Source organism: Luteococcus japonicus, assembly GCF_003752415.1.
In the GTDB taxonomy this organism is placed as follows: Bacteria; Actinomycetota; Actinomycetes; order Propionibacteriales; family Propionibacteriaceae; genus Luteococcus; species Luteococcus japonicus.
The window spans coordinates 2,490,656-2,546,433 of sequence record NZ_RKHG01000001.1; the positions used below are offsets into that span (position 1 = coordinate 2,490,656).

Sequence of the window (55,778 nt, forward strand, 5' to 3'; positions counted from 1 at the left end):
TATGCGGACCTGGTCGTGCGCCAGGAGGCCCGGGACATGGTGCGCACCCGCGCCGCCATCTACCAGGCGATTCGTCGCACGCTTGACGGCCAGGGCTTCCTGGAGATCGAGACCCCGACGCTGCAGCTGGTCCACGGTGGTGCCGCGGCACGACCCTTCAACACCCACCTCAATGCCTTCGACATCGACATGACCCTGCGCATCGCGCTGGAGCTCTACCTCAAGCGGGCGATGGTGGGCGGCGCGGACCGCGTCTACGAGATGGGCCGCATCTTCCGCAATGAGGGCATCGACTCCTCGCACTCGGCGGAGTTCACCATGCTCGAGGCCTACATGAGCTGGGGCGACCAGTTCACCATCGCCGACGTCATCAAGGACGTCGTGATGGCGGCCGCCGAGGCCACCGGCATCCACCAGATCGAGACCGACAAGGGCACCATCGACCTCGACGGCGAGTGGACGTGGCTCAGCTTCTACCCGGGGCTGTCCGAGGCGATGGGGGAGGCCATCACCATCGACACCTCCGCCGAGCGACTCATCGAGCTGCTTGAGGAGCGCGAGATCGACCACGACCCGAAGTGGGCCCCCGGCAAGTTGGCGATGGAGCTCTTCGGTGAGGTCGTCGAGCCGACTCTGCTCAACCCCACCTTCGTCTGCGACTACCCGGCCATCGCCCAGCCGCTGGCGCGTCCGCACCGCAGCGAGCCCGGCCTGGTGGAGGCCTGGGACCTGATCATCGGCGGCATGGAGCGCGGCACCGGCTTCAGCGAGCTGGTGGATCCCGTCGTCCAGCGCGACGTGCTGACCAAGCAGTCGCTGGCGGCCGCCGCGGGCGATCCCGAGGCGATGCAGCTCGACGAGGACTTCCTCAATGCCCTGGAATTCGGCTGCCCGCCCATGGGTGGCCTTGGCCTGGGCATCGACCGCCTGGTGATGCTGTTCACCGACGCGGGTATCCGCGAGACGATCCTCTTCCCGCTGCTGAAGCCGCTGGGCTGACACTCGCCACAGATGCAGATCGACCCCCCAACGCACGTATTGCGTTGAGGGGTCGATCTGCATCTGTTCCGAATCGGCAGACACTCCGAGCCCGTGTGGTTACTTCCACATGGTGGCGATGCCGAAGGCCGACATCATCAGGCCCATCCCCACCAGGACATTCCAGTTGCCGAGCGCACGCATGCCCGGCACCATGTCCCCGGCGATGTAGAAGACCACCAGCCAGGCGACGCCCAGCAGACCCGTGGTGATGAAGGCATACGGCACCCACGCGGTGCTGCGGGTGGCCGTGTGGCGTTCACGGTCACGACGCTTGGCGGCGATCTCCTGCTTGGATTCCACCTTGTGCTTGGTGGCGGCAGCCTTTCGGACCTTCGACTCGGGCAAGACCTTCTCCTGGTTGGGTGGCATGGACGTGGTGTTGGGCGGCAGCGTGCCGCCCTCACGCGGGTAGCCTAGTTGAGACTTCCCCCGAACACCCGTCGACCTCACCCAGGAGGCAAGGTGGAACCCCGCCGCAGCCTGCCCCGCCAAGGCCTGGCTCGGCGTGTCCTGCGCCGGGTGCACGTCGCCTCGCTGCACCAGCGAAACCGCCCGGTCTCTGCCACCGCACGCTTCGCGTCGCTCCTGGTGGTGGTGCTCGCGGGGGCGATGATGGCCATCAGCGCCCGGACCAGTGGCGGGACGGACCTGCGCCCGGACCGCAACCAGGACCTCGTGGGCCTGGTGCGCAGCCAGGCCGAGGCCAACCTGGAGCTGCAGCGCAAGGTGGAGGCACAGCGCAACCAGGTGGATGCCCTGGGCGTCAGCACCGGCGGTGAGGACGCCACCGGACGTCGCGCACTGGAGCAGGCCAACAAGGAGGCGGGCCTCACCCCGGTCAAGGGCCCCGCGATGCGGGTGACGCTCACCGATGCCCCCCTCAGCGTGAAGCCGATGGGCATCGACGAGGACCTGCTCGTGGTGCACCAACAGGACATCCAGATGGTGGTCAATGTCCTGTGGGCTGCCGGAGCGGAGGCCATGACCATCCAGGGGCAGCGCGTGACCAGCCTGACCGGCATCAAGTGTGTCGGCAATACCGTCGTGCTGCGGGGTGTGCCCTATGCCCCGCCCTATGTGATCACCGCCATCGGGGACCCGGCACGGCTGGAGGCGGCGCTGGCCACCAGCAAGGAGGTGGCCGTCTACAAGGAGTACGTCGACGCATACCGGCTGGGATGGAAGCAGGAGCGTCTGGCGCAGGTGCGGATGCCGGGCTACACGGGCTCGCTGGCCCTGGAGAAGGCGAGCGTCGAACGCTGAACGCGGTGCGTCGGCCCGTCCTGCGTCCGCCAGAATGGGGCGCATGGCCCGCATCCTGGTGATCGACAACTACGACAGCTTCGTCTACAACATCGTGCAGTACCTGGCGCAGATCGGTGCCGACGTGGAGGTCTGGCGCAATGACGACGCGCGCTTCTTCGTCGACGGGGAGTTCACCGACGAGTGGGCCGATGGCTTCGACGGAGTCCTGCTCTCACCCGGCCCCGGCACACCGGAGGAAGCGGGGGTGTGCATCGACGTGGTGCGGGGCCTGACCGGGCGGCTTCCCATCTTCGGGGTCTGTCTGGGTCTGCAGGCCATGGCGGTGGCCCTCGGCGGCACCGTGGGGCGTGCCCCGGAGCTGCTGCACGGGAAGGTGAGTGAGGTCTTCCATGACCAGGGTGGCGTCTTCGCGGACCTGCCGAGCCCCATCACCTGCACCCGGTACCACTCACTGGCGATCGTGCCCGAGACCCTGCCGGACTGCCTGGAGGTGACTGCCCGCACCGCCAGCGACGTCATCATGGGCGTGCGGCACCGCGAACACCCGGTGGAGAGTGTGCAGTTCCATCCGGAGAGTGTGCTGACACAGGGCGGGCACCAGATGCTGGCTCGCTGGCTCGTCGAGTGCGGCGACCACGAGGCTCCGGCCCGCGCCACTGGCCTCAGCCCCCTGATGAACCTGGGCTGACCACCTCGGTTCCCGAGCCCGTCGAGGGGTCAGGCCGGCTTCGAGGGGGCGGCGCTGGACTGCTCACTGGAGGGCGCCGGCGACGGGGTGGCCGCTGCCTGCCCCACGCCGATCGTCACGGTGGAACCCTTGGCGGCCTTGCCGCCGGCGGGGCTCTGGTCCACGACGGTGCCGACCATCGCCTGGTCCGTCACCTCGGCGGGGGTGGTGATGACGTGGAAGCCGGCCGCCTTCAACTCGCTGATGGCGGCATCCCGGGGCTTGTTGGTGACCTTGGGCACGTCCACCTCGTCGGTGGTCTGGGTCTCGGTGGCCGACGGTTGTGCCGAGGGAGTCTCGGTGGTGGGCGTGGCCGAGGCCGGGGTCGGGGGCGCGACGGGCTGCGCCGTGTTCATCGTGACATTGATTCCATCGGCGCGGACAGCTTCTTCGCGGCCGTTGGCCCTGGGCCACTGACTCTTGACAGTCGCCTTGGGATCAGACGAAGGAGGGTCTTGGGTGAGTGTGAAGCCAGATTCCTGCGCAGTCTTCTGGGCGTCGTCCCAAGTCATCCCCACGAGATTTGGCACCACTGACTTACCGGTGGCAAGCGATAGGACCACCTTCTGGGTGGCAGGAACCACGTCGGCTCCCGGCGCAGGATTCGAGGTCACCACCTGCCCGGCCTTGAAGTCCAGGTGTTCCTTCTCCTGATCCGGGCGAGCCTTCTCGGTGGTGATGTTCTTGGTGACGAAGCCGGCCTCCACCAGCGCCCTGCGGGCGTCGTCGGTGGTCATGCCGACGATGTTGGTGGGGATCTTGTTGGTCTTGGGGCCGTCATTGATCGTGATGGTCACCGCCGAACCCTTCGGGGCCTCCTTGCCGGCCAGCGGGTTCTGGTCCACCACCTGGTTGACGGTGTCCTCCTCGCCATAGGTGTGGGTGGTCTCCACCCGGAAGCCCGCCGTGGTCAGCTGCGCGCTGGCGCCCTGCTCGGTCTGGCCGATGACGGTGGGCACGGTGGCCATGTCCGCATTGCTGGTGGGCCTCAGGTAGACGTAGGCGCTGATCCCGCCGATGGCCAGCAGGGCCGCGAGCAGCAGGGCCAGGATCCAGGCAATGGGGGAACGCTTCTTGGGCTCCTCGTCCATGATGGCGTCCTGCTCGCCTGTCAGCGTCCCCACCCCGGCCGGGCTGGCGCTGGAGGCGCTGGCGGCCACCACCGTGGTGGCCCCCGAGGACTGGTCGAGCGGAGTCGTCACTGCCGTCGGCGCGACGGGGGCAGCGGGCACCGCGGCCTGCACCTGCTGGCCGGCCAGCAGCCGTGCGATGTCGTCGCGCATCTCCCGGGCGTCCTGGTAGCGCTGCGCGGGGTCCTTGGCCAGGGACTTCAGCACGATGGCGTCCATCTGTGGCGTGAGCTTGGGGTCCAGCGTCGACGGTGGCACCGGGGCCTCGCGGACGTGCTGGTAGGCGACGCTGACCGGTGAGTCGCCGACGAAGGGCGGGCGGCCGCACAACAGCTCGTAGAGCAGGCAGCCGGCCGAGTAGATGTCCGAGCGGTTGTCCACGGTCTCGCCGCGGGCCTGCTCGGGGGAGAGGTACTGTGCGGTGCCGATCACGGCCGCCGTCTGCGTCATCGTCGCCGAGGTGTCCGCGACGGCGCGCGCAATGCCGAAGTCCATCACCTTGACCCGGCCGCTGGGGGTCAGCATCACATTGGCGGGCTTGATGTCACGGTGGATGATGCCGGCCCGGTGGCTGGTGCCCAGGGCGTCGAGCACCCCCTGGGTCCACTCGAAGGCCTTCTCCGGCGGGATCGGGTCGTCGGAGCGCAGCAGGTCCCGCAGGGTATGGCCCTCGACGAGCTCCATCACGATCCACGGGACGGCGATCCCGGTCTTCTCGTCGGGCTCCTCGCCGGTGTCATAGGTGGAGACGATGTTGGGGTGGTTCAACCCGGCCGCGGACTGGGCCTCGCGGCGGAAGCGGGCCTGGAAGGTGGGGTCCGTCGCCAGGTCGACGCGAAGCCGCTTGACCGCCACCTCGCGGCCCAGGCGCACGTCGACGGCGCGCCAGACCTCGGCCATGCCACCTCGGCCGATCACCTCGTCGAGCTTGTACCGCCCGCCGAGGATCGTGTCTGGCTGGGTCATCGCTGGGATCCTTTCGACCGGGCGACTTGACGGGCGTCATGGTCAGGCGCCGTCCATTGTGCCGAGTGAGTCTGGCAGGAGCATGAGAGCATTGTCAGAGTAGCCTGTGAAAGTGGCGTGACAAGGAGATTCATCGCATGGACTCCACGACGGCGGCGAAGACCGGGCCGGCCAGTCGGCCACCGGCGATGTCGCTGCGGGAGACCTGCGCGTCCTCGATGAAGACGGCAATGGCCACGTGCGGCTCCTCGGCGAAGCCGACGAACCAGGCATAGGGGTTCTTCTTCAGGTCCCACTGCGCGGTGCCGGTCTTGCCGCCGACGGTGATGCCCCCGACCCGGGCGGCGGTGCCGGTGCCATTGGTGACCACGTTGACCATCATCTGCTTGAGCGCGCGGGCATTGTCGGTGTCCATGGCGCGCTCCAGCTCTCGCGCGTCATTGCTGGTCAGCACCGACAGGTCCGGATTGCGCACCTCCTGCACCAGGTAGGGCTGCATCACCTGCCCGTCATTGGCGATGCCGGCGGCCACGACGGCCATCTGCAGCGGGGTGGCGGCGACGTCGAACTGGCCGATGGCGCTCATCGCCGTCTGCGGCTTGTCCGGGCTGGCCGGGAAGCGGCTGGTGGCCGGGTTCAGGTCACCCTCCAGGGAGCTGTCGAAACCGAACTTCTCGGCCTGCTCGCGCACCTTGTCGGCACCCAGTTCCATGCCGAGGTTGGCGAAGGCGGTGTTGCAGGAGACCTGCAGGGCATGGTCGATGGTGGAGGTGGCGCCCCCACAGTCCACCTCATTGCTGAGCTTCGTGGAGGTCTGCGGCAGGGTCATCGACGCCGGTGAGGCGACGGTGGAATCAGCGGTGCGGCCGTCCTCCAGCGCCGCGGCGGCAGTGACCAGCTTGAAGGTGGAGCCGGGGGGATAGGTCTCCTTGGTGGCGCGGTTCACCAGCGGGCGTCCGGGGTCCGCATTCAGCTTCCTCCACGCCTGCTGGGCCGCCGCGAGGTCCGTGGTGGCCAACTCGTTGGGGTCATAGCTGGGCTTGCTGACCAGGGCCTTGACCGCCCCGGTGCGGTAGTCGATGGCCACCACGGCGCCCTTGCGGGTGCCCAGGGCCTGGCTGGCGGCGCGCTGCGCCTTGGCATCGAGGGTGGTCTGCAGGCTGGCGCCGGCCGGCTTCTTGCCCGTGACCGTGTCCATCAGCCGGCCGAAGGCCTGCGAGTCGTCGGTGCCGGACAACTGCGTGTTGTAGCTGGACTCGAGCCCGGCCCGCGCGAAGTCATAGGAGTAGTAGCCCGTCGCCGCCGCGTAGAGGGGGCCCTCGGAGTATTCCCGGGTGTAGTTGAAACGGCCCTTGGACGCCTTGGTCTGGGCAATCGGGGTGCTGCCGACGAGGATCGCACCGCGTTCCATGGCGAACTCTGCGTCCCGGGTGCGACGGTTGCGCGCGTCGGCATCCAGCGAGGCATCGCGGAAGACGGCCGAGTAGCTGAGGTTGGCCAGCAGGGCGAAGAACATCATCGCCGCCACCAGGGCAACCCGACGGATCGGGTGGTTCATGCTGCTCATGCGTCACCTCGCGGGGAGTCGGCGCGGACCACGGGGATGGGCAGGGTGTCCTCGTTCTCGAAGCTGGCGTCGGTGCTGGGCAGTTCGGTGGGGCCGGGGCGACGGGCCTGGTGACTGACCACCAGCAGGATCCCGACGATCACCCAGTTGGAGATCATGGCCGAACCGCCCTGGCTCATGAAGGGCGTCGTCAGGCCGGTCAGCGGCAGCACGCGGGTGACGCCGCCGATGATGGCGAAGACCTGCAGCGCGAAGACGAAACCGAGGCCGCAGGCCAGCAGCTTGCCGAAGGGCTCGTGCGAGGCGAGGGCGGCGCGCAGGCTGCGGGCGACGATGATGCTGTAGACCATGATGATGCCCATCAGGCCGACGATGCCGATCTCCTCACCCAGCGAGGTGGCGATCATGTCGCTGTAGGAGAAGGTGGTCAGGGCGGGACGGCCCAGTCCCCAACCGCGGCCGGTGAGGCCTCCCCAGGCCAGGCCGAACTGGGCGCTGATCACCTGGGTGTTCTGCTCGTAGTTCTCGAAGGGACGCAGCCAGGAGTCGAAGCGCACCTTGACGTGGCCGGCGAAGTGGTAGGCCAGGGTGCCGCCCAGGCCGATCATCACCAGACCGAGGATGGGCCAGCCAGGCTTCTCCGTCGCGACGTAGAGCATGACGACGAACAGGCCGAAGAAGAGCATCGAGCTGCCCAGGTCGTTCTGGAAGACCAGGATGGCCAGGCTCGCCAGCCACATGATGATGATGGGGCCCAGGTCCCGCAGGCGCGGGAAGTCGATGCCCAGCACACGTCGCCCGGCCAGGGCGAGCACCTCCCGGTGGTCCGTGAGGTAACCGGCGAAGGCGATGGCCAGCACGATCTTGGCGATCTCCGCGGGCTGGAAGCTGTACGGGCCGATGGTGATCCAGATCTGGGCACCCATCCCCTGGCTGGTGCCGAGTCCGGGGACAAGGGGCAGCAGCAGGAGGACCAGGCCGGTCAGGAAGAGCAGGTAGGGGAAGCGCTGCAGACGTCGGTGGTCACGCAGCCAGCTGACGACCACGACGAACAGGACGATCCCCAGGACGGTCCACATCATCTGGGTGTCGGCACGGTGCAGGGCCGGCTTCTCCGGCAGCGGCACCTGGTCGATCCGGTGGATCATGGCCAGGCCCAGTCCGTTGAGCAGCAGGACGCAGGGCAGGAGCAGGGGGTCGGCGTAGGGCAGCCGCCAGCGCACGACGAGGTGCGCGGCGATCCCGACACCGAACCAGCCGGCGGCCAGCAGCGGCAGGTTGGCGGGCAGCCGTCCGAACAGGTTGATCTCCACCAGCAGCCAGCCGGCGAGGCCGATGGCCAGCGCGAACAGATCCATGAAGAGCTCGACATTGCGGCGTCGACGGTAGACGAACAGGTCTCCGTCCGCGGGTGCCGCGGTTGTGACGTTGCTCATCAGCACTCCTCCATGGCACCGGGCTCGGAGGCCGTGGACGCGCTGCTGCTGGGGGTTGGGGTGGTCACCGCCCCACCGGGCGAGGCCGAGCTGCTCGGCCCGACGAGCGGGGTCTGGCCGGGGGTGGCGGCCACGGTGGGGGAGCCGGCCGGTGCAGGGCGAGAGGCAGCGGGCGTGGGCGTCTTGCCTCCGGAGGCCTTGCGCTTGGCGATGCACGCGTCGGCGCGGGTGCGCAGCTGTGTGACGGTCGTGTGCGCGGCATCCAGACCGGCGACGGGGATGGTGGTGCGCACCTTCTGCTGGAAGTAGGGCGGCAGGTCGTCGACGAACACGTCGGACTGTTCGGCGACCTCACCGAGCTGCAGGCCGAGCACACTGCCTGGCAGGCCGCGGAAGATCGCCACCTGCTCGTCCTGTTCCCCGACGAAGAACTGGGTGCGGCTGTAGCGCCACGCGCCATAGCCCCCGCCGCCGAGGACCAGTGCGATCGCGGCGGTCAGCACCAGGGCGGTGAGCAGGGGGCCGCGGCGGCCACCCTTGGGGGCGTAACGGGACTTTTCGGCGTCCAGCAGCAGCGGCGCCTCGGCATCCTCGAGGGCTCGTTCACCGGTGGCCTGGGGTTCGGGCCGGATGTCCTCGGGCGCCAGGACGGGGATGCCCGTCAGCGTGTGTTCCACGAGCTCGGGGATCTCGCCGTCGATGGCGGCACCCACGATGACGCCTTCGCGGGCGTCCAGGGCGACGTCGTGCGGCACGACGTCGGCGAGCAGCACCGTGATGTTGTCGGCGCCGCCGGCGCGGTGCGCGGCGGCCACCAGCTTGGCCATTGCCTCGTCCAGGTCGGGGGTCTCGACGATGATCTGACGGATGGTGGTGTCCGGCACGAAGCCGCACAGGCCGTCGGAGCAGAAGAGCAGGCGGTCGTCGAGCATCAGGTCGACGCGGTCGAGGTCCGGCTCGTGGTTGGGCTGGCCATTGAGCACCTTCAGCAGCAGCGAACGGTGCGGGTGGACGGCCGCCTCGGTGAGGCTGATCTTGCCCTCGTCCACCAGCGACTGGACCCAGGAGTGGTCGTGGGTGAGGCGGTGCAGCACACCACCACGCAGCAGGTAGGCGCGCGAGTCACCGATGTGCAGCATGCCGAGCTCGGCGCCGGTGAACAGGGCGCCACAGACGGTGGTCCCCATCCCGTCGAGCGCCGGATCGGCCTGCACCAGGTCTGCCAGTGTGTGGTTGGCGCGGCTCAGCGCACCGGCCAGCAACTCGTCGGTGTCCTCGATGGAGTGGGGGCCGTCGGCCTTGAGGATCTCCCTGATGGCGACGGTGGAGGCCAGGTCACCGGCGGCGGCACCGCCCATCCCGTCGGCGACGACGAGCATGGAGGGCGAGGCGTACCCGGAGTCCTGGTTGTTGCGGCGCACCAGGCCAACCTCGGAATGGGCGCGGAAGTCGAGCGAGAAGGTCATGTCAGGGCTCCAGCCTGAGCTGGGTGCGCCCGATGCGGATCAGGTCGCCCGGGCCGACCCGGGTGGGCTGGGTGATCTTGACGGCGTTGACATAGGTGCCATTGGTGCTGTTCAGGTCTTCCACCAGCCAGCTTCCGTCGTGCTCCGGACGCAGCACGGCGTGGCGGGAGCTGGAGAAGTCGTCGTCGATCCGCACGGTGGAGTTGTGCGCGCGGCCCAGCCCCATCACCCCGTCGAGCGGGTAGACGGCGCCTTGGCCGCGTCCCTCGGTGAGCACCAGGCGGGTGGCGACGGGGGGCAGTTCTACGGCCTGCGACTTCTTGTCCTCCCTGCGGCGACGAAGTCCCCGACGCTGCGGGCTGGGCTTGTCGGTCTCCAGGCGTTCGCCGAAGATGTCGGTGCGGATCACACCCGCTGCCAGGGCGATGAAGACCCAGATCAGTGCAAGGAAGCCAACCCGTACTGCGGCCACGAGGAATTCCAAGGTCAGGCCCCCACGGGGGAGTGCACCAGCATCCGGGTGGAGCCGATCTCGATCCGGGATCCGTCGTCCAACTGGGCCTCGCGGACCTTGGCGCCGTTGACGATGATGCCATTGGTGCTGCCCAGGTCCTCGATGCTGATGGCGATGTCGTCGCCGGTGCCGCGCACGTGGATCTGTGCGTGGCGACGGGAGACGCCGGGATCGTTGATACGCAGGTCCGCCTCGGACCCACGGCCGATCAGCAGGCCGGGGGCGTTGAGCGGGTGGCGCACGCCGTTGACCTCCAGCACCAGTGTGGAGCGGCGGATCATCGTCGTGGACGCCGGTCCGTCGGCCTGCTGGATGCCGGCGACGGCGGCGCTGAGCACCGTGAAGCGGCCGGTGGGTAGGTTCGGGGCCAGCTCGTAGGCGATGGAGATGGGGCCGTTGAAGACGTAGTGGCGTTCCGCGGCGTGCTCACGCAGTTCGGGCACGATCTCGCTGGTCAGCGTCTTGGAGTAGGGGACGAGCCGGTCGTAGTCGTGCTGGCTGAGCTGCACGGTGAACTCGTTGGGCACCAGACGCTTGTCCCGGCTGAGCAGCTTGGCCTCGGCATCCAGTTCCCGCTGCAGCCTGGCCGCGATCTCCACCGGCTGCACGTCGCCCTTGAAGGCGCGCGCGAACACACCATTGACGGCACCCTCGATCTTGTTCTCGAAACGATCGAACAGTCCCATCTGCCCTCCTTCGGTTGGTCCACGCATCACACGTCTGGTCTTGCCACACGAACTCTGGCTCGTCCGATCCTACCGGGCAGTGCCCAGACATCCGCACAGCTTCGAGTCTTGGTTGAGTCTCGACGGTCTCCGACCACGGGAGGAGCGGCCGTTGCGCCCACTGGCGGAGGCCACCGAAAAGCCGCTCGGGTTCGTGTGATCCGCGTGTGTTGCAACACGAGCGGACCGCACGAACCCGAGCGGCTCTGTCGGGCAGGGGGCTCAGCCCAGCAGTTCCTGGAGGCGCTGCTCGGCCGGGGCCGGGGTGAAGCCGGCGGCGACGATCTTGTCCAGCTTCAACGCGCTGTGCGTCGGGCGGGGGCTGATCTTCTTGCCGGCGGCGTACTCCTCGGTGGTGACCGGGGTCACGCCCTCGGCGGACTTGCCGCACATCTCGAAGACCTGCTTGGCGATGTCCGCCCAGGACTGCACTTCACCGGTGTTGGTGAGGTTGTAGGTGCCCGGGGCGGCCTCGGAGTCCAGCAGGTGCACGATGCCGGCGGCCAGGTCCTGCGTGAAGGTCAGGCGGCCGTACTGGTCGGCGACGACGGTGGGCTTGACGCCCTTGTTCGCCAGGTCCGCCATGATGCCGACGAAGTTCTTGCCGCCACCGATCACCCAGCTGGTCCGCACGATGAAGTGCCGCGGCAGGGTGGCCACCAGCGCGTCACCGGCGGCCTTGGTCTGGCCGTAGACGCCCAGCGGGCTGAAGGCCTCGTCCTCGTCGTGCTCCTGTTCGGTGCCGTCGAAGACGTAGTCCGACGAGACGTGCACCAGACGGATGCGACGCTCGCGGGCCACCTCCACCAGGTTCTGCACGGCGTGCACATTGGCGGCCCAGCAGTCCTTGCGACCCTCGTCGGTCTCTGCGACGTCGACCGCGGTGTAGGCGGCGGCGTTGATGATGGTGCCCACGCCATTCCAGTTGAAGGCCTGCACGGCCTCCCGGTCCGTGACGTCGAGCTCCTCGCGGGTGAGGCCGCTCGCCTCGGGGAGCAGCTCCATCAGGGACTGGCCCAACTGCCCCTTGGCGCCGATGACCACGGTGCGGGCTGGCTTCATCGGGGTGACGTCGGCCAACCGCGGGTGCTTCTTGTCCGCGTCGCTGATCTCGGCCTGGTCCAGCGGGATCGGCCATGCGATGGCGGCGGTCTCGTCGGCCAGGTTGAGGTAGGTGTACTGGCTGCGGGCCTCGGGGCTCCAGTGGTCGTTGACCAGGTAGGTGTAGGCGGTGCCGTCCTCCAGCGCCTGGTAGCCATTGGCCACGCCGCGCGGCACGAAGACCGCCGTCTCCGGGCCCATCTCGATGGAGAACTTCGCGCCGAAGGAGTCACCCTCGCGCAGGTCCACCCACGCGCCCATGATGCGGCCCGTCGCCAGGGACACGTACTTGTCCCACGGCTCGGCGTGCAGCCCACGCGTCGCACCCTTGGCGGTGTTGAAGCTCATGTTGTTCTGCACCGGGCCGAAGTCACGCAGGCCCAGCTTGAGCATCTTCTCCCGCTGCCAGTTCTCCTTGAACCAGCCCCGGTTGTCACCGGGCATCGGGAGCGTCAGGACGAGCATTCCCGGGATCGGGGTGGTGGTGACTGCCAATTCGGTGGCCGAGCCTGTCGAGGCCATCACTGACCAGCCTTCGCGTACTTGGCCTCGGTGGCCTCCTTCATGGGGCGCCACCAGGCCTCGTTCTCCTTGTACCAGTCGATGGTGGCCTGCAGGCCGCTCTCGAAGTCCTTGTACTGCGGCTGCCAGCCCAGCTCGTCGACCAACTTGGTGTTGTCGATGGCGTAACGCATGTCGTGGCCCGGGCGGTCGTTGACGTGGTCGAAGTCCATCTCGTCCTTGCCCATCATCTTGAGGATGAGCTTGATGACCTCGAGGTTGTTCTTCTCGCCGTTGGCGCCGATCAGGTAGGTCTCGCCATTGCGGCCGGAGTTGATGATCTCCAGCACGGCCGAGTTGTGGTCGTCGACGTGGATCCAGTCGCGCACGTTCTCGCCGGCGCCGTAGAGCTTGGGACGGATACCGCAGATCACATTGGTGATCTGGCGCGGGATGAACTTCTCGATGTGCTGGCGCGGGCCGTAGTTGTTGGAGCAGTTGCTCAGCGTCGCGGTGATGCCAAAGGAACGCACCCAGGCGCGCACCAGCAGGTCCGAACCGGCCTTGGTGGAGCTGTAGGGGCTCGACGGGTTGTACGGAGTGTTCTCGGTGAACTTGGCCGGATCATCCAGCTCAAGATCGCCGTAGACCTCGTCGGTGCTGACGTGGTGGTAGCGCTTGCCGTGCTTGCGCACCGCCTCCAGCAGCGTGTAGGTGCCGATCAGGTTGGTCTTGATGAAGGGCGACGGGTCGTTGAGCGAGTTGTCGTTGTGGGATTCTGCGGCGAAGTGCACGACGATGTCGCTGTCGGCAACCAGCTTGTCGACGAGCGGTTCGTCGCAAATGTCTGCCTCCACCAGCTCGAAGCGGCCGGAGGGCAGGCCGTCCAGGGAGGCACGGTTACCTGCGTAGGTCATGGCGTCGATTACGGTGACGGTGTGGTCGGAGTTGGCCAGCAGGTGGTGCACGAAGTTGCTGCCGATGAACCCCGCTCCACCGGTGACAAGAATCTTGGACATGGCCTCAGCCTAGCCAGACGAACCTGTGCGGGGCCCGTGAGTCGGCTTGACTTCCAAGGGCTGCGTGGACAGCAAAGATGCCAGACTGGGGGCATGCACGGAATCATTCTCGCCGGGGGGTCCGGGACACGACTCCATCCCATCACGATGGCCAACAGCAAGCAGCTGGTGCCCGTCTACGACAAGCCGATGATCTACTACCCCTTGTCCACGCTGATCTTTGCGGGCATCAGGGACATTCTGGTCATCACCACGCCGCACGAGGCCGACGGCTTCAAGCGCCTGCTGGGCGACGGTTCGCAGTTCGGCGTCAACATCAGCTACGCCGTCCAGCCCGAGCCCAAGGGGTTGGCGCAGGCCTTCACCATTGGTGAGGACTTCGCCAAGGGGGAGAAGGTCTGCCTGGTGCTGGGTGACAACATCTTCTACGGCTCCGGTCTGGGTACCCAGCTGAAGCGCTTCGAGAACATCGACGGTGCCGCCGTCTTCGCCTACTACGTCGCAGAGCCCGAGGCCTACGGCGTCGTCGAGTTCGACGAGAACGGCAAGGCCCTCTCGCTGGAGGAGAAGCCCAAGCAGCCCAAGAGCCACTACGCCGTTCCCGGCCTCTACTTCTACGACGAGGACGTGGTGGAGATCGCCAAGAGCCTCGAGCCCTCGGCCCGTGGCGAGTACGAGATCACCGACGTGAACCGCGTCTACCTGGAGCGGGAGAAGCTGCAGGTGGAGGTGCTGCCCCGCGGCACCGCATGGCTGGACACCGGAACCTTCGACTCGCTCAATGACGCCGGCAACTTCGTGCGCACCATCCAGGCCCGTCAGGGCCTGCAGGTAGGTTGCCCGGAGGAGGCCGCCTGGCGTCTGGGCTTCCTCAGCGACGACGAGCTGCGCGAGCGCGGGGAGAAGCTGGCCAAGTCCGGCTACGGCGACTACCTCGTCGGGCTGCTGGACAACCGCTGAAGACGCTGAGCATCGGCTGATGACGCGTGCTGGCCGCTTGGTCAGCACACCATCAGATTCCAGAAGCCCCGGAGAACTTCTCCGGGGCCCCCGCCCACACCCTGATCCCCTGAACTCCACCCGTCCCCGAGCCCCAACCCCGGTCCCCGAGCCTGTCGAGGGGCCTCCCGTCGAAGGAGGACGACGATGTCCGCAAGCACTCGAATTGCCCTCGCGCTTGTGGTGCTGGGAGCCACGGCCTGCGCTCCCGAGACACCCCAAGCGCCCCAGGACCCGGAGCCGAGCCGGACGAGTACGCCGGTTCCTTCCTCCACCCCGTCGGTCACGACCGCGTCGTCCACACCGTCCGCGTCGCCCATCCCCTCCGCGTTGCCCATCCCCTCCGCGTCGGACTCCCCGACGAGGAGTTCCGCGCCCAGCCCCTCGGGCAGGGTGGTGCGCACCTCCTTCGGCGCCGCCCTGGATCCGTCGAAGTGCACGGTCAGCTCCGAGTACTGGCGCGGCAACCGCCGCTTCTACCTGAACGGCGAGGCCTCCCAGGAGGGGTGTTTCACCTCGCCGTGGTTCGGGGGAACGCATCCGGTGATGCTCTCCTACGGGCGCACGGTGGCGCCCTGGTATGACTCGCACGTGCATCACGGCGTCGACGTCGACATGCCCGAGGGAACCCCCGTGCGTTCCGGGGTGGCGGGCACAGTCCATGTCAGGCCGTCGACGATGGGCGCCTCCTACGGCAGCAAGCGCCTGCTGGTGCGCTCCGACGGCCGGGACCACGTGATCGGCCATCTCGGCGAGTTGGCGGTGGCCGACGGCCAGCGGGTGCAGCCGGGTGACCTGTTGGGGCGCAGCGGAACGAATGGCTGTGAGCAGCAGGACGGGCCGCACCTGCACTTCGAGGTGCGCCCATCGGGCACCGGTTACCAGTCGGCCGTCGACCCGTGGGAGTCGCTGCGGATGAGCCGCGCCTGAGGCTGCTTCCGTGGCCCGAGCCCCGTTCCCTCGCCCGAGCTTGTCGAGGGCCGGCTGTCACGACGACGTGCACAGTCCACTGCGCACCCCCGACCCGCAGGGGCATGCGCTGCAGCGGGTTCCTGTGTCGGCCCGACGTGCGGGGTCGACTGCACACGTCGAATAGTCAGCGGAGGTTCGCCGTCGCCTCCCGCCACGCGTCGGTCAGGGCGAGGAGGTCCGTCCGGTGGGCGGTGATCCGGCAGCCCCGGCCGTTGGCCTTGCCGGTGATCCCCTCGCGCTGCCAGTGCTCGCGGGCCTCGTCGACGAGGTGGGCGGGCAGCTCCCCGGAGGCATTGGTGACCCGCCACCAGCAGACCGATGAACCGTCGCGCGCCATCACGGCGCCCACCTGCCGTGGCCCCGTCCCCACAATGCCGGCGAGGTCTCCATAGGAAGCCACCTCACCCGGAGGAATCAGCTCCGCGGCGCGCAGCACCAGTTCGGTGAGCAGTTCGCCCATCGGTGCTCAGGCCAGCGTGTTGACCAGCGAGTTGGCGGCGCGGGTCAGGTAGTCGCGGAGGGCGGCGTCGTGCTCGGCGTCGAGCTCCAGTTCGTCGAGGCTGGTCAGCATGTAGCGCAGCCAGGTGTCGCGCTCGGCGGGGGTGATCCGAAAGACGTTGTGGCGCATTCGCAGGCGTGGGTGGCCACGGTTCTCCTGGTAGGTCTTCGGGCCTCCCCAGTACTGCTCCAGGAAGGTGCGCAGCCGGTCCTCGGCCGGGCCCAGGTCCTCTTCGGGGTAGAGCTTGCGGAATTCGGGGTCGCCCGCCACCTGCTCGTAGAAGCGGTGCACCAGCCGCTGGAAGGTCTCGTGGCCACCGACGGCGTCGTAGAAGGTCTCGCTCACGCTTCCAGTCTGGCAGGCGTGGCGCACGCCCGACGAGCGGCCGCTGCGCCCTAGGGTTCGGTCTGCCGGCCCCCGCCGGTTCCATGAGCCCCCCGATCCCGGAGAAGAACCATGCGAAGCCCCGTCGCCCTCCTCTGCCTATCCCTTGCAGTCCCCGTCTTGGCCGCGCAGAGCCCGACGGCCACGGCGGCCTCGTGCCCCGCCCACGCGCCCGGCACCTCGGTGCACTTCACCACCTCCCAGCAGGTGATGGTGGCCGACCGTACCTTCGGTTCCCGCGGCACCTGGGCGCGCTATGAGTGGCGCGGGATCAGCAAGGGCTGCTGGGTGAAGGTCAGTGCGGCCAGCACCGCCCGCTTCGGGAGCGGGGGCGTGGTTCCCGCGGCCCGGCGTCGCCAGAACACCAACACGACGCCCGCCGGCAACTTCGCCATCAAGTACGCCTTCGGTGAGGGCAATCCGGGTACGCGGATTGCCTACCGCCGGATCACCGCCCGCTCCGTGTGGGTGAACAATCCGCGGCTGAAGGACTACAACCGTTGGCGTGAGAACAGCACCCTGTCCGGCCGCGGGATCGGTGAGGACCTGTCCCGCTACCGCGACTGCGGCCTCTACCGGCAGGCCGCGGTGATCGGCCACAACTACGACCGGCCCGTCCGCCACGGCGCCGGTTCCGGGTCGGGCATCTTCCTGCACTACTCGTCGACGGCAACCGGCGGCTGCATCGGGCTGACCAACCGACGCGAGCTGAACCGCACCATCGCCTGGCTGGACCCCGCGAAGAAGCCCCGCATGGTGATCAAGGCCTGACAGCGCCCCGGGCCGGGAGCCCCAGACTCTCCCGGCCCGGGCATCTGGCCCGGGCATCTGGCTCAGGCCTCGAAGACTGCCTCCTCGATGAAGCGCTCCTGGTGCGTCTGGCGTCGAGCGGTCTCCTTCGACAGGAAGATCGCGACGGTGGTGTCAGGAAGAGCACCGTGCCGTAGATCGCGAGGTTGGTCAGGCCCACCTGCGGGTTGACCAGACGCCCGGCCACCAGGGGAGCGGTGCCGGCGCCGATGATGGAGGCCATCTGGAAGGTCATCCCGGCGCCGGTGTAGCGGTGGTCCGGGTCGAACTTCTCGCTGAGGAAGGCGCCGATCGGGCGGTACTGGGCGGGCTGCACCAGGCCGACGAGGGCGACGAAGCCGAGCCAGATGAGCATGTGGTCGGTGCTCTGGATCAGGTTGAAGCACAGCCACATGCCGATCACCGAGACCACGCCTCCGGCCATCATCGTCGGGCGCCGTCCGTAGCGGTCGCTGAGCCAGGCGACGAAGGGGATCATGAAGATGGCGATCACCGAACCGGCGGTGTTCATCATCAGGGCCTGCGAGCGGCTGATCGGGTCGCCGGCGGCGGCCGTCGTCTTCACCACGAAGGGCACCAGGAAGGTGGCGCCGATGCCCTGCAGGAAGAGGCCGGCGGCACCGGCGAGCGAACCCAGCACGAGTTCCTTGGGGGCGTCGCGGAACATCTTCACCAGCGGGACGCCGGTGTGCACGTCCCCGCGCCTGCGGGCGGCCTCGAACTCGGGGGACTCCGTGACGCGGGAGCGCAGGAACAGACCCAGGACCACGATGCCGGCACTGAACAGGAAGGGCACGCGCCAGCCCCAGTCGTCCAGGAAGTAGCGGCCGTGTGGATTGGCGAACTGCTCGCCGGCCACGCCGGCGAAGATGGCCAGCACGAGGGTGGACAGCACGGCTCCCGTCGGGCCGCCGGCGACGGCCAGCGAGGCGCCGAAGCCCTTGTTCCTCTCCGTGGAGTGCTCCATGGCCATCAGGGTGGTGCCGGCCCACTCGCCGCCGACGGCGAGGCCCTGCAGCGTCCGCAGCACCACCATCAGGATGGGTGCCGCGACACCGATCTTCTGGGCCGAGGGCATCAGACCGATGGCCACCGACACCACACCCATCGTCATCAGGGTGATGATCAGGACGTTCTTGCGGCCGAACTTGTCACCGAAGTGACCGAAGGCCATCGAGCCCACGGGGCGGGCGATGTAGCCGATCAGCAGGATGACGAAGCTCAGCGTCACTCCCAGTTCGGGGGAGAGGTTGGAGAAGAAGAGCTTGGGGAAGACCAGGCCCGACGCCGCGGCGTAGAGCAGGAAGTCGTAGTACTCGACGGTGCTGCCGAGGAAACTGGACAGGACGGCGCGGTTGCGCTCCCGGTGGTCCGCCGTCGCGGGGATGCTGCTTGTCATGGTCTCTCCGTTGAGTTGGGCCAAGGACTGGCTCGCAGACAATTGCGGAGAGTCTGTCCATGCGCGGTGAGGCCGCGATGTGCGATGTTCCGGGAACTGGAACGCAATCCGCTGGGCGGAACGAGCGGTGGCGGCGACGGGTCTGGCGGTGTGCTGACCTCCCGGACGAGGGTCTGGGTGCAGGTGGTTCGTTCAAATTTCCTCCGCGTACCGCTGTGGTCCCCAGTTTCGGCGCGGACCCCGCGAAGGGGTGTGACTTTCATCACATTTTGTTAGTGTGACGCGAGTCAGTCGCCGTGGGCGCCAGGCGCCCCAGAGCAGTGGAGTCAATGTGGATCTCTACGAGTACCAGGCACGCGACCTGTTCGAACAGCATGGTGTCCCCGTGCTGCGCGGCAGGGTGGCCGAGTCCCCGGACCGGGCGCGCGAGATCGCCCAGGACTTCGGTGGAACCGTCGTCGTCAAGGCGCAGGTGAAGACCGGCGGCCGGGGCAAGGCCGGCGGTGTGAAGGTGGTCAGGAGTCCGGACGAGGCGGCCACCGCGGCCGAGCAGATCCTGGGTCTGGGCATCAACGGCCACGTGGTCCGGCGCGTGATGGTGGCCGAGGGGGCCGACATTGACCAGGAGTACTACTTCTCGCTGCTGCTGGACCGTGCCGAACGCACCTACCTGGCCATGTGCTCCCGTGAGGGTGGCATGGACATCGAACAGCTGGCCGAGGAGCGCCCCGAGGCCCTGGCGAAGGTCTGCGTCGATCCGCTGGTGGGCATCGACGACGACAAGGCGGGCGAGATCCTGCAGGCGGCGGGTTTCGGGGTGCGCGACGCCGTGCGGATTGCCCCGGTACTGAAGAGCCTGTGGGCCGTGTATCGCGATGAGGACGCCACGCTCGTCGAGGTGAACCCCTTGGTCAAGACCGGCGACGGGCAGATCCTGGCGCTCGACGGCAAGATCAGCCTCGATGAGAACGCCGCCTTCCGGCATCCGGAGCGCGAGGCGCTGGCCGACGTGGAGGCCGACGATCCGTTGGAGACCCGCGCCAAGGAGAAGGGCCTCAACTACGTCAAACTCGACGGGCAGGTGGGTGTGATCGGCAATGGCGCAGGCCTGGTGATGAGCACCCTCGACGTCGTCGCCGCGGCCGGTGAGGACCTGCCCGGCAGCCCGCGGCCGGCCAACTTCCTGGACATCGGCGGCGGCGCCAGCGCCAAGGTGATGGCCGACGGACTGGACGTCATCCTGTCCGACGCGCAGGTGAAGAGCGTCTTCGTGAACGTCTTCGGTGGCATCACGGCCTGCAATGAGGTGGCCAATGGCATCGTCGCCGCCCTCACCGAACTGGGGGAGCGCGCCTCCAAACCGCTGGTGGTGCGTCTGGACGGCAATTCCGTCGAGGTGGGACGCGCCATCCTCGCCGAGTACGACCATCCGCTGGTCACCGTCGTAGAGACCATGGATGCTGCCGCCCGCAAGGCCGCGGAGCTGGCTGCCGAGAGCACGTACGAGAACTGAGGAGCACGCAGATGTCGATCTTCCTTGACCACACCTCGCGGATCATCGTGCAGGGCATGACTGGCGCCGAGGGGCGCAAGCACACGCAGCGGATGGTGATGTCCGGTTCACGCATCGTGGGTGGCGTCACTCCCGGCAAGGGTGGTGAGTCCGTGCGCTTCGAGGAGGACCCGGTGCCGGTCTTCGGGTCCGTCGCCGAGGCCCGTGAGGCGACGCGGGCCAATGTCTCCGTCGTCTTCGTGCCGGCGCCCCATGCCGGCAAGGCCGTCGAGGAGGCGATCGAGGCCGAGATGGAGCTGGTGGTGTGCATCACGGAGGGAATTCCCGTGGGTGACACGGCACGTTTCCGACGGATGGCCGAGGGTTCTGCGACGCGGCTGATCGGGCCCAACTGTCCCGGCCTGATCTCTCCGGGCAAGTCCAATGCCGGCATCATCCCCGCGACCATCGCCGGGCCCGGCAGGATCGGCCTGGTCAGTAAGTCCGGCACGCTGACCTACCAGATGATGTACGAGCTGCGGGAGTTCGGCTTCTCCACCTGTGTGGGGATTGGCGGCGACCCGATCGTCGGCACGACCCACATCGACTGCCTGGAGGCCTTTGAGGAGGACCCGGAGACCGACGCGATCGTGATGATCGGTGAGATCGGCGGCGACGCGGAGGAGCGCGCGGCCGACTACATCCGTGAGCACGTGACCAAGCCGATGGTGGGTTACGTCGCCGGATTCACGGCGCCCGAGGGCAAGACCATGGGCCATGCCGGTGCGATCGTCTCCGGTTCCGCCGGGACTGCCGCCGCCAAGAAGGAGGCGCTGGAGGCCGCTGGCGTCCAGGTGGGGCGCACCCCGTCCGAGACGGCCGAGCTGATGAAGCAGATCATGCGCCAGCTCGGCTGACGCGACGACGAGGGATCAGCAGGTCTTGGTGCCGCCCTTGGTGTAGGTGCACTTCGCGACGACGGTGCTTCCACGCCGCAGGGTGGCGTCGTCGCCGCCGGTGTTGTTCCACACGTAGCCGGGGCTCCTGAGGTTGAAGTAGACGTGGGTGGCGCTGTTGCGCCCGGAGCCGCTGTGCAGGGTGACCTGGGCGCCCGCCTTCAGCACGAATCCGCGCGGGAAGGTGAAGGTGTGCTTGTTTCCGCGGTCCTTGACGGTCCAGCCGGTCATCGTGACGGCCTTGCGGGTGGTGTTCTTGATGACGATGTACTCGCTGTTGTAGCCGGCATTGATGTTCTTGTCGGCGCCGCGCGGATCGGCAACCCAGGTGGTGAACTTCACGGTGCTTGCTGCCTGGGCCGGGGTGGCGGCCAAGGGTGCCAGGCTCAAGCCGGCGACGAGGAGGGCGGGAACGGTGCTGCGGCGCATGGGTGCTCCAGTGGTCGGGGGACTTGAGCGTATGTCCAGAAGTTCGTCCGTCTCGCCGCGGTCGGCTGCGAAACGGCTGCTGCTTCAGCGATGCTTCAGCAGCTGAGCAAGGGGCTTCGCGTGGGTCGGCTGGGCACGATGTGCACATGACGCAGAAGCTGTGCTATCTTTTTCGAGCTGCGTTCAACGGAACAAGTTCCGAAGAACAAGGTGATGCGCGAGTGGCGGAATGGCAGACGCGCTGGCTTCAGGTGCCAGTGTCCCTTGGGACGTGGAGGTTCAACTCCTCTCTCGCGCACGATCTCGGAACCGCTCCGACTAGGGAAATCTCCCAAGTCGGGGCGGTTCTTGCGTGTCCGTGCAATATACGTGCAATAGCGGGCTTCTGGTCCAGGACGGCGCTGTCCTGTGGATTGAGCCCCACGGGTGCCCCTCGTGGCTTGGGGAAGCATGAGCGCACAGCAGATGCCCCGAGGGGGAACGCAGCCAGGTCGCGTGGGAGACCAAGGACCCGGCCGAGGGAGAACGCGGGGGAACGCCGAGTTCATCAGCATCAAGGACGCCGCAGAGCTGCTGGCCGTGAGCGAGGTGACGATCCGACGGATGATCCGACGTGGTGAATTGCACGGTTACCGAGTAGGACGGCGCCTGATCCTGCTTCGCGTGGACGAACTCGAGGGGCACCTTTCGTCACGGGTTAGCTCCGCATGCTGTCCGGGCTGCAACCGGAAGACCGTTTGACCCTCGGTGAGCGCCGATGTGCTCAGCGTACGGATACCCCATTGGGACGAGTGATTTGCTGAATAGCCAGTGGATATGAGTCGTTCTGAGACGGCATCTCTATGTGATGTCGGGTGCGTAGATATTGGCGGAGCGGTCGGTTAGGTGGCCATATTCCGGACCTGTCGGAGCTGTGGCTAGTCGAGGATGGCACGGTCAGATCAGACTCTCCCGGTAGCACACTGCGTCTGGCTTGGGTGATATTCGTGGTGTACTGGATCCACGGTTCGGGGAATTGGTGCTTTTAGACCCTAAGCGGGCTTGCGCTTGGCCTCACTGGGGTTGACGTGTATCCGTGGGAGTAGAGGAACTCCTTGGCGGTGCGGCAGCGAAGGTCAATTTCTGGCCCAGGACCGATGGTCACTGACCGTAAGGGAAGCCGACCGGTTTCGTGCGAGATGTCGATTGGTATGTAGGGGGTCAAGCCAAGGGGTGACTTGCGGTAACGGATCCTCTCATCGCGCCCCTTCGCGGGAAAGAGGATGATGCGCCACTCCTCTTCTTCTGTAAATGAATTGTCCTTGCAAGTGGCCGCGCTCGCCACCATCCTCACGAATTCATCCGTTCGAATGAATTCTTGCAAGTGCTTCGCAATCTCCTCTCTCGCAGACTCGCGATCCTCATCCTCGATGTGAGCGTAAGGTTTCACGGAGTCAAAATACTCGCTAGCAATGGTGTGGAAAGATTCGCGGAGCGCAGAGGGTAGAAGGCCGTCCTCTTCGGAGGGTCTCCATCCGTCGTGGACATAAGTTACTGGAACGGGCATGTGCTCCAATGGTGAGGCTCGCAGGTCAAACTCGAGGCAGTAGCCACAAGTAGGCGCATAGGCCCGCCATTGGCTTAATCGATCGCCCTGGACACTAAGTGAAGAAATGAACAAGGAGTCGCCGATTCGGGGCACGAATAGGAGATCCAAGATGAGCTTTGAGAATTTTCTCACTGCTTCGTTGGGTAGCTCGTCGATTAGCCATTGTGTGATGGCTTCTCTGCCTGCGGAAAACCCGCGTGTGTCATTGAGGAACGAGGCACGTGTGGCCCAGAGGGATCCAGATTCAATGATTCCCATGAACCCGCTGGTGTCGGTGTAGTGGTAGAGGGGCGGAACAAAGATGTATCCCGACTGCATCCAGTCAGCGTAGCGGGTGTTGGACGCTGGGAGTCAGCCGATGATCTGCCAATTGCCGAACAGCGATGGAGCTCGCCTTTGGCTCGCGACTTCAACAGCGACAGAGCACAGCTTCTTCGGCGACGCCGAGGGTGTTCGGTCGGACCCGGTCGCGATGGCAGATGGGCCGTGCCGTGACCGCCAGACGCTGCGTCATGCATCGATACGCCTTTGTCGCGCGCATTGCTCAGTTCGCCGCGATGAGGTCGTCCGCAACCTGGCTGCGCTCGTAGAGCACGTAGCGGCCGAAGCGGGAGGTCTGGAGCAGCCCCGCGGCAGCAAGTGCGCGAAGGTGCTGGTTTGCTGCTGTGGTCGTGACGCCCATGAACAGGGCGATGGCCGTTGACGAGGCCGGCTCGTCCAGGCTCAGCAGCAGTTCGGTGCGGGTGCGGCCCAGGATGCCGACGAGGCCGGTCATTGTGTCGGCCTGGTGCTCGGAGAGCCGTCCGCGGCCTCTCGCGCGATAGCTGAAGACGGCGTCGGCCTCGCCCGAGTTGGGCAGGTTCATGCCCCACTTGACCAGCGTCGGCAGCATGGTGAAGCCGGTGGCTGCGGTGTCGATTTCGTAGGGCTGCCAGGGGTCGTTGCCGAGTGGCAGCAGCACGTCATGGCCCCGGACCACGAAGTGGGGCTGTACCTCGGCCAAGGCCGCGGCCGGTCCCATGGCGGCGAGCATCTGGGCCCGGTAGGTGACGTCCGCGTCGAGTACCTGGCGGAAGCGCGGCCAGTAGGCCTCAAAGCAGTGGTGCCAGAAGTCGTCCAAGATGGCCAGCAGGTTGGCCTTGACCTGCTCGTCAGTGCGTCCCAGCACCTCGGGAATGTCGCGTCCCCAGACCTGCTCCACGTCATGCCTGTAACGCCGCGCGGGCACCTGCTCGAGGATGCGACGTTCGCCCTCGTAGCTGACGCCTCGTCGGCTCGCGGGACGCATGAATACGTCGACCAGGCACTTCTCGCGATTGATGAGGGCCAGAATGCGTCCCTCGCCGACGGTGGAGCGGCCCTCTGCGGTCTCGGCGTACCACTTGGCGTGGAAGGGATGGCGTGCCGGATGGAGCACGATCATGGACGCCAAGGCGCATTCGCTCACCGGATTCGGCGAGAAGCGCAGGTTTGCAAGCGCGTTGCGGTAGACGTGCGCGCTCTGTTCCATGAAGCAGAACGCTACATCCATGGACGTCCGGGGTGGGCGGATGCGAGCGTCTGCCCATGAGCACTGCCATCCACCTCGACGGCCTGACGAGGACCTTCCGAGACGGCGCCCGGACCGTCACCGCACTCGAACGCGTCAGCCTTGACGTCCCCACCGGCCAGCTGGTCGCCGTGCTGGGAGAGAACGGGGCCGGCAAGACGACCCTGACGAAGATCCTCTCGACGATGCTCTTCCCATCGAGCGGTTCGGTGTCTGTCTTCGGGCACGATGTCGTCAAGGACGCGAAGCAGGTTCGTCGCGACACCACGGTGATCTTCGGAGGCGACCGTGGCCTCTACGAGATGCTCACGGGCAGGGACAACCTCGAGTACTTCGGCGCCTTGCACGGCGTCGGTCGCCGGGAACTGAAGCGCCGCATTCCCGAACTGCTGGATGAGGTGGGCCTAGCCGAGGCCGGCCGACGCAAGGTGCAAACCTACTCGAAGGGCATGCGGCAACGTCTCCACATCGCCGTCGGCCTGCTCACCGAACCCCGCCTGCTGCTGTTGGACGAACCCACCGTGGGTCTCGACCCCAACGAGTCCGAGCGGCTGCGCGGCGTGATCGCCGGCATGCACGCCGGAGGGACGACTGTGCTTCTCACCTCGCACAACCTGCTGGACGTGGAACGCCTCGCGCAGCGCGTGGTGATGATCAGCCACGGCACCATCACCCACGACCTGCCGCTGGCCGAGTTCCGTCGGCTGACCGGGCTGGATGCCGTCGTCACCGCGCACCTCGGGGTCGGGGAACGTGCTCGTGAGGTTGTGGTGCCGGTTGAGCGCTGGACGGGATCGGTACTCGCTGACCTCGCACGACGCTTCCAAGACGAGGAGCTCGTCGACCTCGACGTGCGGCCGTCCAGCCTGGAGGACGCGTTCGCCCTCGCCTCGGGCAAGGTCATCGGGAGCGACCGGTGACCGGCTTCCTGGCCATGGTGACCTGCCAGCTCAAAGTGGTCATGTCGCGTCCCATGAACCTGGTGACCGGGCTCGTCAGCCCGGCCGTGTGGATGGTCCTGGTGATGCTGCCGCGGCTTGACCGACTGACCCCGGAACAGGCCACCCAGGCCTTCAGCGGGGTGCTGCTCGCATCTTTCTGGGGTGCATCGCTCTGGTCGGGTGCCGGCATCATCCGACGAGAGCGTCAGTCGGGAACGCTGGGCGTCTCCTTCACCGGTCGGCTCTCGCCCCTGATGGTGCTGGTGGGCAAGACGGTCGGGGGAGTGCTCTACGACACCTGCCTCATCCTGGCCACCAACACGGCCTTCGTGCTGGCGCTGGGAATCCCGGTGCGCGTGGCCTCCCCGATGGCGCTGGCCGTCGGGCTGCTGACCGTCCTGGCGGGTGGTGTGGCGTCGAGCCTCATGATCGGGGCCTGCCTGATGCTGACCAAGCATGCCTTCCAGCTGACCACGGCCGTGGGAGCCCCGGTGCTCTTCTTCGCCGGCACGATCATCCCCTACGACCAGCTGCCGACGTGGGTGGCCTGGGTGGGATCGGTGCTGAACATCTCGTGGCTGCAGCGGTTCCTCGCCTCCACCGCCACCCATCCCCGGTGGGACCTGTGGGCAGCTGCCGCGAGCATCTCCGTCCTGTACGCACTCGTGGGAGCCAAGGCGTTGCAGGTACTGCTGCGCCGTGCACGAAAGGAAGCCACCCTTGAGCTCGGTTGAGATCCTCACCGCCAACGCGCGGATGTGGCGCAGCGTCCAGGCCGATGAGTTGCCGCCGCAGTACTGGATGCTGGGAGTGGTCGTTCCACTGCTGTTCCGGAGCCTGGTCTACGTGCTGCTCGGACGCATGATCGCGGGCCAGGCGGGCCTCGACTGGACCTACGTGGGTGCAGTATTCCTCGCCATCACCGGCTCGACCATCTCGCACACCTCCGACGTCCCGATCTACGACGTCTGGTTCCGGACCTACCCGGCCGTCAGCCGCGCGGCGGCTCCCGTGGTACTGCAATACCTGGCGCGCACCGGAGTGCTGGCAGCTCGGGCCTTCGTCGAGGCCATCGTGGTCTGCGTGGTGATCGGACTGCTCGTGGACAGTCCCGCACACGTGCTGTCCGTGCTACGACACAGCTGGACGCTGTTGCCGGCGCTGGCGGCGTGCATCGCCTTCGGTCTGGCGATCATTGCACCCGCCATCGGCAACGACTCGCAGGACCTCATCCACAACACGGCTGGGACGCTGGTCATCCTGACCTCGGGCGCACTGCTCACCCCCGGGGCGGCGCCATGGCTGCACATCCTGGGCGGTGTTCTGCCCTTGCAGCATGCCTTGGACGCGATGCGCGCCAGCCTTGCCGGACGAAGCCCCTGGCCCGGAGTAGCGGGGGAGCTGCTGGTCGCCACCGGGTGGCTACTCGTGGCCGCGATCGCCTACCGCATCGTTGATCATCGGACGCGCTCGTCCGGACGCGGTGCCATGCAGGGTTGAGTGGCAGTCTCACTTCGAGTTTGAGTGAGGAGGCTCGTCTCTCAGTCAAACTATGAGTGACAGTTGTAGTGACTCTTGAACTGAGCCACACACCTAGTGCACCCAGGTGTTCCCCCGGGCACCAGCGGAGCCCGACGGGCTTGGGTGTGCGTGATGAGCATGCAGAAGTTGGCCGCGGGGACCGGCTACGCCTACCTGACCAAGCAGGTGGCGCGGCAGGACGTGGCCGAGCGTGGGCATGTCACGTTGGCGTCCTACTACTCGGAACGGGGCGAGGTTCCGGGCGTCTGGGCCGGTTCGGGCCTGGCTGGCATCGACGGCCTTGCTGCCGGCGACGTGGTGACGCCGGAACAGATGCGCGCGCTCTTCGGCGCCGGGCTCCATCCCCTGGCCGAGTTGCCGTCACCGAGGTTCGAAGGCGAGCAGCCCACGGCCGAGCAGATTCGTGATGCCAAGAAACTGGGGCAGCCGTTTCGCGGGGCATCGGTCACGGCTTTTCAGCGAGAGGTGGCGGACCGGCTCGATGCCGCGACCCGTGGCCGCATCCTGGACCGGGCCGACCAAGCGGCAATGTTGGCCGAGATCCGCACCCAGGTCGCTACCGAGGGGTTCATCGCAGAACATGGGAGGCAGCCGAGCGAACTCGAGCTGTCGGCGCGCCTGGCCCGTGAGTTGAAGGCGCCGGCCGGGGTGGCCGGTTTCGACCTGACCTTCTCTCCAGTGAAGTCGGTCTCGGCCTTGTGGGCGCTGGCCGATCCGTCCACTGCTGCGATCGTGGAGCGGGCCCATCAAGCGGCGATCGGGGACGCGCTCCGCATGATCGAGCAGCATGCGCTGTTCACCAGAGTGGGCAAGGGCGGCGCCTACCAAGTCGAGACCAGAGGGTTGGTGGCCGCTGCGTTCACTCACCGCGACAGTCGGGCTGGCGACCCGGATCTGCACACCCACGTCGTTGTGGCCAACAAGGTCCAGACCCGCGACGGACGGTGGCTAGCACTGGATGCGCGCGTCCTCTACAAGGCCAAGGTCGCCGCTTCGGAGACGTACAACACCGCCTTGGAAGCGCATCTGCAGGCCGCGCTGCCCGTCCGGTTCGCACCACGTGTCGAGGGAGAACGCCTAGCCAATCAGGGGAAACGCGCCGTCCGGGAACTGATCGGCGTCTCGCCAGAGCTGGTCCGGGAGTGGTCGGCTCGGCGGCGGGCGATCGAGCATCGCACCGACGAACTGGCGGCTGACTTCCAGCGTCGCCATGGTCGTGTCCCCACCAGCAACGAGCAGCTGGCCCTGGCCCAGCAGGCGAACCTGGAAACCCGCGACGCCAAGCACGAGCCCCGCACGCTGGCCGAGCAGCGCCGCATGTGGCGGACTCAGGCGGACCAACTCCTCGGCCGCGGTGGTGTCGACGCGATGCTGTCGACCGTCCTGCGCCAGCCACAGGCTCGATCCCGTGCCTTCGACGAGCAGTGGCTTCACACGGCCGCGCGGCAGGTCGTCGCAGTGATGGAGGACCATCGCGCCGTGTGGGGACCGTGGCACGTACGCGCCGAGGCCCAACGGTTGGCGCGGGAGCAGGACGTGCCGTTAGCCCGGTTGGACGATCTGGTCGAGCAGGTCATCCACCTCTCCCTGAACACCCACTCGGTCCAGCTGCGTGCTGCCGAGGACGGCGCCGGCACCGCGCTCTACTCCTCGACGCGGATCCTTGATGCCGAACAGAGCCTGATCGATCGGGCGGACAGCTTTGACGCCCCCAGGCTTCCGACGGAGGTGGTCGAAGCAGCGATCACTGCGTCTCCCGTCGCACTGAACGAAGGGCAGCAGGCGCTGGTGCGGGAGCTGGCCACCTCGGGTCAGCGGCTGCAGGTCGCCCTGGCTCCGGCCGGGACCGGCAAGACCACAGCCGTCACCGCACTCGCCAACGCCTGGGCGGCTGCTGGTGGCAACGTCCTGGGCCTGGCACCATCAGCCGCGGCAGCTCAGCAGCTCGGTGACCACATCCCTGGCACCTGCGACACGCTGGCGAAGTACCGGTGGACCCTGGACCACCTCGACAGGCCACGTCCTGAATGGTGGGAGCAAGTCGACCGTCGCACGCTGGTGATCGTCGACGAAGCCGCCATGGCCAGCACGCCATTGCTCGCCGACGTCATCGGCAACCTCACCTCCCGAGGAGCGACGGTGCGCATGCTCGGCGACGACCAGCAACTCGCGGCCATCGGCGCCGGCGGCATCGTCCGCGACTTGGCCGAGCGCCAACAGGCCCCGCGCCTCGACCAAGCGGTGCGCTTCCAGAATTCAGAGGAGGCCGCAGCTGTCGCAAAGATCCGCCAGGGCAACCCCGTCGGTCTCCGCTTCCACCTGGCAAATGGCCGCATCCACGAAGGCGCCGGGACCCTCGCCTACACCGAGATGATCCGCGCCTGGGCGAGCGATCGCGCAGCCGGCAAGGACTCGATCATGCTCGCGTCCACCCGCGATGACGTGGCCCTTCTCAACCAGCTCGCCCAGCGGCAGCTGATGGGGGAGCGGTGCCGCGGTCGCCTGATGCAATTCGACGATGGCACGCAGATCGGCGCCGGAGACCGGATCATCACGCGCCGGAACGACCGCGGACTGGCCCTGTCGCGGAGCGACTGGGTGAAGAACGGCGATCGCTGGACGGTCGACGAGGTCCGCCGCGACGGGTCGCTGGTCGTCACCAGCGAGCGCAATGGACGTCGCACGACGCTGCCAGCCAACTACGCGGCCGAGCACGTGCAGCTGGGCTACGCGACGACCATCCACACCGCCCAGGGGTTGACCGCCGACACCAGCCACACGCTGCTCACAGGTGACGAGAGCCGCCAGCAGCTCTATACCGCCATCACCCGAGGCCGCAACGAGAACCATGTGCACCACGCCGTCAGCGTCCCACCCGAGGCCGGCGCCGCGCCAACCGCCGTGTTGGCAGAAGTCCTCCAGGACGTGGTCCACCGCGACGAATCCCTCTCTTCCGCATGGAGCTTGGTGCGAAGCCGACTCGTAACCGCATCGCCGACGACGCGGATGCCGCCTACCAGCCACCGTCCGTCGCACCTCGAAGGCAGGTGTGCGGCATCTCCTTCTCGCTGACAGCCGTTGGTGGGGTGGGGGTACAAGCGGAGGACACTTCCCAATTGTCTGGCTGAATGGTCAGCATGGTCTTCCCCCAGTGGCTGGCCGGCCCCTGCGCGAGCAAGAGCAGCAGGGCACTGGCGTGGCGACCGCCGTCTGGCAACCCCTCCAGCTCAACCTGGAAGACGTCTGCCAACTGGTCCAGGACTGAGGCGTGCAAGGGAGGGGCATAGAAGCCCAAGACCCGGGATGACCACAGCGGCGAGCGTGTAGGCAGAGCTGAGATAGACGATGGTCCTAACCCGATTGCCTGGCGCGGGTTCCGTCGGCCGAGGGGGAGGGGGATCTGGATCAGCTATGGCGGTCTGTATGCATGTGAGGCAGAGCTGTGACTACTCTTGCGAGCTTGGAACGACCGGCGAGAGGGCCTCAAGATTCAAGCTCTCGCTTCTGCGCCAGTCCGAGTACTTGTATTCGTCTTCAGATAGAACCTCCACCTCGATGGAGCTGACGCATCCTTGTGGCTGGGCCATCCCTTCAAGGCAATCGGCAAAACGATCCCAGAGAAGAACCCGAACATGAGGGTCCGTTTCTTGGTCTAGAGCCTTATACACGTCCGCGATCTGCATGTGGGCAACGTCCTCAGAACTAGGTTCAGGTCGTCCTGAGCCTGCGAGGGCGCCGGTGATGTCGCGCGGAGGGAGACTGCTAGCCTTCGTGACAGCGGTGATTCGCAGCCTGAATCGGTCAGAATCCCAAGTAGGAGACGCCATGACTCGGAACTCTAGAACGCCATCCAGAGCCCGCTGTCGTATTGCTTTCCTCATATCGCCGCGGAGTTGGTTGATGATCGCCTCGAACGAGCTTCGAGCTGGATCGGGAATGGGGAATCGGGAGAAGTACGTTCCCAGCCGTCGCGCCAGATCTCGTGCTTCTGCGGAGGATCCACTTCTTCCCGATAGGCCGATCTCGGGTTGGCCGTCCACCATCACCTTGGCAAAGGAAGTAATTTGATCCAGACGCGCCACTCGAAATTGGCCATCGATCTCGTCGACCGCGACGGTCGACGAAATCCTGCCGCGCTTGGCCTCCTTGAAAATCGCTTCGTCGCAAGTCTTGATCGGGAGGAGTGAGACAAGTTCGCGATTCGGTTGAACCACGTCGCAGGTCTGGCTGGCGATCATGACGCGGTCCGCTGACTCCGCGACACAGGGAAATTCGAGCGGTTGCGCCAGGCTAAGAACCTCACCCTGGCGCCGCTGTGACCAGTCCAACCCCATCCTTATGCGAACCCCAGCTGATCGGTCGGGTCCAAGCCGACCTCTTGGAGCACGTCGGCGTCGACTTCGACCCTGAGCGTCTCATAGAGACTGAGGCCCCCAGCTACGGGAAAAGAAAAGATAGCAATGCGCCGTTCCTCCGGGCTTCCAATCACGTTGGCAAAACCAGACTCGATGCGCATCAAGCGACGAAGGTTTTCTTCTGACAGAGGCCGACCCGCGATCCAGTTGTTGACGGTGCGGCGGGACACCCCGAATAGGCGAGCCAGCTGTTCGGCAGACAGCCCAAAGCCGCTTCGCAGTCGCTCCACGCGCTCGGCAGGGGTCGACTGAGTCGTTTGGTTCATGGCAGGGGTGACTGCATTGATGGCGCGACGTGAGGAATCGTCACGGACGACGGCTGCTGTCATTGGCGGCAGCGGGTTCAGTGGCGCTGCACTGCTTGCGGTAGTCAAACTCGTGACGCCCACAAAGAAGCCAATCGCGAGGTCCGTAGCCCTAACGGTGGGAGTCACCATGTACCTCCTTTTGCTCGTTAAGGCGTGTAGCGCCACGCGCCCACAGGTAATAATCGTAGTTGAGATCGGCAAGACGGCCAGCTGTCGCCACGATGTCATCGACGGTGGGTGGCATCCGCTTCTCAAGCGTTGCATCCAGATCAAGCACCCAGCTGACTTGATCCATAGGGAGGATAGCGGGGTCCACCGTCTGTCCCGGCGGGATCATGCCAGATCTAACGTTGAACCGAATCCCCGAGACCTGCATGGTGGTCGTACACACGGATTCCATGACCGTGACTTCTTCGGACAGGGTTTCTCTCGGCTGTTCTCGCTTGGGGAAGACGGTATGAAGAGAATTCAGGGCGTCCCCCTGTAGGCGGTTGACGTAGCGGACGCCGACGCGCTCGATCTCAGGTACTGCGAAGGCTCGGATGAGGTCCTCCAGCAGGACAGTGACGCGTTCGGCGAAGATGTCAAAGGACTCATAGGCTCCTAGCTTGCACAATGTGAAGGACTGCGCAGACACGATCACTAGCCACTCTCGATCCGTCGACTCCCAGCGAGCGGTGACGCTGCCGGGTGTCTGCGTGACCCCAAGGGGTGTGATCTGGAGCTGGATCTCGTTGGCGTGCTGGTAGAAGGGGTACTGGGCGAAGGCATCACCCAGGCGATCGACTGCTGCCATGAACAGTTTGTCATCACGGAGGCTGGCCAGTTCGGCCCAGCGCACCTGCCAGAGCACCATGGCCAGATCGCGGCCATCTGGCTTCTGGGTCAGTTCTGCACCATTGGTGAACGGACGCCACTTTTCTCTTGACATGCTTCACATCCTACTTCACATCCGGTTGCCTGATACCAAGGTGTCACATGGGACTGACAAAAGTGCCAACGCGGCCGAGTCTGTTCCTCGCTGGAGTGATCCTCCCCGCTGATGGTGCGACGACGAGAGAGTTCAGGGGCTTCAGCCGGGGTGGCCTTCGGTCTGCCTGTGCGACCATCCGCCGCGGGTCCGTGGCGTGCACGTCGATCGGTTTCTCTGTAGGAGTCTCGACTCTGCGCGTCGTTGGCAGCTCACGCCACCTGCGCCGCGAGGGCGTCAAGGTCGGACCGCATTCGTGCGATGACCGCCTGCGGATCCTCTTCCGCTCCGTTCAGCTCCCGCAGCAGCATGCCCCGCGCCAAAGTGGAGATGGGGACCCTGCGCTCCTCGGCGACACTCGCCAGGGCGGCGAATTCGTCGTCGTTGAGGCGCACCTGCAGGGTCTTGGACCTGCCGTGTCCGCGGGTGACCTTGGTGCCAGGCTTCAGTTCGGCGTCCTTGTTCTGCTCGCTGGCCTTGGCCTCGGCGGCGATCAGCTCGTCAATCCTCATCAGTGGCCTCCTCTCGGTACCTGCGCTGGTCGGTGCGCGTTCACTCCCCAGATCACTCCGTCGTCCGGCAGGGCAATCACCGTCACCAGCGTCTGAAGCGATGCCGACCAGCCGATCACGCGGATCGTCCGGCCTGACTCCGACGCCGGGTCCGGGTCGATGACCAGCCGGTTCGGGTCGGCGAAAGCCTCGTCGGCCCATTGGGGCGTCATGTCGTGCTTGGCGATGTAGTCGCGGCGGTGGCGCCAGTCCAGTTCGTCCTGCACACCCCAACTGTATTGCATGTGTATTACGGAGGGAAGATGTTCGTTGGTCACGAGGCGCTCGCCTTCCGTGCCATCTCGGACAAGTGCTTGGCGATCTCGCGGTCCCGGTCCGCAGCGGCGTGCTGGTAGATCATCGCCATGGCCGGCGTCGCATGGCCGAGGCGCCCCATCAACTCCGAGAGCGTCGCCCCCGACTGGGCTGCCAGTACCGCGCCGGTGTGGCGCAGGTGGTGGAACTTCAGGTCCTCCCGTCCAGCCTTGGCGCAGGCGCGATGCCAAGCGCGCAAGAAGGTCGACGGCCGAATGTTGCGTCCGTCATCGGATGGGAAGAGCAGGGCGTTCGGCCCCGACGAAACGTAGGTCGTCAGGTGGCGTCGCAGGTCGGGGATGATGTGCGGCGGGATCGCCACGCGGCGCTTGCCGGCCTTCGTCTTGGGCGGGCCGATCACTACTTCGCCGGCCACCCAGGCGACACCGCGCTCCACGCGCACGATGCCGCGCAGCAAGCTGTACGACTTTGACCGGGTGCGCGCAATCTTCTTCTTCTTCGCCATGGCGCGGTGCCACGCCACCACGTCGTCCAGGTCGATCTCGTCCAGTCGCTTGTCGCCAAGTGCTGGCAGGATGTGGTTGCGCAACAGCATCTGGTAGTCCTTCTGGGACGAGGGGCGCAGTGACCCAGCGTCGCCCTGGGGAGTGGCGATCCGGTCCGCCAGCCAGGTCTGCGAGTACTCCCGCAGTGTGGGGCAGGGTTGCTTTGGCTTCTCCCGTGGCGTCGGCGCCGTGATGGAGGGGTCTGGTTCGCGGGTGTCCGGCGGCTGCCACACGCCGAGGTCGATCAGTCGCCGCTCCTGGGCCAACCAGCCTTCGGCGTCGATCTTCGACGCGAACGTGGCAGGTGCCATGCAGAGCTTGCAGTCCGGCCCGATGTAGCCGGCCTGCACCCGACCCGACCTCAACTTCCGCAGCCGCCCGAACCCGCGCCGGTCGCGTTTCCCCGCGTCCTCATGTCCGTTCCCCCTCGGCTTGCCCATCTCGAACCTCCCCGTCGCGTGCAATATGCGTGCGACAAACAAGCCCAAAACGGCCTCTTCGTGCTCACCTCGGCAAGGGGAACGCAGCCCCTCGATGGGGTGGCGTTCCCCCTAGTCAAACGCGACTGGCAGGGCGTTCTCTTGGTGCCGGGGCGGAGCCAGCCCCACGGCTCAACTCCTCTCTCGCACACAACCTGAAAGGCCCGATCTTCGGATCGGGGCCTTTTGCGTTGCCCCGTCGCAGATTGAGGTGCTTGGGTGCATATTGAGGTGCGCATGGCCATCTCAAGGTGCAGGCAAGGGCCTCAATGTTGATCGACGGAGGCAGAGGTTGCAGGCGGCATGATCGCTCCCCCGCCCGGGGCCCAGGACCACCAACCGCTGGGGGACAGGAAAGTAGGTACTCCCGTGCTCGGGACGTACGTGCAGCGCTCCACTGGCCAGCAGCTCCACCTCTCCGGTGACCTCAATGGTGCGGCCATTGGCCAAGGCGATCTCTTGGGTGGGGTTGGTCATGCGACCACAATGACCTTCCGGGTGCACCGGGTTCAGGAGGCACACCGCGGCGCCGAGCCGCCGGTTCCCCGCCTCGCCCACGGGCATCCACGCTGGACCCGGGAGTCCCGTTCTACGGAACCCCCGCCCGCATGGCCCTTCGAAGGCTGCCTACATTAGCGAGAACCAGCGACAGAGAGGCAAGGGCAATGACGGCCATCACCCGGGAGAACACCAGCCGCTTCGTGCAGACGAAGAAGTTCAAGGTCCACTACCATGACGCCGGCGAGGGCGACGTGATCGTCATGCTGCACGGTTCGGGCCCCGGCGCCACCGGATGGTCCAACTTCAGCCAGAACATCGAGGTGCTCAGCCAGCACTACCGCGTCCTGGCCATCGACATGCCCGGCTGGGGAGAATCGGATCCCGTCACCTACCAGGAACGCGAGCACTCCACGACGCTCGCCGAGGTTCTCGACGAGCTGGGAATCGACAAGATCGCCCTGATCGGCAACTCGATGGGCGGCGGTACCAGCGTGCGCTTCGCCTACGAGTACCCCGAGCGCGTCACCCACCTGATCACCATGGGCTCGTCCTCGGGTGAGAGCGTCGAGATGGGCCCCGGCGGCCTCACCGAGGGCCTCAAGATCCTGCAGAAGGGCTACCGCAAGCCCGGCTTCGAGACCATGCGTGAGCTGGTCGACGTGATGTGCTTCGACGGCTCCTTCGCCACCGACGAGCTGGTCCAGGCCCGCGCCGACGCCGTGCTGGCCATGCCGGAGCATGCCAAGAACTTCATCGACGGCAGCGGCAAGCGCCCCATCGTCGAGCTGGACTGGAAGAAGGTGCGCACCATCTCCGCACCCACCCTGCTCTTCCATGGCCGCGATGACCGCGTCGTGCACTTCGAGCACTCGCTGCGCCTCACCAGCATGATCAAGAACTCCCGCCTGGTGCTGATCAACCAGTGCGGCCATTGGCTGCAGATCGAGCATGCTGAGGAGTTCAACCGCCTCGTGCTGGACTTCCTCGCCAACAACTGACCGCGTCGCACACCCAAGGAGAACGACATGGCCGTCGCCGCCGTGTGCACCTCGCACAGCCCGCTGCTCGACTTCGCCGACTCACCCGCAGACATCCGCGCCGACGTCGAGGTCGCCTTCGACCAGGCCCGCGCCTTCGTCAAGGACTTCGACCCCACCCTGGTGGTCTCCTTCGGTCCGGACCACTACAACGGCTTCTTCTACGACCTGATGCCGCCCTTCTGCGTCTGCTACAACGCGGTCGGCGTCGGTGACTACGACACCTTCGAAGGCCCGCTGAACTGCGCCACCGAACATGCCGAGAAGATGGCCCAGTTCATCCTCGACCGGGACGTCGACGTCGCCATCAGCCGCGGCGCCGAACTGGACCACGGTGCGATCCAGCCGTTGGAGATCCTGTTCGGCGACCCGACGAAGATCCCCACCATCCCGGTCTTCGTCAACGGCCTGGCAGAGCCCTTCACCCCGATGCGTCGTGTCCGCCTGCTGGGTGAAGCCGTCGGCAACCTACCTCGAGCAGCTCGACGAGCGCGTGCTGGTGATCGCCTCCGGTGGCCTCTCGCACGACCCGCCGGTGCCGGCCTGGGTGACCGCCACCGGGGCGCAGCGCAAGTTCCTGCTCGACGGTCGTCATCCGACGCCCGAGGCGCGCGCCGCCCGTCAGCAGAACACCATCAACACCGCGAACGCCTTCGCCAAGGGCGAGGCGACCATCATGGAGCTGAACCCCGAGTGGGACCAGGAGTTCATGGAGGTGTGCAAGACCGGCGCCACGGAGCGTTTCGACGCCTACACCCCGCAGGAGATGACCGAGGCTGCCGGCCACTCCGTGCACGAGGTGCGCACCTGGGTGGCCGCCACCTCCGCCCTCAAGGCCGCGACCGGCGGGTACACCCCCGGATACAGCTACTACCGCCCGATCAAGGAGTACATCGCCGGCTTCGGCGTCCTGACCCTGACGGGAGACCAGGCATGACCCAGGAGGACCAGATGCAGACCACGCCGCAGTACCAGCAGATCGCCGAAGCCCTCCTGGGCGCCTACCGCACAGGCGAGCCCGTCGCCCCTCCGCGCGAACAGCTCGAGGGCATGACGCTGGACGACGCCTATGCGGTCCAGTTCCTGCAGGAGCAGCACTTCGTCGCCGACGGTGACCCCGTCGTGGGGCGCAAGATCGGCCTGACCTCCTTCGCCATGCAGGAGCAACTGGGAGTCGACCAGCCGGACTTCGGTTTCGTCACGGCCTCGCGTGCCCACGGGGACGATGCCCACTTCGCACCCGACGACTTCATCTCCCCCAAGGTGGAGCCGGAGCTGGCGCTGGTGCTCGGCAAGGACCTCCAGGGCCCCGGCGTCACGCTGGAACAGGCCGTCGACGCCGTCGCCACCGTGCACGCGGCGCTGGAGATCATCGACTCCCGCGTTGCCAACTGGGACATCAAGCTGGTCGACACCGTCGCCGACAATGCCTCCTGTGGCGCCATCGCCTGGGCCAAGGAGCCGATGGACGTCGACGTCGCCAAGCTCGACGAGGTGGCCGGCAGGCTGCTCGTCGACGGCAAGACCCTCGCCAGTGGCAAGGGCAGCGACGTGATGGGACACCCCGTCGCACCCCTGGCCTGGCTGGCGAACGTGCTGGGGGAGCGAGGGGTTGCCCTCAGCGCCGGTCAGGTGGTGCTCACCGGTTCCTTCACGGCAGCCGCTCCGGTCACCCAGGGCTCCACCGCTGCTGCGGAATTCGGGGAACTCGGTAGGCTGGAGATCACATTCTGAACAATCACCAGGAGGCCTTGTGAACGCCAGTCGAGATTCGCGGACGGCCGTGGACAAGGCCTTGGCGCTGCTGGACGCATTTGGTGAAGAACACACCACCGGAGTGGGCGTCAGCGAATTGGCCAGACGCACCAACCTGAGCAAATCAACTGCATTCAGGGTGCTGGCGATGCTGGAGAGAAATGGGGCGGTGGAACGCGCCGGAATCCAGTATCGGCTGGGGCCCTTCGTGCAGCGCCTTTCCGCGCCAAAGGCCACCTCCGAGGACACCCTGGTGCGGGACACCCTCACGCCCTTCCTGGTGAACCTCTACGAACGGACCAGGCACACGGTGCATCTGGCGGTGCTGGAGCGCACCGACGTGATCTACCTCAACAAGCTGCACGGCCTGCACCAGGTTCCGTCGCCCTCGCGCGTCGGAGGCCGGATCCCCGCCTACTGCACCGCCGTTGGAAAGGCCTTGCTGGCTTATCATCCCGACGAGATGGAGGAGGTTCTGGGCGGGGAACTGCACCAGTGGACCCCGCACACCGTGACGGATCCGCAGGTGCTGCGTCAGCAGATCCTGCGCAGCCGGGAGGAAGGGCTGGCGCACGACCGCGAGGAGATCATGGACGGGTTGCACTGTGTCGCGGCCGTGGTGACCTCCCCGACGGGCGGTGCGGTTGCCGCGATGTCCGTCTCCGGGCCGTCCGGCCGCTTCGTCCCCTCTCAGGTCGCACCCGCACTGCGGGCCATTTGTGCGGATGCCGGACGGGCCTATGGGCAGCGTTTCCGGGCGGACCGTCGGGCCCGCTGACGGATTGTTTCGTTCGACGGAACGTGCTCCGCGGGCCGTATTCTCCCGCTCCTAGCATGGCGGAAACCGCGGAAATCCCATGAATGCCGCCGCAATGGACAGCCCATTTCGACGAAGGTGACAGGCCCGGCCCCGGGCGTGGATTTCCCACTGACCACACAGGTTCCGCCCTGCCCCGTCGGAAGAATGAGGACCACATGCCCCGCACCTACACGTCCGCCATCGTCGGCTCCGGAAACATCGGGTCAGACCTGATGATGAAGCTGCTCAAGGATCCCGACCGGATCAAGCCGTTGTACATGGTGGGCGTCGACCCGAAGTCCGATGGCCTCAAGCGCGCAGCCTCGCTGGGCCTCACCTCCTCCCACGAGGGCGTCGACTGGCTGCTCGCCCAGGACGAGAAGCCGGACTTCGTATTCGAGGCCACCTCCGCCGGTGCGCACAGCGCCAATGCCCCGCGCTACCTCGAGGCCGGGATCCACGCCATCGACCTGACGCCCGCCGCCATCGGCCCCTACGTCTGCCCGCCGGTCAACCTGGCCAGCGTCGAGAACGTGATGAACGTCAACATGATCACCTGCGGCGGCCAGGCCACCACGCCCCTGGTAAATGCCGTCAGCCGGGTCACCGAGGTGCCCTACGCCGAGATCGTCGCCTCCATCTCGTCGCGCTCGGCCGGCCCCGGCACCCGCGCCAACATCGACGAGTTCACCGAGACCACCCGCGACGCCCTGCAGATCGTCGGCGGCGCGAAGACCAGCAAGGCGATCATCATCCTGAACCCGGCCGAGCCACCGCTGATGATGCGCAACACCGTCTACTGCGGCATCGGCGCCGAGGCCGCCGCACCAGGCACGCTGCAGGACGAGATCCGGGAGTCGATCGCGAAGATGGTCGAGACCGTGCAGGACTACGTGCCCGGCTACGGCCTCACCGCCGACCCGCAGTTCGACGAGGCACGCCCCGAATGGAACGGCATGGGGCGCGTCACCTGCCTGGTGCAGGTGCGTGGCGCCGGCGACTACCTGCCCGAGTACGCCGGAAACCTAGACATCATCACCTCCGCCGCCGTGCGTACCGCAAGCCTGCTGGTCGACCGCATCGAGGCCAAGACCGAAGGAGCCCAGAAGTGACCCGCATCCGTCTGACCGACACCACCCTGCGCGACGGCTCCCACGCCATGCGCCACCAGTTCACCGTCGAGCAGGTCCGCGCCATCACCCGCGGGCTCGACGACGCCGGCATCGAGGTCATCGAGGTCAGCCATGGCGACGGCCTGGCGGGCTCCAGCTTCAACTACGGCTTCAGCGGCACCCAGGAGCTCGAGCTGATCTCGGCAGCCGTTGACGAGGCGAAGCAGGCGAAGATTGCCGCCCTGATGCTGCCCGGCCTCGGCACCCTGCACGAGCTGAAGGAGGCGCGTGAGCGCGGCATCAGAGTCATCCGCGTTGCCACCCACTGCACCGAGGCGGACGTCTCCATCCAGCACTTCCAGGCCGCCCGCGAGATGGGCCTGGAGACGGTGGGATTCCTGATGCTCTCGCACATGGCCGAGCCCGCGAAGCTGGCCGAGCAGGCCCGCATCATGGCCGACGCCGGCTGCCAGTGCGTCTACGTCGTCGACTCCGCCGGCGCCCTGATCATGGAGCAGGTGGGTGAGCGCGTCGAGGCCGTCGTACAGGAGCTCGGCGACGACGCCCAGGTGGGCTTCCATGGCCACCAGAACATGAGCTTCGGCGTCGCCAACTCGGTCTTCGCGGTGCGTGCGGGGGCCAAGCAGATCGACGGCACGCTGTGCGCCCTGGGGGCCGGTGCCGGCAACTCGCCCACCGAGGTGCTCGCCTCCGCCTTCCAGCGCCTTGACATCGAGACCGGCGTCGACGCGAACAAGCTGCTCGAGGTGGCCGAGGAGGTGGCACGCCCGATGATCCCGCGCCTGCCCCTGATGGACCGCAGCTCGATCGTCCAGGGCCGAGCCGGCGTCTACAACTCCTTCCTCTTCCACGCGGAGCGGGCGGCCGAACGCTACGGCGTCCCGGCACACGAGATCCTCGAGGAGGTGGGCCGTCGCCGCTACGTGGGTGGACAGGAGGACATGATCATCGACGTCGCCGTCTCGCTGGCCGCCGCCAGCGCCTGAACCACGTTCCGACGTCCGTCGCCTGGACCTGGCCGTCGCCCGACGGTTCAGGTCCGGGCGAGGCCGGTGGTGGAGCCCTGCCCAAAGGTGGCGGGATCCACCGGGCGTAGCCGTCGCGGCAGCTTCTCCAGCACCAGGGGGGTAGGACTCGGTCACCAGGTCATCCACCAGCTGCCCGTTGAGGCGCCCGCCACCGTGCAGCGTGATCCAGTGCTCCTTGTTCATGTGGTAGCCAGGAGTGATGTCGTCCATGCCCTCCACGAGGGCCTTCGCGGCGCCCGGCGCCGACTTCAGGATCACCACGGGCTGCCCTTCCACCTGGCTGAACAGCATGAAGACCTTGCCGATCACCTTGTAGACGTCCCAGTCATCACCGAAGGGGTGGGTGAGTTCCGCCCCGGACAACTCCTCGGCGCACTCGGCGGCCCGCTCCTGCACCCGCTTACCGTGCATGTGCCTGCCTTGACGATCAGGTGTTGCGGCGACGGATGGCGTCGGTCAGAACCGTCGCGAAGGCCGTCCAAGCCGCATACGGGGCCAGCGCCGCACCGCGCCGGGGGCTCTGGGCCGCCACCCGACGGACGAGGTCCGCTGAGCTGGCCGCCAACAGGCCGGCCACCACGGTGCTCGCCCGCAGCTTGTGGCCACGGAAGAAGACCCAGCTCCACGCTGCGTTCAGCACCAGGTTGGCACCCAGGGCGGTCTGGAAGGAGGTGGCGTCTCGTTCGTCGCCGCGATCCTGCACGTCCGCGAGGTGCTGTGCGCTGACCACGGCAATGTCCAAGTACAGCGCCGTCCAGACCGGGCCGAAGACGCTGTTGGGCGGCTGCCATGAGGGCTTGTCCAGGGCCTCGAACCATGCGGACTTCGGGAGGGTTGCCACCGATCCGACAGCCGCCGTGACGGCTGTGGCCACCCCAGTTCCGGTGAGCTGCTTGCGGAATGTCGTGTCCATACCTTCCATCCTGTCACGCCTCGCGTGGGACGATCAGGGTATGGAACGCAAGGAATTCCTCGACCTGATCGACCGTCGGGAGCGGCTGGTGGCCGGCTCCGACGCGCACCAGTTCATGCATGCCGCGGCCTCGCGCGCGCTGGAGATCACGACGCGGCTCAATGCGTCGGGCGGCGATCCGGACCAGACCCGTGCGCTGCTGGGTGAGCTCATCGGGCAGGAGCTGCCGGAATCGGTGTTCCTCTTCCCTCCCTTCCACTCGGAGTTCGGACAGAACATCCACCTGGGGGAGGGTGTCTTCATCAACATGGGTTGTGTCTTCCAGGACACGGGGGGCATCTGGATTGGTGACCGTTCGCTGATCGGGCACAACTGCATCCTGACCACCCTGAACCACGGCACGGATCCAGAGCATCGGGGGGACATGCTCCCCGCGCCCATCAGGATCGGTTCCGACGTCTGGCTGGGCGCCCGGGTGACCGTCGTTCCTGGGGTCACCATCAGCGACGGTGCGATCGTGGGCGCCGGCGCCGTGGTCACCAAGGATGTGGACGCCCGAACGGCCGTCGCCGGGGTGCCCGCGCGGGTGATCCGGACGCTCTGAGCCCCTGCCAGACTTCGATCTCAATCAATTTCGAGGCTGTGGCTAGGGGTTATGTTGATTTCCGTGGGTCCTGGGCGCCGCCTTGGTCGACGTCTCCGGAAAACTCCCGTAGGATGAACTCATTGCTTGGCAGTTGGTTATTAGTACTTCGGTATGAGGGTCTCCTCGGAGGCCTGTGGTTCCTTCTGAAATGTGTGACGAGCAAGTTCCGGTGGTGATCGATTCGCGGTCACCCCACCTTCGTGAAGGAAACATCATGGCTACAGGTACCGTCAAGTGGTTCAACGCTGACAAGGGCTTCGGCTTCATCCAGCCCGACGACGGCTCCGCCGACGTCTTCGCCCACTTCTCCGCGATCAACTCCAACGGCTTCCGCTCGCTGGACGAGAACGACAAGGTTGAGTACGACGTCGAGCAGGGCCCCAAGGGCCCGCAGGCCTCGAACATCTCCGTCCTGCGCTGATCAAGCACAGACTTAGCTGAGCCGGTTCGCCGGCCTCCAGCCTGCACGAAGGCCGTCGCCCCTCGGGGTGGCGGCCTTCGTCGTTTTGTGTCCAGGGATGGTGAAGGTGAGCGCTCCTTCAAGCAGTGCAGGAAATCATCGGATTCCGCAAGGGCCAGCTTGCGCAATTCTGCTCCAGCACAATAGCTTAGGTAAGCCTTACCAATGAGATCTCGCGATGGCGCGGCCTCCCCACCCTGAAGGGACACCATGCTCGGGAACTTCCTGATCGGCCTGCGCGAGGGGCTGGAGGCGTCGTTGGTGGTGAGCATCCTGATCGCCTACCTCGTCAAGACCAACCGCCGCGCCCTCCTGCCGCGCATCTGGGCCGGGGTCGGCCTCGCCATCGTCGTCAGCCTGGCCTTCGGTGCTGTCCTCACCTACGGCCCCAAGGGGCTCACCTTCGAGGCCCAGGAGCTGATCGGCGGCAGCCTGAGCATCGTCGCCGTCGGCATGGTCACCTGGATGATCCTGTGGATGGCCACGGCGGGCCGCACTCTCGCCCGTGGCCTGCGCAGCCAGGTTGATGCCGCGGGAGAGTCCTGGTGGGCGCTTCCGCTGGTCGGGACCCTGTCCGTGGGCCGTGAAGGCCTGGAGACCGCCCTGTTCATCTGGGCCGCCACCCGCGCCGCTGGGCGCGACGGCCAGTCCACCACGCAACCACTGCTCGGGGCCCTGCTCGGCCTCGCGGTGGCCGTCGTGGTGGGATGGCTGATCTACCGGGGAACGCTCCGTGTCAACCTGTCGAAGTTCTTCGCCTGGACCGGGGGCTTCCTGGTCATCATCGCCGCGGGCGTGCTTGCCTACGGCATCCATGACCTGCAGGAGGCTCGTTTCCTGCCCGGGCTGAACACCCTTGCCTACGACGTCAGCGACGTGATTGCACCCAGCAGCGTGCTGGGCACCCTCCTCAAGGGCGTCTTCAACTTCTCGCCTGCCGCGACGGTGCTGGAGACCATCGCCTGGTGGACCTACGTCCTGGTCGTCACACCGCTGTTCGTGAGCCGGCTGCGCCGCTACCACACCTCAGTCACCCCCACCCCCGCCACCACGGCGTCCGCGACGCCACAAGCCGTTGGAGACCCCTCATGATCCGCAAGACAACCGCACTGCTGGCAGTCGGCGCCTTCGCCCTGACCGGTTGCACCGAGAACAACGCCGCCCCCGCCGCGGGCGACGCCCGCCACCTGGCGGTCACCGCCACCGACGACTCCTGCCAGGTGGCCGCGGCCACCGCGCCCTCGGGCACCGTGACCTTCAGCGTCACGAACTCCGGCAACAAGGTCAACGAGTTCTACGTGCTGGGAAGTGACGGGTTGCGCATCATCGGCGAGGTGGAGAACATCGGGCCTGGCCTGTCGCGTGACCTGGTGCTCAGCCTCGCGCCGGGGGAGTACTTCAGCGCCTGCAAGCCCGGCATGGTGGGCGAGGGCATCCGCGCCCCCTTCAGCGTCATCGACTCCGGCGAACAGGTGGGCCCCGCTGGCGACGACAAGCAGTTCGTCGACCAGGCCTCCACCGCCTATGCGGGCTATGTGAAGGACCAGACCGACCAGCTGCTGGCCAAGACCCAGAAGTTCGTCACCGCCGTCAAGGCCGGCAAGGACGACGAGGCCCGCACCCTCTACCCCGACGCCCGGATGCACTGGGAGCGCATCGAGACCGTCGCGGAGAGCTTCGGAGACCTCGACCCGAGGATGGATGCGCGTGAGGCCGACCTGGAGAAAGGCCAGGCCTTCACCGGCTGGCACCGGCTCGAGAAGGACCTCTGGCCGGCCCGGGCCACGGGTTACACGGCCATGACCAGCGCCGAACGCGCCAAGATAGCCGACACCCTGCTGGCCGACACCAAGACCCTGCACCAGCGGACCCGCACGATGTCCTTCACCGCCGACGAGATCAGCAATGGCGCCAAGGGCCTGCTCGACGAGGTCGCCGCCGGCAAGGTCACCGGTGAGGAGGAGTACTGGAGCCGCACGGACCTGTACGACTTCCAGGGCAACATCGACGGCGCCCGCGTCGCCTGGGAGGGGCTGCGTCCCCTGTTGAAGAAGAAGGACGCCACCCTCGACGGACAGATCGACAAGGAGTTCGCCAACCTGCAGCAGCTGCTCGACGCGCAGAAGCAGGGTGCCGGATTCGTCACCTACGACAAGCTCAGCAAGGAGCAGGTCAAGGACCTGTCGGATGCCGTCAATGCCCTGTCCGAACCGCTCAGCAAGATGACCGCGGCGGTGCTCAAGTGACCGCTGTCCAGCCCGGTGGCCTGTCCCGGCGCGGCCTGCTGGCCGCGTCCGGGGCCGGTGCGGCCGCCGCTGGTGGGCTCTCCGCTGCGATGATGCTCACGCCCGGCCATGCCGGGGCGACGCCGGAGCAGGCGGCAGACTCGCCCGCCGAACGCCGCTACGACTTCCGTGGCGAGCACCAGGCGGGGATCACCACACCGGCGCAGGACCGGATGCACTTCGCGGCCTTCGACATGGACCCACGGGCCAGTCGTGAGGACCTCGTCGCGCTGCTGCAGGACTGGACATCGGCGGCCGAGAGGATGACCGACGGCCGCGGGGCGGGCAGCTTGGGCCCCCTGTCCGGGCCCTACGACGCGCCCCCGGACGACACCGGCGAGGCGATCGACCTGCCACCCGCAGGTCTGACCATCACCTTCGGCTTCGGATCCTCACTGTTCGGCGGCGAGGGCTCCGGCAAGGACCGCTTCGGGCTGGCCGCGCGTCGCCCTGCGGCTCTGGAGCGGCTGCCGCACTTCCCCGGGGACAACCTGCGTCAGCAGCTCAGCGACGGAGACCTGTGCATCCAGGCCTGCTCCGATGACCCGCAGGTGGCGGTGCACGCCGTGCGCAACCTGACGCGGATCGCCATGGGGCGCGCCCACCTGCGCTGGAGCCAGTTGGGCTTCGGACGCACCTCGTCCACCAGCGATGCGCAGTCCACGCCGCGTAACCTGTTCGGCTTCAAGGACGGCACGATGGGGCTTCGCGGGGAGGAGACCGACGCCATCGACGAGCACGTCTGGGTTTCCTCCGGGGCGGATCCTCTGGCCGAGTGGATGACGGGCGGCAGCTATCTGGTGGCTCGCAAGATCGCCATGCGGATCGAACCCTGGGACAGGTCGAGCCTGCGTGAGCAGGAACGCGTCGTCGGCCGGACCAAGGCGGAAGGCGCCCCGTTGAGCGGCGGGACGGAGTTCAGCCAACCGGACTTCGCGGTCAAGGGGCGCGGTGGCCAGCCGATGGTCGCCCTGGACAGCCACGTCGGGATTGCCCACCCCAGCCACAACGACGGCGTGCGGCTGCTGCGCCGTGGCTACAACTACGTGGATGGCAACGACGAGATGGGTCGGCTGGCCGCAGGCCTGTTCTTCATCGCCTTCGTCACGGATCCGCGGACGCACTACATCCCGATGCAGACCAAGATGTCGCGCGATGACCTGATGCAGGAATACGTGCAGCACGTCGGCTCGGGGCTGTTCGCCGTCCCGCCGGGGGCCCAGGGTGACCGCTACGTGGGCCGGGGGCTCTTCGCCTGAGTCATCTTGCGGCCAGGTGAAGGGCTCGTAGGCTGGGGGGCATGACCCAGATCGCGAGCACCACCTGCGCCGCCGACGGCACCATCACCACCTTCACCATCGACGGGGAAGGACTCACCCCGCTGGCAATCAGTCCCGTGGGCAAGGGTGTCTCGGCGATGGCGCTGGAGGGCGACGGCACCCAGGCCTACGTGTCGCTCAAGGAGCCCACCGGCGTCGCCACCGTCGTGCTGGACGCCCAGACCGGCAGCTGGACGCAGACCGCGCACCACTCGCTGTCCAGCCACCCCAGCTACCTTCGGGTCAGCGAGGACGGCCGCTTCCTGCTCGGTGCTGACTACGCCGCCGGCAAGGGCTTCGTCTGGCCGCTGTCCGACGGGCAGCTGGGCGAACCCACTGCCGTCATCGAGCACCAGAACCTGCACTGCGTCGTCCAGGTGGGCCAGCACGTCTACTTCGTCAGTCTGGGCGAGGACCTCGTCGCCGGCTACCTGCTCACCGAGGACGGTGCGTTGGAGTCGGTCGGCACGGTGGCTGCCCCCGTCGGTTCCGGTCCGCGCCACCTGATTGCCCGCGAGGACGGCCGAACCCTGTACTGCGTCACCGAGTTCTCCGGTGAGGTGTTGCGCCTGCGTCGTGATCCGGCAAGCGGCGCCCTGGAGATCGTGCAGCAGGTCGTCGCACACGCCACGGACAAGGGTCTTCGGCACAGCGTCTTCGGTGCCGACCCGCTCAAGGAGCACTTCATCTGGGGAGCGGACCTGCACCTGGCCGGCCCCGAGGGGCGCTGGCTGGTGGTGTCCGAACGTACCGAGTCCACGCTGGCGGTGCTGCCCGTCGCCGACGACGGCACCCTGGCCGAACCCGTCAGCCTCACCGCCACCGAACAGCAGCCCCGCGGCTTCTGCGTCACGCCCGACGAGAACCATGTGCTGTGCCCGGGTGAGAAGTCCGAGCAGGTGAGCCTGTTCCGGCTTGAGGACGACGGGCGGCTGGTCCGCGTCGCGGAGGCGCCCAACGGCAAGGGTGCGAACTGGGCCCGGGTGGTGTCGCTCTGAGGCACACGGCTCCGGCCGAGCCCGCCTCTGGCGGCAGTTACAGGGTGTCGGCGAAGGGATCCGCGTCGTCCTCGACGGTCGCCACCGGAGGCGCGTCGTTGGCGCGGCGGGAGGCCAATCGATGCGGGACACGATCCCGCTTGAAGGTGACCGACGTGTATCCGTGAGGCTTGGGTTCCCCGTCGTCGCCCAGGGAGACCATCACGATCTTGTCGATCTTGATGATCACCTCGCCGGTGAAGACATTGCGCACGACGGCCTTCAGGGTGAGGCTGGTGCGGCCCCAGTTCACCACTGCCAGGCCCATCTCGATGATGTCGCCCTGCCTGGCCGAGGAGACGAAGTTGATCTCGCTCATGTACTTCGTGACGGTGCGCTCATTGCCCAGCTGGATGATCGCGTAGATCGCGGCTTCCTCGTCGATCCAACGCAACAGGCTTCCACCGAACAGGGACTGGTTGGCGTTGAGATCTTCGGGCTTGACCCACTTGCGCGAGTGAAAATTCATGGAGTTCGGCACGGGGGCAAGCCTAGTCACTCCGTGCTGAGGACAGGAAAAGGCCGCCGGCCCCCGAATCGGTCAGGGGCCGGCGACGTGCTGATCGCTGGCTCAGGGCAGGTGGATCAGAGCAGGTAGGGGTCGTCCTCCCAGATGGACAGGCTCTTCGGATCGGCCGCATTCGTGTCGCGACCGGCTGGTGGCAGGTCCGCGGCGGTGGCCGGCTCGGTGGGCTTGGTGGGCTGGTCCAGCTCCTTGCCCACCGCATTGCGCGCCAGCCATTCCGCGCGGGAGTTGGCCGGCGTGCCGGTCAGGTCGACGGTGGAGATGTCGATGCCCAGGGCCTTCGCGACGCCCTCGCCATAGGCGGGGTCTGCGTGGAAGCAGTTGTAGATGTAGCGATGCTTCACCTGCAGCGTGGCGTCGCCCATGGCCCGTGCCGTGTTCTCACAGGTCACCAGCTGCTGTTCCGGTGTCATGGCACGCCACAGCATCCCGGGCTGGGTGTAGTAGTCGTGGTCGTCGGCGCGGTAGTCGTACATCGCAATGTCACCGCCGGCCTGCGTCGGCTCCGCCAGCTGCGGCGAGTCCGCCCAGTTGCCATAGGAGTTGGGCTCGTAGTGCAGTTCCGACCCGCGGTTGCCGTCGACGCGCATCTGGCCATCGCGGTGGAAGGAGTGCGGGCAGCCGACGCCCTTGGGCTGGTTCACCGGAATCTGGTGGTGGTTGATGCCCGTGCGGTAGCGGGCCGCGTCCCCGTAGGCGAAGAGCCTGGTCTGCAGCATCCGGTCAGGGGAGTAGCCGATGCCGGGCACGATGTTCTGCGGCGTGAAGGCCGCCTGCTCGACGTCGGCGAAGTAGTTCTCGGCATTGCGGTTGAGCTCCAGGATGCCGACCTCGCGCAGCGGGAAGTCCTTCTTCGGCCACATCTTGGTGAGGTCGAAGGGGTTGGTCTCCATCGCATCGGCCTGCTCGACCGTCATGGTCTGGATGTAGAGCTTCCACTGGGGGAACTGGCCCTTCTCGATGGCCTCGTAGAGGTCGCGCCCATTGGACTCGCGGTCCTGTCCGACGACCGTCGCCGCCTCCTGGTCCGTCAGGTTCTGGATGCCCTGTTGGGAACGGAAGTGGAATTTCACCCAGGTGCGTACTCCGGCGGCGTTGACCATCGAGTAGGCGTGGGAGCTGAAGCCGTGCATGAACCGGAAGGACGACGGGATGCCGCGGTCGGACATGATGATCGTGGTCTGCAACAGGGATTCCGGCAGCGAGGTCCAGAAGTCGAAGTTGGTGTTGGGGCTGCGCAGGTTCGTCCGGGGGTCGCGCTTGACGGCGTGGTTCAGGTCGATGAACTTCTTGGGGTCGCGGAAGAAGAAGACGGGGGTGTTGTTGCCCACCACGTCCCAGTTGCCGTCCTCGGTGTAGAAGCGTGCCGCGAAGCCGCGGATGTCACGCTCGGCATCGGCGGCGCCCCGCTCGCCGGCGACCGTCGAGAAGCGCATGAAGATCTCGCACTTCTTGCCCACCTCGGAGAAGATCTTGGCGTGGGAGACGTCGGTGATGTCCTGGGTGACGGTGAAGTCGCCAAAGGCGCCCCAGCCCTTGGCGTGCATCCGCCGCTCGGGGATCACCTCACGGTTGAAGTGGGCCTGCTTCTCGATGTTCCAGGCGTCCTGCAGGACGACGGGCCCGCGCACGCCGGCCGTGGCCGTGTCCTGGTTGTCGACCACGGGCGACCCATTGGCCATGGTCATCGGGCCTTCGCCCACCACATTGTTGCGGCTCGGCAGGTGGTCTCCCACGCCGTTCTTCGCCATCGGATCGGTCATGTCAGCCATGTAAGCCTCCTGGAAGATGGAACCATTTCAAAGTTGGAAGGGTTCTGACTTGGATGCTAGGCAGGCTGGCCCTGGACTTCAAGAGGTCGACGAAGGATCGAATTCGCAAGGCATTTAAGTTAGGATTGCCTCACCTAAATGTCTGGAGGATGACATGAACGCCCCACGCCAGCCCCGCCCTGCCCGCCGCGCCACCGTCACCGGCAAGGAGCTCCTCACCCGGGACATGGTGCGCGTCCACTTCGAGGGGGCGGACCTGCGCCAGATCGGCCCCCTGGAGAAGACCGACAGCTACGTCAAGCTGCTCTTCCCACCATCGGGTGCCGGCTACACGCTGCCCTTCGACCCGGACCGGGTGCAGGACGAACACCCGCGGGAGCAGTGGCCGGTCAGCCGCACCTACACCGTGCGCCACCATGACCTGGACGCCGGGCGGATGAGCATCGACTTCCTCGTCCACGGCGACGCCGGGATCGCCGGCCCATGGGCCATGAGGGCGGAGCCGGGGGAGTCCGTCGTCTTCCGCGGGCCGGGCGGTGGCTGGGCCCCGCGGCCCGACGCGCCACACCACCTCCTGGTGGGGGACGAGACGGCCCTGCCTGCCATCGGTGCCGCACTGGACGACCTCCCGCACGGCGCCTCCGCGACGGCGGTCCTGCAGGTGGCCGATGCCTCGGTGCACCTGCCCCTGCGTTCCCTGCCGGGGCTGGACGTGATCTGGCTGCACCGCGACGAGCAGCCCGGTGCCGAACCCGTCCTGGCCGCAGTCGAGCGGCTCGAACTGCCCTGGGATGGGCTGGAGGCCTTCGTGCACGGCTCGGCGGACATGGTCAGGCTGTTGCGGCGTCACCTGCTGGGCGAGCGTGCCATGCCCCGCGAACACCTGTCCCTGTCCGGCTACTGGCGCCCCGGTCTCGACGAGGACCACTGGCAGGCCAGCAAGCAGGACTTCGCCGCCCAGATGGAGCAGGAGACCACCTCGGGGGCCTGAAGGTCGGCACCGTCCCGTGGACCCGCCTCGGTCTTCGGCCGGGTTCTTGGTAACGTCCCGGGGTCACCCGTGTGATGCTTGACCACTTCACGAAGGACGGCCCATGGCCCAGACCGAGACACCTGCACGCGACGAGCACCAGCTCCACCGCGGACTGCGGGCGCGCCACCTCAACATGATCGCGATCGGCGGTGCCATCGGCACTGGCCTGTTCGTCGCCTCCGGTCAGACCATCAACGAGGCTGGTCCGGGCGGCGCACTGCTGGCCTATGCCGCCATCGGCTTCATGGTCTACCTGCTGATGCAGTCCTTGGGGGAGATGTCCACCTGGCTTCCCGTCGCCGGCTCCTTCGAGGCCTTCGGCACCCGCTTCGTAAGCCCGTCCTTCGGCTTCGCGACGGGCTGGAACTACTGGTTCAACTGGGCCATCACCGTCGCCGCCGAACTGGTGGCCGCATCCCTGGTGATGAAGTACTGGCTGCCCGACGTGCAGGCCTGGGTCTGGAGCGCCATCTTCCTGGCCATCCTCTTCCTGCTGAATGCGGCCAGCGTCGGCACCTTCGGTGAGAGCGAGTTCTGGTTCGCCTCCATCAAGGTGGTCACCGTCATCATCTTCCTCGTCGTGGGCCTGGCAATGATCCTGGGCATCATGGGCGGCCGCTCGGCAGGCTTCAGCAACTGGACCCAGGGCGAGGCCCCCTTCGTCAACGGTTGGCAGGGCATGCTGGGCATCTTCATGATCGCTGGATTCTCCTTCCAGGGCACGGAGATGATCGGTGTGGCAGCCGGCGAGGCCGAGCACCCGGAGAAGTCCATCCCGCGCGCCATCAAGGCCGTCTTCTACCGCATCATGCTCTTCTACATCGGTGCCATCGCGGTGGTCGGTTTCCTGATCAGCTACACCGACAAGCGGCTGCTGTCCGCAGACGTCGACAACATTGCCGTCAGCCCCTTCACCCTGATCTTCGAGCGGGCCGGCATCGCCGGTGCCGCATCGCTGATGAATGCGGTGATCCTGACCTCCATCCTCAGCGCCGGCAACTCCGGCATGTACGTCTCCACCCGGATGCTGTACGGCATGGCGCGCTCCGGGAAGGCGCCCAAGGTCTTCGGCACCACCACCAAGCGGGGCGTGCCGATGGCGGCGCTGCTGGCCACCACCCTCGTCGGTGCCTTCTGCTTCATCGCCAGCCTGATCGGCGACGGCGGTGCCTACCTGTGGCTGGTCAATGCCTCGGGCCTGGCCGGCTTCATCACGTGGATGGGCATCGCCTGGTGCCACTACCGCTTCCGGCGCGCCTTCGTCGCGCAGGGGCGGTCCCTCGACGAGCTGCCCTTCCGCGCCAAGTGGTTCCCGCTGGGCCCGCTGGTGGCGCTGGCAATGTGCGCCGTCGTCGTCGCCGGCCAGAACTACCAGGCCTTCCTGGGTGACGTGGACATCGAGGGCCTGTTCGCCTCCTACCTGGGTCTGCCGGTCTTCCTGGCCCTGTGGGCGGGGCACAAGCTAGTCACCAAGGCCCCCACGGTGGACCTGGCCTCGGCGGACCTGTCGCGCACCGACGTCCCCGACGACGTGGCCTACGACCTGATTCCGTGACCTCCCGCGCCCGGGGAGAGGTCATTGCCGCACTGCTGGTGGTGGCGCTCTTCTGCGCCGTCGTCGGGCCGGTCTGGTGGCGACGGTGGCAGGACGGGACGCTGGGCACTGCCCCCGTTCCGGCACCCGTGAGCCCCGTCGTGACCCCGTCGGTTGCCGGGCAGCGGGCTGCGACCGTGGTCCGGGTCAGCGACGGGGACACCGTCATCCTGCGGCTCTCCGGACGGGAGACCACGGTGCGCATCCTCAACATCGATACCCCGGAGACCCAGAAGGCAGGGACTCCCGTGGAATGTCTGGGCCCCGAGGCCAGCAGGGCCCTGGCTTCGCTGTTGCCTGTTGGCAAGGCCGTGGAGATTGCCCACGACGGCCCACGCAAGGACCGCTACGGCCGTACCCTCGCCGCGGTGTGGGCCGACGGCCGGCTGGTGGCCGAGCAGATGGCCAAGCAGGGCTGGAGCGGTGCCGCCGTCGTGAGCCGTGCGGACACCTGGTACGCGCCCGTCGCCGCTGCCCAGCAGGAGGCGATCGCCGCCCGTCGGGGGCTCTATGATCCGTCGATCCCGTGCACGCTGGCCGGGCAGACCGCAACGCGGGTCACGTCGCTGCGCGTCGAGGCCGCCACCACCCCCGCACAACTGGAGGCGCGACGTCGCCGATTGACGACGGCGATCGCGCAGTCCGAGGCACTGAGGGCAAGCCTGGCACCGCCCGACTCGCAGCTCAGTGCCATCCAGCGGCAACGGCATCCTGCGGCCTGGCGGTATGCGCGGGTCCGGGAGCTCGACGGGGCCCTTGCGACGGCACGGGCCGCATTGCGCTGAGCCGAGGCCGCCCGATCCGCGTGGCTTCCTGGCTCCCGCGCATGTTGCAACCCGAGCGCCTGTGGGGAACCCGAGCGCCTGTGGGGAACCCGAGCGCCTGTCAGGCGGGTGAGTCCTGGCTGTTCTGCTCGGGCAGGGCGAACAGCCCGGTGGTGCTGGCGCTGTCCAGCTGGTTGGCCAGGATGGTGAACCGTACCTGCGCGCTGGTGGCGTCGTCGGGCACTGGCAATTCCTCGAACGGCAGCGCGTACACCGTGTGGATGTAGCGATGCGCTGGGCCGGGCGGAGGGCAGGGGCCGCCATAGCCGGCATAGCCATGGTCGGTGACCCATTCGCGGACGCCCTCGGGCATCGAGGCACCTTCGGGGAGGCTGGTGACCTCGGCCGGGATGTCGACGGCCACCCAGTGCCACCACCCGGATCCGGTGGGGGCATCGGGATCGAAGATGGTCACGGCAAAGCTCTTGGTGCCTTCCGGTGCATCCGTCCAGGCCAGCGCGGGGCTGATGTTCTGGCCCCCTGCGCCCTCCTCCGCGTACATCAGGTCGATCCTCTCGCCGTCGGCGAATGACGTGCTGGCGAGTTCCATGGGGCTCCTCCTGTGTGGTCATGCGGGCGGGTCGATGATTCGAGCCTAGTTCGCCTGCCAAGACCCGTCGAGGGGGCGGTCCATCCTGCTTGGCTGCCGTTTCCTGTGGGTGCTCTCAGGAAGGAGGGTGCCTTGTGGGCGAGGGGAAAGTGCCCGCACGGACGCCAAATATGACCGAATGCTGGACCTTTGTCCCGTTTCTTGGCATCCCACGGGCCGTGCGACAGTACCAACATGGACAACAAGTTTCTTTCGGTCACCACGGCCGTCGCGCTGAGCGGTGCCATCACCCTCGGCTCGGTGCCGCAGGCCCAGGCCGCAACCGTCGGCTACGTGCGCAAGGTCACCGCTCTGGGTGACTCCTACCCGGCCGGGTCCATGGGCAACGAGGGCAACTCCTACGTCGAGCGCTACGGCCGCCGCACCGGACAGCGGCCCCTGAACCATGCTCGTGGGGGATGGCGCACCACCGACGTGCTCTACATGTTCGCCAACTCCCCGGTGACCCTGCGCAATGTGCGCGACACTCGGACCGTCATCATCACGATCGGCGCCAATGACATTGCCGGGAGCTACCGGAACCCCAGCGGTGCCGCGAATTCCGTCGCCGCCTACCAGCCAGCCCTGGACAAGATGCGCGGCAACCTGAACAAGGTGCTGTGGCACGTCTCGAAGGCGCGCGGCGGGGCCAATGGCCGTGTGGTCGTCACCACCTACAACAACATCTACACCGATGGCAGCCACCTCACGGCGAAGGGATCCTCCTACGCCCGGGGGGCCGAGAACCTCACCCGCGCCGTCAACAGCATCATCCTGAGCAGCTGTGCCCGGTACAAGATGGCCTGCGTCGACGTGTACCCGGCCTTCAATGTCTCCTCGGTGGACAGCCTGGTCAACTACGACGGCACGCACCCCAGCTCCAAGGGCCACCAGCTCTACGCGGACAAGATCTACGCCCGCGTGCGCTGAGGCGCCCCTCGACAGGCTCGGCGACCGGGAACTCGGTGACCGGGCCTGTCGAGGTCAGTCGATCCGGCTGAATCCCAGCACGTGCAGCACCAGCTCGCCGGCCTCGTCGCAGGCGTCCAGGTCGATCGAGGCCTGCAGCTGCCAGTCGTGGTCGTGGTCCGGGTCATCGATGATCTGCGCGACCCGCCAGGTCCTGGGCTGCCCCTTGCCGCCGAACTCCTCGATGCGCAGCATCTTCGGGCCGCGGGCGTCACCGTCCAGGCCCATGTCTTCGTGCTGGTCCCAGTACTGGCCCAGCGCCTCATCCCAGGCACCGGAATCCATCGCGTTGTCCGGGTCCCGGGCATCCAGCTCGGCCAACTCGTCAACCTTGTCGTAGGCCATCAACTCCACGTGGCGCCACATGGCATTGCGCACCAGCACCTTGAAGGCGCGGGCATTGCCGGTGACCGGGTGGCGCTTCTCGGCGGGGTGCGTGAGCGCCTTCAACCGGTCCTCCGGGTCCGCGTCGGGATCGGTGAGCGCCTCCCACTCGTCGAGCAGCGACGAGTCGGTGAGGCGGATCACCTCGCCCAGCCACTCCACCAGATCCGTCAGTTCCTCGGTGACGAAGCGCTCCGGCACGCTCTGCCGCAGGGCCCGGTAGGCATCGGACAGGTAGCGCAGCAGCAGGCCCTCGCTGCGTTGGATCTTGTAGTGCGCGACGTACTCGCCGAAGGTCATCGCCCGTTCGAACATGTCGCGCACGATGCTCTTGGGGCTCAGCTGGTTCTCCGTGATCCACGGGTGGGTGGGGCGGTAGGACTCGTAGGCGTGGTCCAGCAGCTCGGCCAGCGGCTTGGGCCACTCGACCTCCTCCAGCGCCTCCATCCGCTCCTCGTAGTCATAGCCGTCGGCCTTCATCTCGGCGACGGCCTCGCCACGGGCCTTGTACTGCTGCTGGATCAGCACGAACATCGGGTCCTCCAGCGTCGCCTCGATGATGCTCACCAGGTCCAGCACGTAGTCCGCGGAGTCGGGGTCCAGGAGTTCGA

General features: G+C 66.9%; 56 protein-coding genes, 1 tRNA gene and 2 pseudogenes (2 of these 59 running past the window's edge). 31 read left to right on the forward strand and 28 right to left on the reverse strand.

Annotation, left to right across the window (positions count from 1 at the left end):
* Window positions 1-999: the 3' portion of a lysine--tRNA ligase gene (gene lysS, locus EDD41_RS11845; RefSeq protein WP_123577075.1), read on the forward strand. The gene continues 468 nt to the left of window position 1, outside the view; 999 of the gene's 1,467 nt are visible here — the last part of the coding sequence; the start codon falls outside the window, past its left edge; it ends in the stop codon at window positions 997-999.
* Between the two features lie 99 nt (window positions 1,000-1,098).
* Here lysS and EDD41_RS11850 read toward each other — a convergent pair whose 3' ends face one another.
* Window positions 1,099-1,410, reverse strand: coding sequence for a cell division protein CrgA (locus tag EDD41_RS11850; RefSeq protein ID WP_245995638.1), 312 nt, complete (start codon window positions 1,408-1,410; stop codon window positions 1,099-1,101).
* A 93-nt stretch (window positions 1,411-1,503) separates the two neighbouring features.
* Here EDD41_RS11850 and EDD41_RS11855 point away from each other — a divergent pair, with 93 nt between their 5' ends.
* Together EDD41_RS11855 and EDD41_RS11860 are read left to right on the forward strand one after the other, a co-directional pair.
* Window positions 1,504-2,304, forward strand: a complete 801-nt coding sequence (locus tag EDD41_RS11855) for a DUF881 domain-containing protein (RefSeq protein WP_245995639.1) — start codon at window positions 1,504-1,506, stop codon at window positions 2,302-2,304.
* Window positions 2,305-2,347: 43 nt separating this feature from the next.
* Window positions 2,348-2,995 carry an aminodeoxychorismate/anthranilate synthase component II gene (locus EDD41_RS11860; protein ID WP_211336649.1) on the forward strand — a complete coding sequence of 216 codons (648 nt, stop codon included), beginning with the start codon at window positions 2,348-2,350 and terminating at the stop codon, window positions 2,993-2,995.
* 29 nt (window positions 2,996-3,024) lie between these two features.
* Here EDD41_RS11860 and pknB read toward each other — a convergent pair whose 3' ends face one another.
* The 8 genes from pknB to rfbB form a co-directional block, all read right to left on the reverse strand.
* The gene (gene pknB, locus EDD41_RS11865) at window positions 3,025-5,130 is read right to left on the reverse strand and encodes a Stk1 family PASTA domain-containing Ser/Thr kinase (RefSeq protein WP_123576041.1); all 2,106 of its coding nucleotides are present in this window, start codon (window positions 5,128-5,130) and stop codon (window positions 3,025-3,027) included.
* Window positions 5,131-5,260: 130 nt separating this feature from the next.
* Window positions 5,261-6,688, reverse strand: a complete 1,428-nt coding sequence (locus EDD41_RS11870) for a peptidoglycan D,D-transpeptidase FtsI family protein (protein ID WP_094765075.1) — start codon at window positions 6,686-6,688, stop codon at window positions 5,261-5,263.
* Between the two features lie 5 nt (window positions 6,689-6,693).
* Window positions 6,694-8,133 (reverse strand): FtsW/RodA/SpoVE family cell cycle protein, encoded by a 1,440-nt coding sequence (locus tag EDD41_RS11875; RefSeq protein WP_123576042.1) that lies wholly within the window; start codon window positions 8,131-8,133, stop codon window positions 6,694-6,696.
* On the reverse strand, window positions 8,133-9,599 hold the full coding sequence (locus EDD41_RS11880; RefSeq protein ID WP_123576043.1) for a PP2C family protein-serine/threonine phosphatase: 1,467 nt from the start codon (window positions 9,597-9,599) through the stop codon (window positions 8,133-8,135). The genes EDD41_RS11875 and EDD41_RS11880 overlap by 1 nt, the downstream gene beginning before the upstream one ends.
* Before the next feature lies 1 nt (window position 9,600).
* Complete coding sequence (locus EDD41_RS11885) at window positions 9,601-10,071, reverse strand: FHA domain-containing protein FhaB/FipA (protein WP_094765077.1); 471 nt, start codon at window positions 10,069-10,071, stop codon at window positions 9,601-9,603.
* A gap of 14 nt (window positions 10,072-10,085) precedes the next feature.
* Window positions 10,086-10,799 (reverse strand): FHA domain-containing protein, encoded by a 714-nt coding sequence (locus EDD41_RS11890; protein WP_094765078.1) that lies wholly within the window; start codon window positions 10,797-10,799, stop codon window positions 10,086-10,088.
* 261 nt (window positions 10,800-11,060) lie between these two features.
* Complete coding sequence (locus EDD41_RS11895) at window positions 11,061-12,461, reverse strand: sugar nucleotide-binding protein (RefSeq protein ID WP_123576044.1); 1,401 nt, start codon at window positions 12,459-12,461, stop codon at window positions 11,061-11,063.
* Window positions 12,461-13,459 (reverse strand): dTDP-glucose 4,6-dehydratase, encoded by a 999-nt coding sequence (gene rfbB, locus EDD41_RS11900; protein ID WP_123576045.1) that lies wholly within the window; start codon window positions 13,457-13,459, stop codon window positions 12,461-12,463. Before rfbB ends, EDD41_RS11895 begins: the two co-directional genes overlap by 1 nt.
* A 93-nt stretch (window positions 13,460-13,552) precedes the next feature.
* Between rfbB and rfbA the strand changes: the two genes are divergently transcribed.
* The gene (rfbA, locus tag EDD41_RS11905) at window positions 13,553-14,419 is read left to right on the forward strand and encodes a glucose-1-phosphate thymidylyltransferase RfbA (RefSeq protein WP_123576046.1); all 867 of its coding nucleotides are present in this window, start codon (window positions 13,553-13,555) and stop codon (window positions 14,417-14,419) included.
* 186 nt (window positions 14,420-14,605) lie between these two features.
* Window positions 14,606-15,388 carry a peptidoglycan DD-metalloendopeptidase family protein gene (locus tag EDD41_RS11910; protein WP_123576047.1) on the forward strand — a complete coding sequence of 261 codons (783 nt, stop codon included), beginning with the start codon at window positions 14,606-14,608 and terminating at the stop codon, window positions 15,386-15,388.
* Window positions 15,389-15,554: 166 nt separating this feature from the next.
* Here EDD41_RS11910 and EDD41_RS11915 read toward each other — a convergent pair whose 3' ends face one another.
* Window positions 15,555-15,890, reverse strand: coding sequence for an MGMT family protein (locus EDD41_RS11915; RefSeq protein WP_123576048.1), 336 nt, complete (start codon window positions 15,888-15,890; stop codon window positions 15,555-15,557).
* 6 nt (window positions 15,891-15,896) lie between these two features.
* On the reverse strand, window positions 15,897-16,274 hold the full coding sequence (locus EDD41_RS11920; protein WP_170165361.1) for a globin: 378 nt from the start codon (window positions 16,272-16,274) through the stop codon (window positions 15,897-15,899).
* 159 nt (window positions 16,275-16,433) lie between these two features.
* Between EDD41_RS11920 and EDD41_RS11925 the strand changes: the two genes are divergently transcribed.
* A complete protein-coding gene (locus tag EDD41_RS11925; protein WP_148060548.1) occupies window positions 16,434-17,084 on the forward strand; it encodes a L,D-transpeptidase family protein in 651 nt (216 codons plus the stop codon).
* Here the strand turns inward: EDD41_RS11925 and EDD41_RS11930 are convergent.
* Window positions 17,074-18,522, reverse strand: coding sequence for an MFS transporter (locus EDD41_RS11930; protein WP_123576051.1), 1,449 nt, complete (start codon window positions 18,520-18,522; stop codon window positions 17,074-17,076). The two genes, EDD41_RS11925 and EDD41_RS11930, sit on opposite strands and share 11 nt — an antisense overlap.
* 331 nt (window positions 18,523-18,853) lie before the next feature.
* Here EDD41_RS11930 and sucC point away from each other — a divergent pair, with 331 nt between their 5' ends.
* Window positions 18,854-20,035 (forward strand): ADP-forming succinate--CoA ligase subunit beta, encoded by a 1,182-nt coding sequence (gene sucC / locus EDD41_RS11935; RefSeq protein WP_123576052.1) that lies wholly within the window; start codon window positions 18,854-18,856, stop codon window positions 20,033-20,035.
* 11 nt (window positions 20,036-20,046) lie between these two features.
* On the forward strand, window positions 20,047-20,931 hold the full coding sequence (sucD, locus tag EDD41_RS11940; protein WP_094765088.1) for a succinate--CoA ligase subunit alpha: 885 nt from the start codon (window positions 20,047-20,049) through the stop codon (window positions 20,929-20,931).
* 15 nt (window positions 20,932-20,946) lie between these two features.
* Here sucD and EDD41_RS11945 read toward each other — a convergent pair whose 3' ends face one another.
* Window positions 20,947-21,399 carry a lamin tail domain-containing protein gene (locus EDD41_RS11945; RefSeq protein WP_123576053.1) on the reverse strand — a complete coding sequence of 151 codons (453 nt, stop codon included), beginning with the start codon at window positions 21,397-21,399 and terminating at the stop codon, window positions 20,947-20,949.
* A 215-nt stretch (window positions 21,400-21,614) separates the two neighbouring features.
* On the opposite strand from EDD41_RS11945, the gene EDD41_RS11950 reads away from it, so the two are divergent.
* Window positions 21,615-21,697: transfer RNA gene (locus tag EDD41_RS11950), tRNA-Leu, on the forward strand.
* A 167-nt stretch (window positions 21,698-21,864) separates the two neighbouring features.
* A complete protein-coding gene (locus EDD41_RS18200; protein ID WP_425454357.1) occupies window positions 21,865-22,140 on the forward strand; it encodes a helix-turn-helix domain-containing protein in 276 nt (91 codons plus the stop codon).
* A 283-nt stretch (window positions 22,141-22,423) separates the two neighbouring features.
* Here EDD41_RS18200 and EDD41_RS18205 read toward each other — a convergent pair whose 3' ends face one another.
* Together EDD41_RS18205 and EDD41_RS11965 are read right to left on the reverse strand one after the other, a co-directional pair.
* Window positions 22,424-23,305 (reverse strand): DUF2971 domain-containing protein, encoded by an 882-nt coding sequence (locus EDD41_RS18205; RefSeq protein ID WP_123576054.1) that lies wholly within the window; start codon window positions 23,303-23,305, stop codon window positions 22,424-22,426.
* Window positions 23,306-23,531: 226 nt separating this feature from the next.
* A complete protein-coding gene (locus EDD41_RS11965; RefSeq protein ID WP_123576055.1) occupies window positions 23,532-24,497 on the reverse strand; it encodes a hypothetical protein in 966 nt (321 codons plus the stop codon).
* A 56-nt stretch (window positions 24,498-24,553) separates the two neighbouring features.
* Between EDD41_RS11965 and EDD41_RS11970 the strand changes: the two genes are divergently transcribed.
* The 4 genes from EDD41_RS11970 to mobF all read left to right on the forward strand — a co-directional run bounded on the left by EDD41_RS11970 (window position 24,554) and on the right by mobF (window position 30,091).
* Window positions 24,554-25,456, forward strand: coding sequence for an ABC transporter ATP-binding protein (locus tag EDD41_RS11970; protein WP_123576056.1), 903 nt, complete (start codon window positions 24,554-24,556; stop codon window positions 25,454-25,456).
* On the forward strand, window positions 25,453-26,211 hold the full coding sequence (locus EDD41_RS11975; RefSeq protein ID WP_123576057.1) for an ABC transporter permease: 759 nt from the start codon (window positions 25,453-25,455) through the stop codon (window positions 26,209-26,211). The genes EDD41_RS11970 and EDD41_RS11975 overlap by 4 nt, the downstream gene beginning before the upstream one ends.
* Window positions 26,198-26,977, forward strand: a complete 780-nt coding sequence (locus EDD41_RS11980) for an ABC transporter permease (protein WP_123576058.1) — start codon at window positions 26,198-26,200, stop codon at window positions 26,975-26,977. The genes EDD41_RS11975 and EDD41_RS11980 overlap by 14 nt, the downstream gene beginning before the upstream one ends.
* A gap of 153 nt (window positions 26,978-27,130) precedes the next feature.
* On the forward strand, window positions 27,131-30,091 hold the full coding sequence (gene mobF, locus EDD41_RS11985) for a MobF family relaxase (protein WP_123576059.1): 2,961 nt from the start codon (window positions 27,131-27,133) through the stop codon (window positions 30,089-30,091).
* A 374-nt stretch (window positions 30,092-30,465) separates the two neighbouring features.
* On the opposite strand, the gene EDD41_RS11990 is transcribed toward mobF, so the two are convergent.
* The 7 genes from EDD41_RS11990 to EDD41_RS16605 all read right to left on the reverse strand — a co-directional run bounded on the left by EDD41_RS11990 (window position 30,466) and on the right by EDD41_RS16605 (window position 35,040).
* Window positions 30,466-31,257, reverse strand: a complete 792-nt coding sequence (locus EDD41_RS11990; RefSeq protein WP_148060549.1) for a hypothetical protein — start codon at window positions 31,255-31,257, stop codon at window positions 30,466-30,468.
* Window positions 31,258-31,355: 98 nt separating this feature from the next.
* The gene (locus EDD41_RS11995) at window positions 31,356-31,871 is read right to left on the reverse strand and encodes a helix-turn-helix domain-containing protein (RefSeq protein WP_170165362.1); all 516 of its coding nucleotides are present in this window, start codon (window positions 31,869-31,871) and stop codon (window positions 31,356-31,358) included.
* A complete protein-coding gene (locus EDD41_RS12000; protein WP_123576062.1) occupies window positions 31,852-32,673 on the reverse strand; it encodes a TIGR04255 family protein in 822 nt (273 codons plus the stop codon). Before EDD41_RS12000 ends, EDD41_RS11995 begins: the two co-directional genes overlap by 20 nt.
* 251 nt (window positions 32,674-32,924) lie before the next feature.
* Window positions 32,925-33,224, reverse strand: a complete 300-nt coding sequence (locus EDD41_RS12005; RefSeq protein ID WP_123576063.1) for a hypothetical protein — start codon at window positions 33,222-33,224, stop codon at window positions 32,925-32,927.
* The gene (locus EDD41_RS12010) at window positions 33,224-33,490 is read right to left on the reverse strand and encodes a BrnT family toxin (RefSeq protein WP_211336651.1); all 267 of its coding nucleotides are present in this window, start codon (window positions 33,488-33,490) and stop codon (window positions 33,224-33,226) included. Before EDD41_RS12010 ends, EDD41_RS12005 begins: the two co-directional genes overlap by 1 nt.
* Window positions 33,491-33,537: 47 nt before the next feature.
* On the reverse strand, window positions 33,538-34,524 hold the full coding sequence (locus tag EDD41_RS12015; RefSeq protein ID WP_123576064.1) for a tyrosine-type recombinase/integrase: 987 nt from the start codon (window positions 34,522-34,524) through the stop codon (window positions 33,538-33,540).
* A 285-nt stretch (window positions 34,525-34,809) separates the two neighbouring features.
* Window positions 34,810-35,040 carry a hypothetical protein gene (locus tag EDD41_RS16605; protein WP_148060551.1) on the reverse strand — a complete coding sequence of 77 codons (231 nt, stop codon included), beginning with the start codon at window positions 35,038-35,040 and terminating at the stop codon, window positions 34,810-34,812.
* 188 nt (window positions 35,041-35,228) lie between these two features.
* On the opposite strand from EDD41_RS16605, the gene EDD41_RS12020 reads away from it, so the two are divergent.
* The 7 genes and pseudogenes from EDD41_RS12020 (at window position 35,229) to dmpG (ending at window position 40,774) form a co-directional block, all read left to right on the forward strand.
* Window positions 35,229-36,062, forward strand: coding sequence for an alpha/beta fold hydrolase (locus EDD41_RS12020; protein ID WP_123576065.1), 834 nt, complete (start codon window positions 35,229-35,231; stop codon window positions 36,060-36,062).
* 27 nt (window positions 36,063-36,089) lie between these two features.
* Window positions 36,090-36,512: pseudogene (locus EDD41_RS18210) on the forward strand (DODA-type extradiol aromatic ring-opening family dioxygenase); the annotation flags it as partial.
* A 40-nt stretch (window positions 36,513-36,552) separates the two neighbouring features.
* Window positions 36,553-37,038 carry a DODA-type extradiol aromatic ring-opening family dioxygenase gene (locus tag EDD41_RS17880; protein ID WP_281273149.1) on the forward strand — a complete coding sequence of 162 codons (486 nt, stop codon included), beginning with the start codon at window positions 36,553-36,555 and terminating at the stop codon, window positions 37,036-37,038.
* The gene (locus EDD41_RS17600; protein ID WP_245995640.1) at window positions 37,035-37,835 is read left to right on the forward strand and encodes a 2-keto-4-pentenoate hydratase; all 801 of its coding nucleotides are present in this window, start codon (window positions 37,035-37,037) and stop codon (window positions 37,833-37,835) included. Before EDD41_RS17880 ends, EDD41_RS17600 begins: the two co-directional genes overlap by 4 nt.
* Window positions 37,836-37,854: 19 nt before the next feature.
* A complete protein-coding gene (locus tag EDD41_RS12035; protein WP_211336654.1) occupies window positions 37,855-38,634 on the forward strand; it encodes an IclR family transcriptional regulator in 780 nt (259 codons plus the stop codon).
* Window positions 38,635-38,831: 197 nt separating this feature from the next.
* Entirely contained in the window at window positions 38,832-39,767 is a 936-nt protein-coding gene (locus EDD41_RS12040; RefSeq protein WP_123576066.1) for an acetaldehyde dehydrogenase (acetylating), read from the forward strand.
* Window positions 39,764-40,774, forward strand: coding sequence for a 4-hydroxy-2-oxovalerate aldolase (gene dmpG, locus EDD41_RS12045; RefSeq protein ID WP_123576067.1), 1,011 nt, complete (start codon window positions 39,764-39,766; stop codon window positions 40,772-40,774). Before EDD41_RS12040 ends, dmpG begins: the two co-directional genes overlap by 4 nt.
* Window positions 40,775-40,927: 153 nt before the next feature.
* Here the strand turns inward: dmpG and EDD41_RS18215 are convergent.
* Window positions 40,928-41,227, reverse strand: a pseudogene (locus tag EDD41_RS18215) (MmcQ/YjbR family DNA-binding protein); the annotation flags it as partial.
* Between the two features lie 16 nt (window positions 41,228-41,243).
* Window positions 41,244-41,729: a TspO/MBR family protein gene (locus EDD41_RS12055; protein ID WP_123576068.1), complete on the reverse strand. Its 486-nt coding sequence runs from the start codon at window positions 41,727-41,729 to the stop codon at window positions 41,244-41,246.
* A gap of 40 nt (window positions 41,730-41,769) precedes the next feature.
* On the opposite strand from EDD41_RS12055, the gene EDD41_RS17885 reads away from it, so the two are divergent.
* The 6 genes from EDD41_RS17885 (at window position 41,770) to EDD41_RS12085 (ending at window position 47,437) form a co-directional block, all read left to right on the forward strand.
* Complete coding sequence (locus tag EDD41_RS17885) at window positions 41,770-42,333, forward strand: sugar O-acetyltransferase (protein WP_094765925.1); 564 nt, start codon at window positions 41,770-41,772, stop codon at window positions 42,331-42,333.
* 256 nt (window positions 42,334-42,589) lie between these two features.
* Window positions 42,590-42,796, forward strand: coding sequence for a transcription antiterminator/RNA stability regulator CspE (gene cspE, locus EDD41_RS12065; RefSeq protein WP_094765926.1), 207 nt, complete (start codon window positions 42,590-42,592; stop codon window positions 42,794-42,796).
* Between the two features lie 249 nt (window positions 42,797-43,045).
* The gene (gene efeU, locus EDD41_RS12070; RefSeq protein ID WP_094765927.1) at window positions 43,046-43,927 is read left to right on the forward strand and encodes an iron uptake transporter permease EfeU; all 882 of its coding nucleotides are present in this window, start codon (window positions 43,046-43,048) and stop codon (window positions 43,925-43,927) included.
* A complete protein-coding gene (gene efeO / locus EDD41_RS12075; protein ID WP_123576069.1) occupies window positions 43,924-45,081 on the forward strand; it encodes an iron uptake system protein EfeO in 1,158 nt (385 codons plus the stop codon). Before efeU ends, efeO begins: the two co-directional genes overlap by 4 nt.
* Window positions 45,078-46,379, forward strand: a complete 1,302-nt coding sequence (efeB, locus tag EDD41_RS12080; RefSeq protein ID WP_123576070.1) for an iron uptake transporter deferrochelatase/peroxidase subunit — start codon at window positions 45,078-45,080, stop codon at window positions 46,377-46,379. The genes efeO and efeB overlap by 4 nt, the downstream gene beginning before the upstream one ends.
* Before the next feature lie 41 nt (window positions 46,380-46,420).
* Window positions 46,421-47,437 carry a lactonase family protein gene (locus EDD41_RS12085; RefSeq protein WP_123576071.1) on the forward strand — a complete coding sequence of 339 codons (1,017 nt, stop codon included), beginning with the start codon at window positions 46,421-46,423 and terminating at the stop codon, window positions 47,435-47,437.
* Window positions 47,438-47,474: 37 nt separating this feature from the next.
* Here EDD41_RS12085 and EDD41_RS12090 read toward each other — a convergent pair whose 3' ends face one another.
* Together EDD41_RS12090 and EDD41_RS12095 are read right to left on the reverse strand one after the other, a co-directional pair.
* Complete coding sequence (locus tag EDD41_RS12090) at window positions 47,475-47,957, reverse strand: acyl-CoA thioesterase (RefSeq protein ID WP_245995641.1); 483 nt, start codon at window positions 47,955-47,957, stop codon at window positions 47,475-47,477.
* A gap of 104 nt (window positions 47,958-48,061) precedes the next feature.
* A complete protein-coding gene (locus tag EDD41_RS12095) occupies window positions 48,062-49,774 on the reverse strand; it encodes a catalase (RefSeq protein WP_281273150.1) in 1,713 nt (570 codons plus the stop codon).
* A 154-nt stretch (window positions 49,775-49,928) separates the two neighbouring features.
* On the opposite strand from EDD41_RS12095, the gene EDD41_RS12100 reads away from it, so the two are divergent.
* The 3 genes from EDD41_RS12100 (at window position 49,929) to EDD41_RS12110 (ending at window position 53,186) form a co-directional block, all read left to right on the forward strand.
* Window positions 49,929-50,765 (forward strand): siderophore-interacting protein, encoded by an 837-nt coding sequence (locus EDD41_RS12100; RefSeq protein WP_123576072.1) that lies wholly within the window; start codon window positions 49,929-49,931, stop codon window positions 50,763-50,765.
* Window positions 50,766-50,868: 103 nt separating this feature from the next.
* Window positions 50,869-52,362 (forward strand): amino acid permease, encoded by a 1,494-nt coding sequence (locus EDD41_RS12105; protein ID WP_094765932.1) that lies wholly within the window; start codon window positions 50,869-50,871, stop codon window positions 52,360-52,362.
* On the forward strand, window positions 52,359-53,186 hold the full coding sequence (locus tag EDD41_RS12110; protein WP_170165363.1) for a thermonuclease family protein: 828 nt from the start codon (window positions 52,359-52,361) through the stop codon (window positions 53,184-53,186). Before EDD41_RS12105 ends, EDD41_RS12110 begins: the two co-directional genes overlap by 4 nt.
* Window positions 53,187-53,286: 100 nt before the next feature.
* Here EDD41_RS12110 and EDD41_RS12115 read toward each other — a convergent pair whose 3' ends face one another.
* A complete protein-coding gene (locus EDD41_RS12115) occupies window positions 53,287-53,775 on the reverse strand; it encodes a YbhB/YbcL family Raf kinase inhibitor-like protein (protein WP_123576073.1) in 489 nt (162 codons plus the stop codon).
* 234 nt (window positions 53,776-54,009) lie between these two features.
* On the opposite strand from EDD41_RS12115, the gene EDD41_RS12120 reads away from it, so the two are divergent.
* Entirely contained in the window at window positions 54,010-54,744 is a 735-nt protein-coding gene (locus EDD41_RS12120) for an SGNH/GDSL hydrolase family protein (protein ID WP_123576074.1), read from the forward strand.
* Between the two features lie 54 nt (window positions 54,745-54,798).
* On the opposite strand, the gene EDD41_RS12125 is transcribed toward EDD41_RS12120, so the two are convergent.
* Window positions 54,799-55,778, reverse strand: the final stretch of a protein-coding gene (locus EDD41_RS12125; RefSeq protein WP_123576075.1) for a DEAD/DEAH box helicase. It continues 1,573 nt past the right edge of the window; 980 of the gene's 2,553 nt are visible here — the last part of the coding sequence; its start codon lies beyond the right edge, outside the window; the stop codon is at window positions 54,799-54,801.

Coding starts and splice junctions, on each gene's coding strand:
- EDD41_RS11880 (WP_123576043.1), bottom strand. CDS start 9,599: ATGACCTTCTCGCTCGACTTCCGCGCCCATTCCGAGGTTGGCCTGGTG.
- EDD41_RS12015 (WP_123576064.1), bottom strand. CDS start 34,524: ATGGGCAAGCCGAGGGGGAACGGACATGAGGACGCGGGGAAACGCGAC.
- EDD41_RS11930 (WP_123576051.1), bottom strand. CDS start 18,522: ATGACAAGCAGCATCCCCGCGACGGCGGACCACCGGGAGCGCAACCGC.
- rfbA (WP_123576046.1), top strand. CDS start 13,553: ATGCACGGAATCATTCTCGCCGGGGGGTCCGGGACACGACTCCATCCC.
- rfbB (WP_123576045.1), bottom strand. CDS start 13,459: ATGTCCAAGATTCTTGTCACCGGTGGAGCGGGGTTCATCGGCAGCAAC.
- EDD41_RS17600 (WP_245995640.1), top strand. CDS start 37,035: ATGACCCAGGAGGACCAGATGCAGACCACGCCGCAGTACCAGCAGATC.
- pknB (WP_123576041.1), bottom strand. CDS start 5,130: ATGACCCAGCCAGACACGATCCTCGGCGGGCGGTACAAGCTCGACGAG.
- mobF (WP_123576059.1), top strand. CDS start 27,131: ATGAGCATGCAGAAGTTGGCCGCGGGGACCGGCTACGCCTACCTGACC.
- EDD41_RS12120 (WP_123576074.1), top strand. CDS start 54,010: ATGGACAACAAGTTTCTTTCGGTCACCACGGCCGTCGCGCTGAGCGGT.
- EDD41_RS11910 (WP_123576047.1), top strand. CDS start 14,606: ATGTCCGCAAGCACTCGAATTGCCCTCGCGCTTGTGGTGCTGGGAGCC.
- EDD41_RS12000 (WP_123576062.1), bottom strand. CDS start 32,673: ATGTCAAGAGAAAAGTGGCGTCCGTTCACCAATGGTGCAGAACTGACC.
- EDD41_RS12100 (WP_123576072.1), top strand. CDS start 49,929: ATGAACGCCCCACGCCAGCCCCGCCCTGCCCGCCGCGCCACCGTCACC.
- EDD41_RS11970 (WP_123576056.1), top strand. CDS start 24,554: ATGAGCACTGCCATCCACCTCGACGGCCTGACGAGGACCTTCCGAGAC.
- efeU (WP_094765927.1), top strand. CDS start 43,046: ATGCTCGGGAACTTCCTGATCGGCCTGCGCGAGGGGCTGGAGGCGTCG.
- EDD41_RS12020 (WP_123576065.1), top strand. CDS start 35,229: ATGACGGCCATCACCCGGGAGAACACCAGCCGCTTCGTGCAGACGAAG.
- EDD41_RS12095 (WP_281273150.1), bottom strand. CDS start 49,774: ATGGCTGACATGACCGATCCGATGGCGAAGAACGGCGTGGGAGACCAC.
- EDD41_RS11990 (WP_148060549.1), bottom strand. CDS start 31,257: ATGATCGCCAGCCAGACCTGCGACGTGGTTCAACCGAATCGCGAACTT.
- EDD41_RS11995 (WP_170165362.1), bottom strand. CDS start 31,871: ATGGTGACTCCCACCGTTAGGGCTACGGACCTCGCGATTGGCTTCTTT.
- EDD41_RS12005 (WP_123576063.1), bottom strand. CDS start 33,224: ATGAGGATTGACGAGCTGATCGCCGCCGAGGCCAAGGCCAGCGAGCAG.
- EDD41_RS11915 (WP_123576048.1), bottom strand. CDS start 15,890: ATGGGCGAACTGCTCACCGAACTGGTGCTGCGCGCCGCGGAGCTGATT.
- cspE (WP_094765926.1), top strand. CDS start 42,590: ATGGCTACAGGTACCGTCAAGTGGTTCAACGCTGACAAGGGCTTCGGC.
- EDD41_RS12085 (WP_123576071.1), top strand. CDS start 46,421: ATGACCCAGATCGCGAGCACCACCTGCGCCGCCGACGGCACCATCACC.
- efeO (WP_123576069.1), top strand. CDS start 43,924: ATGATCCGCAAGACAACCGCACTGCTGGCAGTCGGCGCCTTCGCCCTG.
- EDD41_RS12105 (WP_094765932.1), top strand. CDS start 50,869: ATGGCCCAGACCGAGACACCTGCACGCGACGAGCACCAGCTCCACCGC.
- EDD41_RS11860 (WP_211336649.1), top strand. CDS start 2,348: ATGGCCCGCATCCTGGTGATCGACAACTACGACAGCTTCGTCTACAAC.
- EDD41_RS12055 (WP_123576068.1), bottom strand. CDS start 41,729: ATGGACACGACATTCCGCAAGCAGCTCACCGGAACTGGGGTGGCCACA.
- EDD41_RS11870 (WP_094765075.1), bottom strand. CDS start 6,688: ATGAACCACCCGATCCGTCGGGTTGCCCTGGTGGCGGCGATGATGTTC.
- EDD41_RS12040 (WP_123576066.1), top strand. CDS start 38,832: ATGCCCCGCACCTACACGTCCGCCATCGTCGGCTCCGGAAACATCGGG.
- EDD41_RS12115 (WP_123576073.1), bottom strand. CDS start 53,775: ATGGAACTCGCCAGCACGTCATTCGCCGACGGCGAGAGGATCGACCTG.
- EDD41_RS11890 (WP_094765078.1), bottom strand. CDS start 10,799: ATGGGACTGTTCGATCGTTTCGAGAACAAGATCGAGGGTGCCGTCAAT.
- EDD41_RS18200 (WP_425454357.1), top strand. CDS start 21,865: ATGCCCCGAGGGGGAACGCAGCCAGGTCGCGTGGGAGACCAAGGACCC.
- EDD41_RS11875 (WP_123576042.1), bottom strand. CDS start 8,133: ATGAGCAACGTCACAACCGCGGCACCCGCGGACGGAGACCTGTTCGTC.
- EDD41_RS17885 (WP_094765925.1), top strand. CDS start 41,770: ATGGAACGCAAGGAATTCCTCGACCTGATCGACCGTCGGGAGCGGCTG.
- sucD (WP_094765088.1), top strand. CDS start 20,047: ATGTCGATCTTCCTTGACCACACCTCGCGGATCATCGTGCAGGGCATG.
- EDD41_RS16605 (WP_148060551.1), bottom strand. CDS start 35,040: ATGACCAACCCCACCCAAGAGATCGCCTTGGCCAATGGCCGCACCATT.
- EDD41_RS11895 (WP_123576044.1), bottom strand. CDS start 12,461: ATGGCCTCGACAGGCTCGGCCACCGAATTGGCAGTCACCACCACCCCG.
- EDD41_RS11850 (WP_245995638.1), bottom strand. CDS start 1,410: ATGCCACCCAACCAGGAGAAGGTCTTGCCCGAGTCGAAGGTCCGAAAG.
- EDD41_RS11965 (WP_123576055.1), bottom strand. CDS start 24,497: ATGGAACAGAGCGCGCACGTCTACCGCAACGCGCTTGCAAACCTGCGC.
- EDD41_RS11945 (WP_123576053.1), bottom strand. CDS start 21,399: ATGCGCCGCAGCACCGTTCCCGCCCTCCTCGTCGCCGGCTTGAGCCTG.
- EDD41_RS18205 (WP_123576054.1), bottom strand. CDS start 23,305: ATGCAGTCGGGATACATCTTTGTTCCGCCCCTCTACCACTACACCGAC.